The sequence below is a fragment of the Clostridium nigeriense genome (assembly GCF_050585245.1).
In the GTDB taxonomy this organism is placed as follows: Bacteria; Bacillota; Clostridia; order Clostridiales; family Clostridiaceae; genus Clostridium; species Clostridium nigeriense_A.
In genome coordinates, this window is record NZ_JBNOOF010000013.1 from 1 (window position 1) to 57,671 (window position 57,671).

Consider the following 57,671-nt stretch of genomic DNA (forward strand, 5'->3'; position numbering starts at 1 on the left):
GTTTTAGAGGCTTTTTTTATGAAGGGTGGCTTACTTTTTAATGAAATTTATGGTCTACTTATAGTCTCCCCTATACAAATCCTAAAAGACAAATGTTATACTAAAATTAATTAACTTAATTATTAGAATATTTGGAGGAAAACAAGCAATGAAAAAAAATATAAGTAGTATGAATGGAATGAAAATACAAGTTTTACGCAATATAAAGGAAAAAAGACATTTTCATCCTGAGATTGAGATAATATTTGTTGTTTCAGGCATGCTTTGTGTAGATACGAAAGATAGTCACTACGAGCTTTCAAAGAAGGATATTATTTTATTTAATTCTAATAATTATCACAAGGTAGAATACATAGGAGATACAGTTATATGCAGGGTATACATTTCATACAAAATGCTTGCTCAGGTGGTTAACAATGGAAATTACATTTTTTACTGTAATTCTGTGTCTGATAAAGCTAATTCATATATAGAATTGCAGAATATAATGAAAAGAATTGTATTTAGTTATGCTGGACAGGAAAGACAGACAGAATGTCTTAGATATGGTTTAGTATTTGAACTGTTAGATGTATTGATAGAGAATTTTCAGAAGAATGGGGATTGTTTTAAATATAAAAAAGGGAATAAGGAAAATGAACAGATTCAATATATTATAAATTATGTGAATTTGAATTTTCAAAATTCCATTAGTCTTAGTAAATTAGCACAAGAAATGTATACTTCCACATCTACCTTATCTAGATTTTTTAAGAATCAACTTGGAATTTATTTTGGAGATTTTGTAAATCAAGTTAGATTAAATTATGCAGTTAAGGATTTACTAGAAACAGATAAAACAATAACAAAGATTGCGGTAGATTGTGGTTTTTCTAATGCTTCTATTTTTAGTAAAACCTTTCAAAGCACATATGATATGTCACCAACTCTATATCGTAAACAGCAATTAATGAAAAAAGATTCTTTAGAGGAATCACTAGAATTGGACAAAGAAAAATTAAGACAAGAGATTAATTTACTTCAACAAGAAGAGGGAAAAAAAACTTTAAGTGAAGAAATTAATGTACAAGTTTCAGTTAAAGAAGAGAAAAACTATAAAAAATTTTGGAATATTGTACTTAATGCAGGAGCATCACATAATCTCATATTAGCAAATGTTCAGTCACATATTAGTTATCTTGTGGAGCATCTAAATTTTAAGTACGTAAGAATATGGAATATATTTTCTAAAAAATTGATGATACAAAGAAATAATAATGATTTTAACTATAATTTTAATATGGTAGATATTATTTTAGATTTCCTTATTAGTAATGATGTGAAGCCTTTTATAGATTTTGTAAAAAAACCAGATTGTGCCATAAAAGCAGAAGATGAGACTATTTATTATGAAGAAGATTATATTGATTTTGATAATATGAAGCAATGGAATAGAATGTTTGAAAATTTTATATTACATATAATAAAACGTTATGGAAAAGAAGAGGTTGAGGGATGGAAATACGAATTCTCATTAGATGTAAGACCAAATAGATTTTATATAAAAGATGATAATGAAAGTTTTGAAGAATTATTTGAACATAGTTTTAAATTTATAAAAAAGCATATTCCAAGAGCAGAAGTTGGAGGATTTGGTGCTGTTATAGATTTAAATTCTGATAAACTCTTAGATCGGTTGAAATATTGTAAAGAAAAAGAGTGTATTCCAGACTTTGTATCAATAATATGTTTCCCATATATTCAGGTAGAAAAAAGTAATAAAGTCTTTACTAAAAGAATTACAAGTGAATTTGCTGTATCTAATCAAGTGAAAAAAGCTAGAAACAATTTAGATGAATATGGTTTTAAAAAGTGTAAGCTGTATGTTACTGAATGGAACAATTCATTATCTAGTAGAAACTATTTAAATGACAGTTGCTTCCGAGGAGCATACGTAGCTAAAATGATAAATGAGCTTTGGGATATTCCGGATTTAATGGGAATATGGATGGGATCAGATCTTGTTAGTAGTCATTATGACACTTCTCGAATTGCTAATGGTGCAAGTGGAATAATTACTAAAGATAAAATTAGAAAACCAGTTTATTATGCATTATCATTTTTGGATAGAATGGGTTCAAAATTTATTGAAAAAGGTGAAAACTATATAATTACTTCTAATGGGGGAAATAGTTATTATATTCTTTGTTTTAATTATAAAGAATATAATTGTAATTATTACTTACAAGATGAAGATAATTTAGATATAAGCGAATTATCAGAGTTATTTGAAAATAATGATGATTTAAAATTAAATATAGATTTAATTGGAATGCCAGAAAATCAGAAATTTATCATAAAGAAGCACACAGTTAACAAGGAATATGGAAGTATTTTAGGACAGTGGAGTAAGTTTCAATATGAAAAGGATATTGAAGGCAGTGATTTAAAGTATTTAAGTGAAATATGTATTCCTAATATAACTATGGAAAAACAAATAGTTAAAAATGAAGTTTTACAAATATATACTATCTTAAAAAGTCATGAAATTTCACTGATTCACATATATGAGGATAATTAGCTATACTAAAATGCAACAAATATAATATGATTTGTTGCATTTTTTTAATAAGAAAATTAGATTTGCAATAAAAGTCATGTTTATGAAATTAAAGAAAAGCATTACATGACACGAAAAGGTATATTTATATTACATAGTAAATCATTTTTGAATTTACTTGATATAAAAACTACTGCGCAGAGATTAATCAAATAGGAAAGGAATGAAGGAAATAAAGATGGATAATGTAGAATTTGGATCAAAAGAAACTGCTATTCAAGTTGAAAAGAAAACAGATGATTTTTATGGACCTGACTATTTTGATAAAAATGAAAATAAAAATAAAAAATTAGCTTCAAAAGCAGCTGTTATTTGTTATGGCTTTGGAGATTTGGCTTCACAGTTTATTTGGACATTTGTTGGATCATATTTAACCATATTTTACACAGATATTGTAGGTCTTACACCAATTATTGTATCTGCAATTATGCTGGGAGCGCGTATATTTGATGCTGTTATTGATCCTATTATGGGAGCTATAGCTGAACGTACAAGATCGAAATGGGGGAGGTTTCGTCCTTATATTGCATTTGGATGCCCTGGCTTAGCATTATTTGGAGTTTTAACATTTATAAATCCATTTGGTGGATCATCTAAAGCAGGAATTATATGGGCTGTTGTTACCTATACCATAGCTGGAATTTTATACACTGTAGTAAATATTCCATATGCAGCATTATCAGGTGTTATGACAGAAGATGCTGATCAAAGAAATAAAATTAATACATCTAGAAATATTGGTATGAATATTGGAATGATTATAGTAAATTCATGCTCAGCAGGATTAGCATTATTTTTTTCAGGCACAGGATCAGAAGTTGCAACTGGACATGGATATATGATGACAGCTCTTATTTATAGTGTAATTGCGATTCCACTATTCCTAGTTGTATTCTTTACTTCAAAAGAATATGTTGCTCCAGGTCATAATGATTCAAAATTTTCTCTTAAAGCAACAATAAATAATTTGGTATGCAATAAATATCTGATGATTGTTACTGGAATTATGGCATTACAGATGACTGCTTTTATGGGCAGAATAGCTGTTTGTGCTTTCTATGTAATTTATTGTTTGGGTTCATTTACAATGATTGCGCTAATTATGACAATTCCATCTATTGGAGCTGTAATAGGTTCATTGTTTGTCCCATATTTCGCAAAGAAATTGGGTAAAAGAAATGTGTTAATGTATTCAATGCTTATTCAAGCAATTGGACTTTTAATAATTTATTTTTCACCATTTAATAATATGGCAATGGTAATTGCAGGATGTTGCGTATTTGGCGTGTTTAATGTTGGCTTTCCAATGACATTATCAATGGTAGCAGACTCAGTGGATTATATGGAATTAAAAACAGGTATTCGTACAGATGGTACTGCTTATGCAACATATGGACTAGCAACTAAATTAGGAAATGCCCTTGGTGGTTCTATTGGAATACTTTTACTTAGTGCATTTGGATATGTTGCAAATGCACAACAAACACCTGGTGCACTCAGAGGAATAAATATAGTAGTAAATTTAATTCCAGCACTATTATTTATTGGAGCAGCATTATTATGTCTTCTATGGAGAATGACTGATGAACAGGCTGATGATATTCGTATAGCATTAACTAAAAAGAAAGAACAAGTAAACTAATAAAAACTTAATTATAACTGAGCATTAATAATAAATGTGCTCAGTTTATTTTAACGTATAGAATAATAGTTAAACTTTATTTCATATAGAAATAATAATAAAAATATAATTTTTAGATGGATTAGAGAAAGGTATGTTATTAAATAATCAAGCTGCATGTTTAGAGTAAATTTATTCTTTTTTCTAATATGATATGATATAATCAGATTAAACCATATACAAAATCCAATATATGCACTTGCAAGGTTAACATTGCAAGAAGAAGGTGATTTACACAATGTTTAAAGAATCCATAATGAAAATAGGTATATTTAAATCAATAGAGAAGGAAAAGTACATTCATAAAGACTTAGACTTATTATATGTTATAAAAGGAGAAGCATTTTTATGGGGTGAGTCTAATGAATATATTATGAAAAAAGATGATGTATTATTAATACTGTATGCTCAAAAGTTTTTAAACTCAACAAGCCTCTAGCTCTTCATAAAATGAAGGGGATAGTTGCTTGTTTTTTATTATTTTAGTTATGCTTAATGTCGCATTTTTACCCATAATGTGAAAAATGTTTTGTCGTAAGTAGCTTGCTACAGTTGCCTCTGATGCTACCTCAGAAGATATTGTCCTTAAAAATCTAAATTTACATCTTTTTAGGTCGGTTTCTGAAAATTTCAAAGAAAGTATTCTAGCCATGAACCAATTGATTTTTATCATAACTATAAGGAAGATATAAAATTATTATTTCAAAATGGGTTGTATGATTGCCTACATGTGTGGATATCCAAGCACGTGTAATCCAATGGATATATTAAAAGCTCAACAGCATGATCAAATGAAAAATATGTTAAGTGGGGATGTCAAAATTAGAGGATACTATCCAGGTTTTGCGAAACGTTATTTTGAAGAAAACAATATTAATATAGTTATTGAAGAAGATGATGCTGAAATATTAAAAAATGGAGTAGTTGACTTTTATTCATTGAGTTACTATATGACTAATTGTGTTGGTGCTGATAAATCTAAAGATGAAGTTTCTGGAAATTTAATTGTTGGATTAAAAAAAAATATTTAAAAGTAAGCAAATGGGGGCAAATAGATTCTGAAGGTTTTAGATGGGTTTTAAATAATGTTTATGATAGATATCAAATACCAATTATGATTGTAGAAAATGGATTAGGCGCAGATGATATTGTTGATGAAAATGAAAATATAAATGATGATTATAGAATTGAGTATTTAAGAAAACATATTGAACAAATGCAAGAAGCAATTGAGGATGAGGTAAATCTAATTGGATACACACCTTGGATTTGCATGGATTTAATAAGTTTGTCTGGTGGAGAAATGAAAAAGAGATATGGTTTTATTTATGCGGACAAGGATAATGAGGGAAAAGAAACTTTAAAATGTATTAAGAAAAAATCATTATAGACTTAACTTTGCAATAACTTAGTATAGCAAGTTTTATTATTCAAGAAGAGAATATGTGGCTAAAATGATAAATGAGGTTTTACAAATATGTACTACATTAAAAAGTAATGAAATTTCATTGATTCATATGTATTAAGATAATTAATGAAATTAAAATGCAACAAATCTAATATGATTTGTTGCATTTTTTTTAGAAAAAAATCTGATTTGCAATAAAAGTCATGTTTATGAAATTAGAGAAAAGAATTGAATTAGAGGAAAAGGTATATTTATATTACAAAGTAAATCAATTAAATATTTAATTTAAAATATATGACCATAAATATTAACAATCAAAGTAATAATGGAGGTAAGAAAAATGAAAAATAATAAATTACAAGTAGCAGTAGTAGGATGTGGAGGAATAGCAAATCAAAAACATTTTCCAGCATTAACATCACAAAAGGATAAATGTGAAATAGTGGCATTTTGCGATATTATCGAAGAACGTGCAGTGCAGGCAGCAGAAAAATTTGGTGCAGAAGGTGCAAAAGTTTATACAGATTATAATGAATTATTAAAAGATAAAGATATTGATGTTGTACATGTATGTACTCCAAATGTAGCTCACTGCCCAATAACAGTTGCAGCATTTGAAGCGGGGAAACATGTTATGTGTGAAAAGCCAATGGCTGCAACGACAGAAGATGCAGAAAAGATGATGGCTGCATGGAAAAAGTCAGGTAAGAAATTCACAATTGGTTATCAAAATCGTTTTAGAACAGATGCACAAGCCTTAAAACGTGCCTGTGAAGAAGGAAAACTTGGAGATGTTTACTTTGCAAAAGCCCATGCTATTAGAAGAAGAGCAGTTCCAACATGGGGAGTATTCCCAGATAAATCTAAGCAAGGTGGTGGCCCATTAATAGACATTGGAACACATGCTTTAGATATTACATTATGGTGCATGGATAACTATAACCCTGCAAGCATAACTGGTTCTGTATTTGAAAAATTAGGACATCTTCCAGAAGCAACTGAAGGAAATATGTTTGGACCATGGGATCCTAAAACATATGAAGTAGAGGATTCTGCATTTGGATATATTAAGATGGAAAATGGAGCAACTATTTTCTTAGAATCATCATGGGCTCTAAATGTAAAAGACTCTAGGGAAGCTGCGACAACCTTATGTGGAACAAAAGCAGGAGCTGAAATGATAGGAGGAATGAGTCAGCAAGGTTATGACTTAGTATTTAATGAAACTACAGGTGGTGTATTAACAGAAGAACATATTTCTGACACAGGAGCAATTGCATTTTTTGAGGGCTCTACAGGTGGAACTCCAGAAGTAAAAGAATGTAAACAATGGTTAGAAGCAATTATAGAAGATAAAGAGCCATTAGTAAAACCTGAGCAGGCATTTGTAGTAACTCAGATTTTAGACACAATATACAAATCAGCAGAACAAGGTAAAGAAATAAAATTAGGTTAATTAGAATATTGGTTTTATCTTTCCAATAAGTATTATTACAATTTCAAATAAATTAAATTTGTTTAATTAAGATAAGTAGATAAAGTCAATTGAGTATAAAGTAGTAAAAGCAAATTAAAGAAAATATTTTTGAAATCTAGTATATACGTCTCGTATAGAACTATGGAGGCGTATATACAAAATAAAAAGCGAATAGAAAGGGGAAAAGAAAAAATGAAGTTGGGATTTGTATCAGCAATACTTGATCAAGCAGATTATGAAGAAATGATGGACACAGCAGAAAAATTAGGATTTCAGTGTGTTGAGGTAGCTTGCTGGCCACAAGGAAAGGCAGAACGTCGTTATGCTGGAGTAAGTCATATTAATGTAGAAAAAATTTTAGAAGATGATGTATATACCAAACATATTTTAGATTATGCAGAAGAGAAAAAAGTTCAAATCTCATCGCTAGCATATTATCCAAATACTATGGATTCAGATTTGGAAAAAAGAAATACTGCAGTAGAGCATTTAAAAAATGTTATTAGAGCCAGCAATAAACTTGGAATTGGAATGGTAACTACTTTTATTGGACGTGATCAGACTAAAACAGTTGAAGAAAATTTGGAACTTGTAAAAGAGATATGGCCACCTATTATAAAATTGGCTGAAGAATTAAAAGTTAAAGTAGCAATTGAAAACTGTCCTATGTTATTTGGAGTGGATCAATGGCCAGGTGGACAAAATCTTATGACAACACCAAGAATATGGAAACAGGTATTTGAGATTTTGCCAAGTGATTATCTTGGAATAAATTATGATCCATCTCATTTTGTATGGCAGATGATTGATTATATAAAACCTATTTATGAATTTAAAGATAAAATTTTTCATGTACATTATAAAGATATTAAATTATATACAGATAAATTAAATCAAGTTGGAATTATGGCATATCCATTAGAATTTATGTCACCTAAACTACCAGGACTTGGAGATGTAGATTGGGGCAAGTATGTAAGTGCATTAACAGATATAGGTTATGATGGACCAACATGTATTGAAGTTGAAGATAAGGCTTTTGAAGGCAGTCAGGAAAAAGTTATGGACAGCTTGAAATTAAGCAAAAGATATATAGAACAATTTGTAATTTAATAAGGGAGGATAAGAAAATGTCTAGAATAAAAACATGTGTTAGTTTATACAGCTTACAAGATGAGTATTTAAATAAGAGAATGAATTTAGAAGATATTATGTATTTTATGAAAGAAAATCAAGTAGATGGTATTGAAATATTACCAGATCAGATGCTTAAAGGAGCACCAGATTTATCAGAAGAAACTTTAGAAAGATGGAATAAAATAATTAAGGAAACTGGATTAACTCCTGTTATTGCTGATGTATTCTTAAATACAAATCTTTATAAAAATCGTACATTAACTCATAGAGAATGTGTAGAGTTATTAGTTAAGGAGATTAAACAAGCAGACAAACTTGGAATTCGTTTAATACGTTTAGTATCAATGGTGCCTTACTGGGTATTGGAACCATTATTACCTTACTGTGAAGAATATAATGTAACAATTGCATTAGAAGTTCATGCAGGTATGGCTTTTGATATTCCAGAAACTAAGGAATTTATAGAAGAAATGAAGAGGCTAAATTCAAAATATATTGGACTTGTAATTGATACTGGTATTTTCTGCAGAAAATTTCCAAGGGTAGTTAAAAACTATGAATTAAACAATGGTGCAAGTACAGAAATGTTTGAATATATTGATAGATTATTTGAAAAGGGTACAGATCTTCATAAAGTATGTAGAGAAAATGGAGGCAGTTTCCCAGAAGATTTTAAAGCAACTATGAAAACTCAGGAAGATCATATGTTTGCACCATTATGTGATGGTTATGAAAACTATTCTTATGATGTTTTAGATGAATATATGCCATATATTAAGCATTTTCACTTTAAGTTATTTGAAATGACTGAAGAAGGACCAGAATACTCAATGGACTATAAGGGATTATTACAATATCTTCATAATCATAATTATGATGGTTATGTAGCAACAGAATATGAAGGAAATAGATTTACGCTTCCAGGAAAGCAAGTTGTAGAAAAAGAACAAGTAGTGGCTCATCAAAAATATATTCGTGAGTGTTTAAAAGAGATTCAAGGGTAGGAGGAATTAATATGTTTGATAATAATGTTTTTATTGATAATAGTTGTGTGAATGTAGTTGAAAATGGTAAAGTCATAGGATATGAGATGGAAACCAATATTACCTATTATCGTGGAATTCCACTTTCAATGGTTGAAAATATTCGTGTAGAGGTAGATGGAAAAGAAGAACCATCAGAAAGCATAAGAATTTCTACAGATAAAACTGACTGGTTTACATTAAAAGAAGCAGAAACAGTAACTTCTTATAAATGGGAATATGGCGAACCACTTTATATAAGAATATTAAAAGAAAATGGATTAAATAAAGGTAAACATAAAGTTAAATTAACAGTTGCAACAAGAACAGCTTATATTCCAGTACCTTTAGAGGGAAATAAAGAAAGAACAGTAGCAATTGGATAGGAGAAAAATTATGGAGAAGAAAAAAGTACTTGGAATATCATTTGGAAGAAAAATGGGTAATACAGAAGTGATGGTAAAGCATGCACTTTTAGAATGTGAAAAATCAGGATGTGATATTCAATTTATTCGTGCAGATGATTTAAATATTCATATATGTACAGGATGTATTTCTTGTGTTGTTGGTATGACTACTGGCAGGGGAAAAGGAAACTGTGTATTAAAAGATGATTTTCATATAATTGATGAAGCTATTATGGAAAGTGATGCAGTTATTGTTGGATCTCCAGTATATGAAATGACACCTACTGGTAATTTCAAAGTTGTTTGCGATAGAATTGGACCATCTCATGATATTTCATTCCGTAAGACAACTTATGATGCGGGATTAGTAGCTGGAAAAGATAAGAATTTGCTTCCAGATGAACGTAGTTTTAAGAAGAGAGTTGGGGCATTAGTTGCAGTTGGGGGCGCCATGACAGAAAATTGGCTTGCTTTTGCACTTCCTACTATGTTTGCATTTCCAATGTCTTTAGGAATTGATATTATTGATACTTACAAATATTATGGTGCAATGTCATATGAACATGTTTTAGGAAACGATAAAGTTATTAATAGAATGAGCGAAGTAGGTAAGCATATTGTAGAAGCATTAAATACTGAAGATGAAAAGGAACGTACAAAATGGCGTGGAGATAAAATAGGTATTTGTCCAGTATGCCATAACGATATGTTAGAAGTAACTCATAATGGAATGGAAGTAGAATGCCCTGTATGTGGAATTTCTGGACAATTAAAAGTTAAAGATAGTGAAATCTCAGTTGATTTTTCAGATGAACAGATTGCAAGATCTAGAATGTTTTATGCAGGTAAATTAGAACATTCTACAGAAATCAGAACTTGTGCAGTAGGACCTGGGCAAATTCCTGATTTGAAGGAAAGAAAACAAAAATATCTACATGTTGGTGAGTAAGGAGGCAGAATTATGGAAGATATACGAATTGGGATTATTGGACATGGGTTTATGGGGCATGAACATGAAAAAATGCTTACAAATATAAAGGGTATTAAGCTTATAGGATTTTCAGATAGAGATAAAAGTCAATTGGGTGATGTTAAACAAGGACTAAAGCGTTATTCAAGTAATGACGAATTAATTAATGATCCCGAAGTACAAGTTGTATTGATTGCAGCAAATAATAATCAGCATCATGATTTGGTCATTCAAGCGGCAAGAGCTGGAAAAGATATTATTTGTGAAAAGCCAGTAGCTATGACTGTTGCAGAATTAGATGATATGATCAAGGTTGTTAATGAATGTGGAGTAAAGTTTACTGTTCATCATCAAAGACGTTATGATCAAGATTTCCGTATTACAAAGGAAATTTATGATAAGAAATCTTTAGGTGATGTATATATGATAAAAAACAGCCTTTATGGATTTAATGGGAATATGCATGATTGGCATGTTTATAAAAAAGAAGGCGGCGGCATGCTCTATGACTGGGGAGTTCATCTAATCGATCAAGTACTATGGATGATGCCAGATGCAAAGATAAAGAGTGTTTTTGCAGATGTTAGAAATATTATTAATTTTGAGGTAGATGATTATTTTAAGATATTATTAAAATTTGATAATAACATAATGGCCGAAATAGAACTTGGAACATATTTATTAACAGATAAAAGCCAAGATAAATGGTTTGAACGTCATTGGCTAATGAGTGGAAATAAAGGGACATCATATGTAGATGGTTTTGAACCTGTTGGAAAGATTACTAGGACAACACGCCTTTTAACTAATGTTACAGGCACCCGTACTATGACAGCAGCTGGACCTACTAGATCTTTTGGACCACCTTCAGAAGGAACTTTAGAATTTGAAGATGTTCCAAAAGTAAATACTTGCCACGAAGATTATTTCAAAAATTATGTTAAAGCATATCATGGTGAAGAAGAATTTCTTGTTAAGATTTCTGAAACTAGAAGAGTTCTTGCACTTATGGAGGCTGTTAGGAAATCAGCACAGACAGGAAAATCTATAGATTTTGAATAGTAAATATTGAAAAAGATTCTATAGTTTGATAAGCAAGTAGATGGAAAATGCAATTTAAAAACTAAGCTTTAATAGTTGGCATTGTATAAGCACTTTAGAATAATTTTTATTGTTTTAAAGTGCTCTTCTGTTTTTTAAAGATTATTATATGAATAAACAAATATAGTAGTCAACTATAAAAAATTAATAAAAATAGATTAGGAGAATATAAGATGATACGATATGCATTTGGAATAGATATAGGCGGAACAACAGTAAAGATTGGATTATTTAAAAGCAATGGGGAATTAGTTGAAAAATGGGAAATAGATACGAGAAAAGAGGGGAATGGTCAATATATTTTAGGTGATGTTGCACAAGAAATAGAAAATAAGATTAAAGAAAAGGGCATCACAAAGAATATGGTAATAGGTGCTGGTATAGGTATACCTGGTCCTGTTAGTAGTGATGGAACAGTTTTAAAATGCGTTAATTTAGGATGGGGAGTATTTAACGTAGAAGAAAGATTAGGGAAAATGATTAATATTCCAGTAAAGGCAGGAAATGATGCTAATGTAGCAGCACTAGGAGAGATGTGGCAGGGTGGAGGAAATGGACACAAAAATGTAGTTATGGTTACTATAGGAACTGGAATTGGTGGTGGAATTATAATTAATGGAAATATTGTTTCAGGAGCAAATGGTGCAGGAGGAGAAATTGGACATATCAAAGTAGTTAAAGATGAAGTTGAAATTTGTGGATGTGGAAAAACAGGATGTTTAGAACAATATGCATCAGCTACGGGAATAGTTAAAGAATGTAAGAAAGTTATAAATAATTATGAAAGTGATTCTATTTTAAGGAGATATGATGAATTGACAGCAAAAGATATTTTTGATGCAGCTAAAGAAGGCGATAAATTAGCTAATAAATTGGTTGAAGATTTAGGAGAAAAATTGGGACATGTGTTTGCAAATATATCATGTGTATGTGATCCAGAAGTTTTTGTCATAGGAGGAGGAGTATCAAAAGCTGGAAATATACTTGTGAATGTAATTAAAAAGTATTTTATTAAGAATACATTTCATGCATGCGAAAATACAGAATTTAAGCTCGCGAAATTAGGAAATGATGCAGGAATATATGGTGGAGTAAAACTGATTTTAAATGAAAATATTTCAAGGTAATCTAATCTTCTCGGTCTTAATGTAGCAATAGAAGCTTCAAGAGTAGGAGAGTATGGAAGAGGTTTTTCAGTGGTAGCTGGTGAAATGAGGAAATTAGCATCAAACAGTACTGAAACAGCCCTGAAAATTTCAGGTGCTCTTACTGAAATGAATAGTAGTATTGAAGTTATTCTAAAAACTATAAATGAATTAGGACAAATATCAACAAATCAAGCTGCAAGCTTAGAAGAATTATCTGCAACTACAGAAGAAATTTCATCAAACTCGGAGGTTTTAGTTGAACATATAAAATTAAATCAATAATTATTAACTACCAAGATGTAGCAATAAAAATAATAAATTGAGAGAAAAAAGAAAGTGATATTAATTTATAAATAATTATATGAAAAATAAATCACTAGATATAATGAAAGGTACAGGAAACAAAAGGTGAAAGATAAGAATTTATATCTGTTTGATATTGATGGAACATTGCTTTTAGGCGATAAAGTTATTGATGGATGTAAAGAGATAATAGAAGAGATTAACAAACAAGGGAAAAAATATATTTTTGTGACAAATAACTCAACCAAAACAGCACATGAATATGTTAAGAAGTTTAGAAGTGTTGGAATAGAAACTAAAGAAGAAAATTTTATAACTGCACTTACAGCAACTATAAATTATTTAAAGAAGAACTTTAAAGGTAAAAAAGTATTTCTTTTAGGTACAAAATCTTTAAAAGAAGAATTAGAAAGAAATGATATTATTGTAACTGATAAATATGAAGAAGATATATGCTGTGCTTTAGCTTCTTTTGATACTGAGCTTACATATAAAAAGCTTGAAGATATATGTAGAGTCTTAAGAGATGATTCAGTAACATATTTAGCAACAAATCCAGATATGGTATGCCCAGTAGAAAATGGATATATTCCAGATTGTGGTTCAATTTGTAGTATGATAGAAAATGCAGTAAAGAGAAAGCCTATTTTTATTGGAAAGCCTAATACGCTTATGATTGAGATGAGTCTTAAAGAGACTAATACAAATAAAGAAGATGCAATAATAATTGGAGATAGATTAAATACAGATATTTTATGTGGGTTAAAAAGCGGAGTAGACACAGCTGCTGTATTCACTGGAGAAACCAATAAAGAAGAAATTAAAGCTTCAAAATATAAACCTACTTATATATTCAATTCTGTAAAGGATATTTATAAGTTAATAAAGGGAATGTAGATAGATTGTTGAATAACTAATTTTTACAAATAGTTATGGATTAACATCAAAAATATGTTCTTGGCAGCTTAATGCAGCCAAGAACATATTTTGATGTTGAGCTAAATTTATTTTTAATTTATTATTTTTGATACTAAGAACTCTAAAACTTTGTCAAAATAAGTAGAATTAATAGAGATAGCTCGCGAAGCATTTTCACTTCTCACTTATATTGTTGCAGCACTTACTAGATTAATACAGTCCCATATGACGTATAACTTAACACTCTTTCCTCTTGAATTGTTCATCATTGGGGTTGTACAATCTATATGATTCATGTGTATCATTCAAATATTATTATGACCAACTTATTAGCTCTTTTTCAGAACAGCTTGTTCCTTCTCTAACATAACTCAAATTCTCACATTCCGCTAAATTCGTAACAATCATCAGAACTGTCGTTTTATAGCCATTTCCTAATATTTTTTCTTTATTAAATCTTACTAATGGTGTACCTTCTTTAACTACAGCACCTTCTTTTATTAATAATTCAAATCCATCACCATTCATTGCAACTGTATTTATCCCAATGTGTATTAAAATTTCCATATCATTAAAAAGTTGCAATCCTATAGCATGTTTCATCTTTTCAGATGCACTTATAACTTTACAATTTGCTGGTGCCATTATTATTTCTCCTTCTGGCTCAATAGCTACTCCATCACCAAGCGCCTTAGATGAAAACATCTCATCTTCAACTTCTTCTATATTGATTATTTTTCCTTCAACAGGTGCTATAAGATAGCTAGACTCTTCAATTTTCTCTACTGTATTAGATTTCTTAAATAAATTTTTAAACATACATTCCTCCACATTAAAAGTTTTCACCATTAGATTCAATCACTTTTTTATACCAAAAAAAGGATTTTTTCTTGGTTCTTTTCAAAGTACCATTCCCATTATTATCCAAATCCACATGAATAAATCCATATCTTTTTGACATTTCCCCAGAACTTGCACTAGTTAAATCAATAGTTCCCCAACTTAAGTAGCCAATAATATCGACCCCATCAATAATGGCTTCTTTTAATTGTTCAATATGCTTTTTATGATAATCAATTCTATAGTCATCAATAATCTCACCATCACCATTTATTTCGTCTGTTGTTCCTAATCCATTTTCTACAATAAATAATGGTTTATGATATCTATCGTATAATTCATTAAGTGTAATTCTTAACCCAACAGGATCAATTTGCCATCCCCATGATGTTGTTTCTAAATATGGATTGACTAAAGAATTTGTCACATTTCCACTTGTGGTTTTTTCATCTATTAATACATGTTTAACTACTCTTGATGAATAATAGCTTAATGAAAGAAAATCACAAGTATTTTCTTTTAAAAGTATTTTATCCTCTTCTGTAATATTTAATTTAATATTTTTTTCTTCAAATAGGCGTTTACTATAGAATGGATATTCTCCGAAAAACTGTACATCGCAAAATAGATAATCATCTCTATCATGGTTAATTCCTTCTAAAACATCTTCAGGATTACAAGAATATGGATAATACTTTCCTGCACCTAACATGCTTCCTATTTGAAACTTTGGATTGATTGATTTAGCGATTTTCTTTGCAAGTGCATTAGCAACCAATTGATTATGTGCTGCTTGATATATAAGTTGATTTTTATTTTCAACATTATTAACGTTTATGAATCCACCAACTATTGGATGATGTACGACCATATTAATTTCATTAATTGGTATCCAATAAATCACGTCATCTTTAAAATATTCAAAAACTGATTTGCAATAGTTCCCAAAGAATTCAATTAATTTTCTATTTCCCCATCCTCCGTAATTTATATACAAATTGGCTGGAGTATCAAAATGATTTAAAGTAATTACTGGCTCTATATTATATTTTTTACATTCGTTAATTACATTTTTGTAAAACTCTAATCCCTTCATATTTGGAGTACTTTCATCTCCATTTGGATATATTCTTGCCCAATTAATTGAAGTTCTTAAGGCCTTAATTCCAAGTTCAGCCAGTAAAGCTATATCTTCTTTATATCTACTATAAAAATCTATTGCTTGATGACTTGGATAATAATCATAAGTCAGCTTCCCAGATATAACATCATCTATCCTTGCCATCCCCTCCCAACGTCCACGTTTTGCATCTGGCAAATAGTCGCTTAAAGTCATCCCTTTACCATCTGCTTTGTAAGCACCTTCACATTGCCCAGCTGATAATGCTGCTCCCCATAAAAAATTTTCATTAAAACTATTTCTGCTCATATTTGCATCCACCTATTCTTATATTTCTGTCAGTTCATTTTTTTGATTATCACTATATAATACATATCCTAATATTGTTGAAACTACAAAGGTAATTCCCATAACAGCTACGATTACGATTAACTCCACAGGTGCACCTGTATTTCCAGCCTTTATAAAACTAGGAATTGCAAAGATTCCTTGTCCACTAATTTGATATAACCTTACATTATAAAAACCTATAAAACTGCCTCCAATTGCAGATAAAACACATGTAATAACAAGAAATTTTTTAGATTTCAGCAAAATACCATATAATGCAGGTTCTATAACTCCAACAAGAAAAGCTGATATAACGGCAGGAATTCCCACTCCCTTAAGCTTTTCATTCTTGGTTTTTAATACTATACCCAAAACTATACCAGCAACTGCAAATGAATGTCCTGTAATCATTGGTAAAATTACATCAAATCCCATTGAAAAATAATTAGCAAAGGCAATTGGTACAATAGCTCCATGAACACCAAATACTACCATTGGTATCCATAACCCGCCTAGTAATGCACTTACAATTGTAGGACTCACATTGTAAGTTGCTAAGATAATCTTTCCAATAGCTTGACTTAATATAACAGTAACTGGTCCAATAACTAAGAAAGTAAATGGTACAATAATTAATAATGTAATAAATGGAACTCCAAATCCATTAATAATTTGTGGAGTTATTTTTTTAGCAAACTTTTCAATTTTAGAAGCACAGTAACATGCCACAATTATAGGAATAATAGTTGACGAATAGTTCATTAGAAGAACTGGTAATCCAAATAATGTTGTATAAACAGATGATTCAAATATTGTTCCAGTAAATACTGAATATAAAGGTTCACCTGATAAAATTCCACTAATTGTTGGATATACTAATGTTCCTCCAAGTGCCATACCAGCAAAAATATTAAAATTAAATTTCTTTGCAGCCGTATACCCAATCATAATAGGGAAAAAGTACATTACACTATCAGCTAAAGAATACAATAGCTTATATGTTCCACTATCATTGGTAAACCATCCAAGTGATAAGAATAATGCTAACACACCTTTTAAAATACCTGTTGCCGAAATCACTCCAATAAGTGGAACCATAACACTAATGAAAATATCTAAAATTGCTCCAATAAATGATTTTTTCTTTGTATCTGTAGCTTCATTAGCTTCTTCAAGAAGTCCTAAATCATTCATTATTTGATCATAAACATGTTCTACATGATTTCCAATAACTACTTGATATTGACCTCCACTTTGTATGATTTGTAAAACACCTTCTGTCTTCTTTAATTTTTCTGTTTCTGCAATCGACTCATCTTTTAATGTAAATCTAAGACGTGTTGCACAATGAAGTAATTTAATAATATTCTCTTTTCCACCAACCATAGAAATAATCTCTTTTGATAAATTTTCGTACATAATGCCCACCTTACCTTTAAATTAGTAATTAATTGTAAGCGCTTTCAACTATACTAGTATTATAACTTGAGCATGTACATATAAAATATCACTAATTTCACCACTTAACTGGTATGATAATGATTTAATATTGATAACCAAAAGTGGTTGTTTAAAAAAGTATCATATAATTTGATACATATAAATATTATTAAATTTGCTGTATAGTTATATTAACAAATTCATGGGGATTTATCTTAATATCTATAGTGTGATTCTCTTTTTCACTATATAAATATTCAATTCTTCTAATAGGCTTTATACATTTTTTTAAATACTCCACATCATCATGAAACAATTTATCTTCTTTTGTATAACTATTTACTTCCTCCATAAAGCTTCCATTAAGTGGTCCAAGACGTTCTATTAATACTTTATAATTCTTTTCTCTATTAGTAATAATATTACTTAAGTCAATATTGTAAATATTCTCCTTGCTTTTTTCGAAAGCATTATAAATATTATATTTATGAAAGGTAATTGAATCATAATAATAACGAATTCCTAAATGTGCATAATTGTATACTAATATAGTAATAATGCTGCTATCTTCATTTTTACTAATAAAAATATTTTTATCTTCATTAATCCTGTGTAGAAAATTCTTTGTCATAAACATAAACGCAAAATAGCCTGCCTTTGGTAATCCGTTCATTGAAAGTAATCCTTTGCCCCCAAATATTTCTCTTTCGAAATTCATTTCATTTCTTAATAAATAATCGAAAAAATTTCCATAGCCGACGATGCTGCAATTATCCATGATCTCTAAAATATTTTTTATTATAAAGGTTCCTTTAAATGAGGTATCGTTAATAATATCATAATTTGAAAATGTTATATTAAAATCTACAATAACAATTTTTACATCAAAACCAATTAAATTTAAGTCATTTTTTAAATCTGTTGTTTTTCTTCTCATAAAACTAGGATCAGGTGATATCTTATCTTCAAATTCATTTTCCTTTCTCACATTATTTTTCTTATCAAACTGATATAAGGAAACACTTAAAAAATCAGGGAATACACCACATGCTTTACTATGAATATAAAAATCATTTATAAAAGTCTTATATAAGTCATCTATTCTTATTCCACCTGCTCCAATTTTTATATCTGAAATTATTTCTTTTATTGAAAATTTAAGGTTTTCAAATATTTTAAAAAATTCTAGCTGCTCATTCTTAGCTAGTTGGTTAACATATTTTTTACTATCGCCCTCACCCTTGATAGACACTATATCTACAATCCACCTTTTTACTTCATCACTTCCATATGTATCTACAAAGTGCTTAAATAAACATTTAACCCTATTTAATAATATTTGCTCTTTTACCAAGACTTCATGAACATTTATTTCAAAATATATCTTAATATTCATTTTTAATAATTTTTTTATTATTAAATCAATCTTGAAAAAGTCATATGTACCATCAGCAAATATGATATTGTTATCAAACCAACCATTAATTCTTGCATAAGAAAAACCTAATGATTTTAATTCATCCATTTGAGAATATAATGGTTCTTGATATAACTCTCCTAACTTTCCTAAACCAATAAGAAATTGATTATAATGTGAGTTTTCAAAATTCATTTCTTCTATGTTAATTTTTAAATGTTTACCTATAACCTCTGCTTCTTTAAAAAATGCTTTTATTGTATCAAAATTTATATTATCTTCTTGAGGATTAAAGCTATCTATATCACATGATTTAAAAGCTCGAAATTCTTTTGGGGTCATATTATATTTATTCTTAAAAAGTCTGTTAAAAGAATTAATATTAGTAAATCCAGATGAAAAAGCTATATCAGTTATTGTTTTATTCGTATTAATTAATTCATGAGTAACTTTTTCCATCCTACAATTAACAACAAATTCATTTAAGTTTACACCATTAATTTTTCTAAACATACGCGATAAGTATTGTTCAGATACATATAGCTGTTTAGCAAGTTTACTTAATTTGATTTCATTTTCGCAATTAGTTTTAATATATGCACTTAATGCTTCAATTTTATTGTATATAGTATCTGAAGATATTGATTTTTCTTTATGACAAAAGTTTTCCTCCAATAAAGCCAAAATTTCGAAGTAATATTGAAAAACTCTAAAACGTGGTCTTTCATCCTTAAAAACATAATTTTGAATAATTTTTTGTAAAGTACTAATTATTGCTGCTGATTTAGATGATCCATTCTCTACTGAATCACCTTCAAATACATAGTGATATTTATTAAGTTTATCCAATGAAATAGTATAATTAAACTTACATAAAAAAACTTTATCATCATTAATAACCAGGTGTGATTGTTTTGCTTTAGGAATAATAACAAAATCATCTTGTCTAAGTAATATAGTTTTATCCTCATAGGAAAAAGTGGCCTCACCATTAAATACATATAATATATTTATTGATGTGTCAAAAAATTGGAAGACTTGGTTCTTTTTAATTAACTTAATACTAATGTTTTCCCATGGTTTATCGAAATTCATATTGTTTCTCCCCTCTTACATTGGTATTTTCTTAATAAATATTCTTTTATTTATTTTCTTCTAAATTTATTATTTTATATAGGTTGTTGAATAAACAAAATTTGTAAACATTAAATAAGTCATTCCTTTGTGATATAATAATTTCGCAAAAAACCTAAATATATCACATAAGGAATGACCCATATATGATTATACCATTAAATATTAAAAGAGAAAATGACCATTATAAAATTTTTCAAGCTGTTAAAATTGCATTTGCTAAATTAAATTCAAATATTCAAAATACTAAAGGCCGACAACGTAAGTATTCAGATGAACAAATAGTTTCATGTGTATTATATGGTGTTAAAAATAGTATTTTTAGTTTGAGGGAACTTAAATACCGTATAAAGCAAGACCATGTGTTTCAATCTATAATTCAACTTAATCAAGTACCAGATTATTCTACATTCTCATTAAGAGCTAAAATATTAGAGAAACATATATATTATGGTATTTATGATATGTTTGTTGAACTTATAAATCCTGAAGCTAGATTATGTGCTATAGATGGAACTGCTTTAAGAAGTTCAAAATACGATAGCGAAGCTAAATCCGGTAAGGGTACTAGTCTTGGATACTATAAAAGTTACAAATTACACTGTATTACAACAGTTACTGATATTATAATTCCTTTAGCCTTTGATTTAACAACGGCTAATGTTTATGACAATCAAGTTTCAGATTTATTATATGAAGCTAAAATTTATAATCCATTTTTAATACTTGCAAATGCAGCATATGATTCAGCTGAATGGTTTGAAATTGCTTCTAACCTAGAACTTAATTTGTTAACTGATATAAATATGCGTAAAGCTAAAAGCATTCAGTCATTTACTGATAAACGATATGAAAATGCTTTATTTCTTCAATCTCCTATTGGATTAAAACTATATAAAAACAGATTGAAAATAGAGCAATTATTTTCTGTATTAAAAGGGTTATATAATTTAGAAAACCCAAGACTCTATGGGCAAGCCCGATACGAACGTCATATAAAATGGGTTTTACTAGCATACTTAGTAGATGAATTTAATAAAAAACAGCAAGGAATAAAAACTAGAAAATATCCTTGGAATCTATTATTCCTAAGAATATTTTCTTAGATGACTATTTGTAAAAATTAGTTATTCAACAACCTATAAATTTATATAAATGTATCATAAACCTCAAAATGCAGTAAACATGCACTTTAATGAAGCTTAGTGAATGTATTAAAATGTAAATTATAGGAGCAAAACCCTCACGGTAGGAGTACCATATAAATACAATTAGAACAATAAGGGTTAATTAAAGGGTGGCAGATTTTTATTTGCCACCCTTTTGCCACCCATGTATAAGTTTTATAAAATTATATATAAATATATGTAATTTTATAATAATAATAAATTTCTCTTAACCATTGTATTTTTAAGGGTTAAGGTGACCTGAATTGATTTACTGTAATATACTTGGAGATATTTTTTCTACAAACAAAGCACGTGGAGACAGTAGTTAAGATATCACAAAAAAATAAATAGAAGTGCGTTAAGCACTGATAAATAAAGGGTTTCAGAATTGAAAAGCAACGATGCCTATTTAATGGCAAATGCTTTTGAGTTCAGAAAACCTTATTTTTTTAGTGGAGCTTTTAATTGGTAATACGAATATTTGTGAGGTTGAATAGAGTAGTAGAATCCTACTATATAATTAGTTATAAATTTATTGTTCACAGTAATTGTCAATTTGATTAAGGTTATTGAGAGAAATATAAAATTATGCTATTATGGTAATAATTTAAATAAATGTTTGTTAATGAGAATGAGAGCTGTGAAATGTATTGAATTTACATATAAATCATAAGTAATTATTCATAATTAAATAAAAAAATGTATTGGGAGATGGTCATATGAACAAAAACAAATTAGTTGTTATAGGAGTAGGACATGTTGGATCTTATGTTTTAGCAGATGCAATGAAAATGGGTTTATTTGCTGAAATAGGAGTTATTGATATTTTAGAAAATGTAGCTTATGGAGAGGCTCTTGATCAAGCTCAAGCAACAGCTCTAACTTATATGAATAATGTAGATGTTAAAAGTGGAGGATATGAGCAATGTGCTGATGCTGATGTTATTATTGTTGCTGCAGGTCCTAGTATTATACCGGATCCTAATGATCCAGAGGGGGAACCTGATCGTACTTTGTTAACAAAAACAAATTGTGAAGTTATCCGTGAAGTTATGACAGGTATTACAAAATATACAAAAGAAGCAATTATAATTTTAATAACAAATCCATTGGATACTATGGTTTATATTGCTGAAAATGAATTTGATTATCCTGTTGGACGTGTCTTTGGTACTGGAACAATGCTTGATTCTGCACGTCTACGCAAATTAGTAGCAGATACATATAGAATTGATCCTAAGTCAGTTACTGGCTATATGATGGGGGAACACGGTAGTACTGCTTTCCCTGTTTTAAGTCATGTTAATATTTCTGGTATTCCATTTACAGAATTAGATAAATATTTTGAAGGAGCAGCCGATATACAAGATCCAGAAGTAGTAAAATCATCAATTATCAGTGCAGCTTATAATGTATTTAATGGTAAAGGATGGACTAATGCTGGTGTTGCTCAAGCAGCAGTCACTATGGCAAAAGCAGTTTTATTAGATGAAAGAAGTGTTTATCCTGCATCTACTACTTTACGTGGTCAATATGGGCATGATGGTGATGTAGCATTAAGTATGCCATGTATTATAGGTCGTGAAGGTATTTTAAAACAAATCCCTATAAATTTAAATGATTGGGAAATACAACAGTTAGAAAAATCAATTGAATTTATTCAGGCAACTATGCGTGATGCTAAAACAGGTCCAGAGTTTATAAAATAAAATCTTATAATATGAATAATAAAATTTTATAAAAAGCTATATTGCAAATAACTTTTTATAAATAAGCCAATAAAACTAACTAAACCCACCATGGAAAATTATTATTATATAATATAAATTATATAAAATTTATATTTTTAGGTATATAATAACATAATAGTAATAATTTTTGAGGAGGGAATTGAATGGTTTTATTTGAAGTAAATTATTTCTCAAATTCATTGGGGATTAATACTAATTTAAATGTTATTATTCCGCAAAGAAAAACAAATCAAATAGATGATAAGGATTATGATAATTATAATAAAGATGGATACCCAGTAATATATTTATTACATGGGTTAGGAAATGATGAAAGCATTTGGATGCGCAGAACTTCTATAGAAAGATATGCATCTAAATATGGTTTTGCAGTAGTTATGCCAACAACCCAATTAGGTGGTTATATAGATAATGCTTATGGAGCTAAATATTGGACATTTATTTCAGAAGAACTTCCTAGCTTTTGCAAGGAATATTTTTCCAACTTATCAGTTAAAAAGGAAGATACATTTGTAGCAGGAGCATCTATGGGAGGATATGGATCTTTTAAGTTAGCCTTATCTAGACCAGAAAGATTTAAGGCAGCTGCAGCATTATCGGGACCATTAGATATTATAAATGAATCAAACCTTGAAAGGTTTAAAAGTAAAAGACCTTTTTGGGAAGGAATATTTGGAAAAATTGAAGATATAGGTGAATCTAAAAATGATTTGGTTTATCTTGTAGATTTGATATTGCAAAATAATGATATTAAGATAGAAGAAATACCCAAACTTTATTCATGGTGTGGAACAGAAGATTTTTTATATAATTGTAATTTAGAATTTGAAGAAAAAATTAAGAACTTAGGAATGAAGTTAGAGGCTAATTATTCAAAAGGTGATCATAATTGGAGTAGCTGGGACAGAGAAATAAAAAATGTATTAAAATGGTTTAGTCAATTAAGAAATAAATAAAAAATCTGTACTGGAAAATCAATAAACTTTCCAGTACAGATTTTTTATAGTTTTTGCACGTTTACGGCCATTAAGCCCTTTTCATTTTCTTTAATATCAAAGGTTGTATTTTCTCCTTCATGAAGATCTTTATTAGGACCTTTTTCTTTTATTTGAGAGTGATGAACAAAAACATCATTACCTTCATTACAAGAAATAAAACCATAACCTTTCTCTGTATTGTACCACTTTACTATTCCAGTATAATTTGCCATTGCAAAACCTCCACTAATAAATTATCACTATATAGTATTTATAAAAAAATCTATTTTAAACTTAAAATTAGATATTTCTTAAATAAAAATATAAAAACTTATATGAATAATCCTAAATTTTAACTTTATTATAGGGAATTTTTAATATATTAGTAAGAAAACTTAAATATTCTATGAAAAAATTTGAATATATTATTGACATATGAGATAAATAGATGTAAACTTTACTTAAAATTTAATAAATGCCTCACTTGATTGTGAGGTAGAGGCGCAAAATTTAACAGTCCTTAGGGGAGCTTGAGAGTGCTATGAAACTAAGGAGAAGGAAATTTTGCCGAAGCTTGTAATACTTCTCGATATTACTTGCTGGGTCTGTAGTTAAGAGCTGCAGGACTGTCTTAATAAGCTTCCCGGTTTATTAAGTTGTGCTATCTCAAATGGGAAAGATGAGGGTTTAACTAAGTAAGAATTCAAGCTGAGCCCAATTGCTCAGTTATTTTTTATGGAATCTTATCGCGAGTATTTAAGATAGCACCAGCCCCAATGGGTTGGTATTTTTTATTTAAAAAAAAGGAGAGATAACTATGAAAAAGAAAATAGCACTATTATTTTTAGCTGTATTAACAGCAGCACTAGCACTAGTAGGATGTGGCTCAAAGAGCTCAGCAGATGACAATGTATTTAGAGTAGGAATGGAAGCAGGATATCCACCTTTTAACTGGACACAAAGTGATGATTCAAATGGAGCAGTTAAAATTGAAGGAAGCTCAGAGTATGCAGGCGGATATGATGTGGAAATTGCTAAGAAAATAGCAGAAGGTTTAGGAAAAGAATTAGTTATTGTTAAGACAGAATGGGATGGATTAGTACCTGCATTAACTTCAGGAAAGATAGATGCAATTATAGCTGGTATGTCTCCAACAGAAGAGCGTAAACAAACAATAGATTTTTCAGATAATTATTATCAATCACAATTAGTTTTAGTTGTAAAAAATGGAGGAGCTTATTCAGATGCTAAAACTTTAGCAGATTTTAATGGAGCAAAAGTAACAGGACAGTTAAATACATTCCATTATTCAGTAATAGATCAAATTCCAGGAGTAAATAAACTAGAGGCTATGGATAGCTTCCCTGCAATGAGAGTAGCACTTGAATCAGGAGTAATTGATGCGTATGTATCTGAAAAGCCTGAGGCTGTAAGTGCACAAGCTGCTAATTCTAATTTTAAAATGATTGAACTTGAGGATGGATTTGAGACAAGTCCTGAAGATACACAAACAGCAGTAGGTATTAAGAAAAATAGTGATTTAACAGAAAAAATTAATGGAATTTTAGCAGGAATATCAGAAGATGAGCAAACAAATATAATGAGTGAAGCTGTTAAAAATCAACCAGCAGCTCAATAAGCATTAAATTAATTAATTCGCTTTAAGTTTTAGGAGGATTAAGATGAGTATTGAATGGATAGTAAAAATACTTCAAGATAACTTACCTATGTTCTTACGTGGAGCAGGTATGACACTTTTTATTTCTATAATAGGAACTATAATAGGAACTTTAATTGGTTTATTAGTAGGTGTTATAAGAACTATACCTGTTCCAGAAAGAGGGGCTAAAAAGGTATTTCTTAAGATTATTAATGTAATTCTTTCAGTATATATAGAGTTCTTTAGAGGAACGCCTATGATAGTACAAGCCATGGTTATTTTCTATGGATCAGCACAGTTTTTAGGCTTAGATATAAACAAAATAGTTGCAGCTTTGTTTATAGTTTCAATTAATACAGGAGCCTATATGTCAGAAATAGTAAGAGGTGGTATTGTTTCAATAGATAAGGGACAATTTGAAGCAGCTCAAGCAATTGGAATGACACATTCTCAAACTATGATTAATGTTGTATTACCACAAGTTATTAGAAATATATTACCTGCGACAGGAAATGAATTTGTAATTAATATAAAAGATACATCAGTGCTTAATGTAATTTCAGTTTCTGAATTATACTTTACAACTAAGTCAATAGCAGGAAATAACTTTAGATATTTTGAATCTTTCTTTGTAGCTTGTATTCTTTATTTCATAATGACATTTACAGTAACTAGAATATTAAGAGCTCTAGAAAGAAAATTAGATGGACCTGACAATTATATTATGGCAGGAAATCAGATGCAGGTATAAAGACCTGAAGATGCTATTATCTAAAATCAACAAATAGCATAAAACTTAGGAGGATAAATTATGGAAAAAGTAATTGATATAAAACATCTAAATAAGTCCTTTGGGAGCCATGAAGTACTAAAAGACATTGATTTCTCAGTAAATAAGGGGGAAGTTGTTTGTATAATAGGTTCCTCAGGATCAGGAAAATCCACATTACTTCGTTGCGTTAATCTTTTAGAAACTCCAAGTGGTGGTGAAATAATATATAATGGGGAAAACATTTTAGATGATAACCATAATATATATGAATACAGAACAAAATTAGGAATGGTATTTCAACAATTTAACTTATTTAATAACCATAATGTATTAAGTAATTGTGTTGTTGGACAAATGAAGGTTTTAAAAAGATCTAGAGAAGAAGCTGAAAAAGTAGCTATGAAATATTTGAAGGTTGTTGGTATGGACCAATATATAAATGCTAAGCCTAAACAACTATCAGGTGGTCAAAAACAAAGAGTAGCTATTGCAAGAGCATTATCTATGGAACCAGATGTTATTTTATTTGATGAACCAACTTCAGCTCTTGATCCAGAAATGGTAGGGGAAGTTTTAAAGGTAATGAAGGAGCTAGCAGAAAGTGGTCTTACTATGCTAGTTGTAACTCATGAAATGGAATTTGCTAGGGAAGTATCAGATAGAGTTGTATTTATGAATAATGGAGTTATTGAAGAAGAAGGAACTCCAGAGGAGATATTCAATAATCCTAAAAAAGATCGTACTCGTGAATTCCTAAAGCGTACTTTAAAATAATAATATAAAAGAATATAAAATTAATAAATTTTGAATGAGTTGTCTTTGTGGCGGCTCATTCTTTATTTTTTAGGAGTTTATAAAAAAAATGATTTTAATGAAAATAATATATTATATTTTCATATAATATTAATTGTTAATTTCTATTTATTCTGATAATTAATTAATATACATATTTAAATGAATATATTAGAATATAATAAGTTTTATGCAAGAAAAATGTATTTTTTAAAAAATATTTAATTTACAAAAATGATAAAAAATATTATAATAATAGCATAGTTGTAAAAATAGGTGGTTAATATGTCTTACAAAGAAAAATTAGAAGAATTAATTAAAGAAAAAAATGGTATTGTTTTAACAAAGGATGTTACTATGAAAGGAATCCCAAGGGAATATATTAGACAACTTGTGGATAAAGGAATTTTAAAAAGGATAGATAGAGGAGTATATATTTTAAAGGATTGTATAGATGATAAATTATATAGATTACAATCAAAATACCCATCTATTATTTTTTCACATTTCACATCTATAGGGATACATAATTCAAAATCTAATAAGATAATAAATTATGAAGCAACGGTCCCATCTGGCTATAACTCTCAAAATATTGAGGAATATGGTGTTAAAGTACATCATGTAAAAAAAGAATTGTATGAAATTGGAATATGTATAGCTAAAACTGAATTTGGCAGGGATATAAAAATATATGATATTGAGAGAACTATTTGTGATATTTTAAGAAATAGAAATAAAATAGATATTACTGAAATAAATAATATTTTGAAGTACTATGCTAAAAGAAATGATAAAGATATAGACAAGCTTAAAATATATGCAAAAAAGTTTAGAATATCAAAGGTATTAGAATTATATATTCCATTTTTAATTTAATTATTTTTTACTGGTAGTATTTTTATAATATAAATAATTTAATGACAGGAGGTAGAGAATGCACAGAAGTTTAGTAGAAAAATTTAAAGAGGCATTTACTTCGGTTTTGCCAATCACAATTATTGTTATGTTACTTCATTTCACAATTTCACCAATGCCACTTGGTACAGTTGTTCTATTTATAACTGGAACAATTTTATTAGTTATTGGAATGGGCATATTTACTTTAGGAGCTGATATGGCTATAATGCCAATAGGAGAATTTATAGGAGCAAGTTTAGTAAAATCTCGAAAGTTACTTATTTTTGTTATAGGTAGTTTCATACTTGGAGTAGCTGTTACTGTTGCAGAACCGGATTTACAAGTATTAGCTAAGCAGGTTCCTTCAGTACCTGATGTAGTCCTATTAGGATCAGTTGCTATTGGAGTAGGTATCTTTTTAGTAATTGCACTTCTTAGAATACTATTCAAAATGAGACTATCGTATATATTATTAATAATGTATAGTATTGTTTTTTTAGTAGCAGCTTTTACATCACCAGATTATTTAGCAGTAGCTTTTGACTCTGGAGGAGTTACTACTGGCCCTATTACAGTACCATTCATATTAGCCTTAGGAATGGGTGTTTCAACAGTTCGTAGTGGCAAAAGTGCAGAAGAAGATAGCTTTGGGTTATGTGGAATAAGTTCTATAGGACCGATTATTGCTGTTTTGATAATGGGAATATTTTTTGATTCATCAGGCGGTGGATATGGATTTGAAACTGCTAGTACTATAAATAATTTATCAGAACTTTTATCATTGTATAAAAATGGAATATTTGTATTTTTTAAAGAAGTTACAATAGCTTTTTCTCCAATAATATTAATATTCGCAGCATATAATATATTTTATTTAAAGTTACCTAAAAGACAAATTGCTAAAATAGCAGTTGGTATAGTCTATACAATATTGGGGTTAACAATATTTTTGACAGGTGTAAATATTGGATTTATGCCAGCAGGTAATTATTTAGGAAACTCACTTGCATCATTGTCATATAATTGGATTTTAATTCCTCTTAGTGTGCTAATTGGATTTTTTGTTGTGACAGCTGAACCTGCAGTTCATGTATTAAATAAGCAGGTAGAAGATATTACAAGTGGAGCTATTTCTAAAAAAATGATGATGGCTGGATTATCATTAGGAGTTGGTATTGCATTAGCTCTTGCTATGATAAGAATGATGTTTGGAATAAGTATTTGGTTCTTTCTTTTACCAGGATATATAATTGCTTTAACGCTGACATTTTTTGTACCACAAATATTTACTGCAATTGCCTTTGATTCTGGAGGTGTAGCATCTGGAACTATGGCAGCAACCTTTTTACTACCATTTGCAATAGGAGTTGCTTCTGCGTTAGGAGGTAATCCTATGACTGATGCTTTTGGTATTATCGCTATGGTAGCTATGATGCCATTAATTACTGTTCAAATTATGGGTGTAATTTATATGGTGAAAATGAAGAGAAATAAGGATATAATTGATTATAAGGAAGATGATACAGAATTAAATGACGAAGATGATTTCGACATTATAGAGTATTAGGAGGAAAACTATAATGATTAATAAAATATCTGAAAATGCTCCATTAGTATTAATGGTTACTATAGTAAATAGGGATAAGCTAGAAAAGCTTGAAAGCTTTTTTACTAATGAAGGAATAACATTTAATCTTTCCTCATTAGGAATGGGAACTACAAATCCAACCATATTAGATTATTTTGGATTAGGAGAAGTAAGAAAGGTAATAGTATTAAGTACAATGCCATTAGGAGTATCTAAATCCATACTTAAGAAGTTAGAAAGTGAATTAAAACTTGATAAAAATGGAAATGGAATTGCGTTTACTATTACAATTACCAGCATATGTGGAAGCAGAACTTGTAGAGTCTTAACTGGAGCTTCACATATAGAAGGAGGAGATAATATGGAAGAAGTAAATAAGCATGATTTGATTATAGCAGTAACTAATCGTGGATATTCAGATGATGTAATGGAAGCAGCAAAGCTAGGAAATGCTTCTGGTGGAACTGTAATTCATGCAAGAGGAATGGGACTTAAAGAAGCAGAAAAGTTTTTTGGTGTAGCAATACATCCAGAAAAAGAGGTTATTTTGATATTAACGTTAAGTAAGTTTAGAGCCGATATAATGAAATCAATTTGTAGTAAAACAGGTTTCCAAACAGAAGCTAAGACAATAGCATTTTCTCTTCCTGTAAATGAAGTTGCAGGATTACCAACATTCTTTCAAGAAAATAATATTTAATTAATATTAATTAAATTAACCACTATTTAGTTTTATAATATTAAAAAGCTTTGGAGGGATGTATATTTAATGTCGAGATCTATTGCAACTAAAAAAATGTTAGCAGAATCATTAAAAAAAATAATGAAGACAAAACCCTTAAATAAAGTGTCAGTAAAAGATATAGTTAATGATTGCAATTTGAATAGGCACACTTTTTATTATCACTTTAAAGATATTTATGATCTTATTGAATGGATATATAAAACAGAGGCTATTGAAGGAATAGCAGGACATAAAAATTATGAAAATTGGACTGACGTTTTTTATAGTATATTTTTATATATAGAAAATAATAAAGAGTTTTGCTATAATACATTAAATTCTTTAAGTAGAAATAATTTAGAGATGTATTTATTTTCTGTTATAAATAATTTTATTATGGGAGTAATAGAAGAAGTAGCTATTAATATAAATGTGAAAGAAAATGACAAAAAATTTATAGCGGATTTTTATACACATGCTTTTTCAGGAATTGTTATGCAATGGATGAGAAATGGAATGAAGGAAGATCCAAAGGTATTAATAGAAAAGTTAAAGTATTTAATAGAAGGTAGCTTTATAAGAGCATTAAATAAATATGAAACAATGGCTTAATCTAATAGATTAAGCCTTTTTTTTATGAATTTAATAATTATTATTAAATATAAATATATAAAGTTAATAATTTATATATGGAGGATAAGGTATGCCTAAAGGATTTTACACATTTAATAATTATTTAAAGGGAAATACAGGGCTGATTACGGCTTCTATGGAAGACTATATTGAAATGATTTATAGATTATCTAATGAAACAGGTTTTACTAGAGTTGGGGATTTATCTAAAGCTTTAAATGTTAAGCCAGCTTCAATTACAAAGATGATTAAAAAGTTAGATGAACTTAATTTGGTTAATTATGAGAAGTATGGATATATTAAATTAACTGAAAATGGAAGTAGTTATGGTGAATATTTATTATATAGGCATAATACTATAGAAAAGTTTTTAAAAACTATAGGAGTTAATGAAAATATATTAGAAGAAACCGAAAAAATAGAGCATGTACTAAGCAAGGAGACTTTTAAAAGAATTGAATATTTTATAGAAATTATTGAATATCATCCAATAATTAAAGAAAAATTAGGGAATAATATATAATATAATATTTTACTTAATTTTAAATAGGAGTGATTAGATGAATTCAATTTGGAGTGAAAGCTATAATATAGAAAGTAGAATGGAGTTGCATGATAAGAAGGAAGCAGAAGTTGTAATTATAGGGGGAGGAATAGCAGGTTTACTTACTGCTTATATGCTTAAAGATAAGGGGATAGACGTTGTAGTGATAGATAGAGGTAGGGTTTTAAAAGGAAATACTTTGAATACTACAGCAAAGATAACAATACAACATAATATTATATATGATAAATTGATTAATGAGTTTGGAGAGAATAATGCGAAAAGATATGCTATGGCAAATATGCTTGCATTAGAAAATTATGAGGAAATAATAAGTAGGAATAATATTGATTGTGAATTTGAAATTGAAGATGCGTATGTATATTCTTTAGATAATCCTGAGAAGATTGAAAAAGAATACAAGGCGGCAATAAAACTTGGGATTGATGCTGAATTAGTAAATGAAATAGAACTTCCATTCAAAATTGCAAAGGCAGTTAAGTTTAAAAAACAAGCGAATTTTAATCCTATTAAATTTTTAAATTTTATAGCTAAGGATTTAACAATATATGAGAATACAAGGGCAATAGATATAAAAAATAATGTAGTAATTACAGATAAGGGAAGAATAAAAGCAAAAAATATAGTAGTAGCGACTCACTTCCCAATTATAAATACGCCTGGATATTATTTTTTAAGAATGCATCAGGAAAGAGAATATGTAATTGCTTTTAAGAATGCTCAAGTTCTAAATGGAATGTATATAGATGAAAAGGATGGGGGGTATTCATTTAGAAGATATAAAGATTATTTAATTTTGGGAGGGGCAGCAGGGAGAACTGGTAGTAATGAAGAAGGAGGTTCTTATAATAAGTTAAGGGGATTAGCTAAAAAACTTTATCCAGATGCTGTTGAAAAGTATCATTGGTCAGCTCAAGATTGCATAACTTCAGATGGTATTCCATTTATAGGAGTTTACTCTAAAGAAATGCCTAATGTATATGTTGCCACTGGATTTAATAAGTGGGGTATGACATCTTCAATGGTATCAGCCATAATAATAAGTGGTATGATTACTGGAAAAGAGTATACATTTAATGAAATATTCTCACCAAGTAGATTTGATATGACTGCATCTATAAAGAATTTGGCTAAGGATGGATTTGAAACTACGTATAATTTTATAGCTCAAAAAATAAGAATTCCAATGGAGACTATAGATAATATAAAAAATGGAGAAGCTGGAATAGTTACATATGAAGGTAGTAAGGTTGGTGTTTATAAGACAAAAGAAGGAAAAGCATATACTGTATCTACTAAATGCCCTCACTTAGGTTGTGAACTAAAATGGAACGCTGATGATTTATCATGGGATTGTCCATGTCATGGATCAAGGTTTGATTATAAGGGAAACCTTTTAGACTCACCTTCTATTAAAGAATTGAAATATGAAAAATAATAATTTCTATAAGAATAAAAAAACTTTTTTTGAGGGATGGTATTTTAAACATCAATCTAAAGATTTTAGCATTGCTTTTATTCCAGGTATCAATATAAGTAAAGATGGGAGGAAATATTCTTTTATTCAAGTTATTACAAAAAATAGTTCTTATAATATCAATTATGATTTTAAAGATTTTTCTATTAGTGAAGATAGGCTGACTATAAAAATAAAAGATAATATATTTTCTACTAAAGGATTAATATTAAATATAAAAAATAAAGATATTACTGCAAAAGGAAGACTTGTTTATAGTAATGTTACTCCAATTAAGAGGGATATAATGGGGCCATTTAAATACTTTCCATTTATGGAATGCTTCCATGGTGTTTTAAGCTTAAATCATAAAGTAAATGGAACTTTAACATTAAATAATAAAGAAATAATCTTTAATAATGATTTGGGGTATATAGAAAAAGATTGGGGAAAGTCCTTTCCTAATAGGTATTTATGGGTGCAATGTAATGATTTTTCAGTAGAAGATACTAGTATAATGGTATCTATTGCTGATATACCTTTCTTAGGTTTTGAATTTAAAGGATGTATAGCAATAGTTTATTATAAAGGAAAAGAATATAGATTAGCTACATATAATGGAGTGAAGTTAATTTTATATGACGAAAAGGGGTTAATAATAAAAAGAGGTGCCTATAAGTTAGAGATAGAAATAAAAAAATTATCTCCACAAAGTCTTTTAGCGCCTAACGGAGGAGCCATGATAAGAACTATATATGAAAATATATCATGTAGTGCTAGATTTAAATTTTATAAAAATAAAGATTTGCTATTTGATTTAGAAAGTCGTAATACAAGTTTCGAATATGTGGGGGAATAAAAAGTTTACATATATAAATTTTTTATAATTGTCTGAATAATAAAAAGGTGCATACAGTTGTATGCACCTAAATTAATTACATTGATTTGTGGAATGTTCTGTTTATAACATCTAATTGTTGTTCTCTAGTTAACTTAATGAAGTTTACAGCATAACCTGAAACTCTTATAGTTAATTGAGGATATAATTCTGGGTGTTCCATAGCATCTAATAGAGTTTCTCTATCAAATACATTTACGTTTAAGTGATGAGCATCTTGACCAAAATATCCATCCATTAATGAGCTTAAGTTCTTAATTCTATCTTCAGGAGTTTTTCCTAAAGCATCTGGAATTATTGAGAAGGTATTTGATATACCATCTTGTGAATGCTCATATGGTAATTTAGCAACTGAGTTTAATGATGCTAATGAACCACTATTATCTCTTCCATGCATTGGGTTAGCACCTGGAGCAAATGGTTCTCCTGCTTTTCTTCCATCAGGAGTAGTACCAGTTTTCTTACCATAAACAACGTTTGAAGTTATAGTTAAAACTGATTGAGTGTGATATGCGTTTCTGTATGTCTTGTTTTTTCTAATCTTGTTCATCATGTTTTCAACTAGATATACAGCTATATCATCAACTCTGTCGTCATCATTTCCGTATTTAGGGAAATCACCTTCGATTTCAAAGTCTATAGCAATTCCTTCTTCGTTTCTTATTGGCTTAACTTTAGCATATTTAATAGCTGAAAGTGAGTCAGCACAAACTGATAATCCTGCTATACCACAAGCCATTGTTCTAAATACATCTCTATCATGTAAAGCCATTTGTAATTTTTCATAAGAATATTTATCGTGCATGTAGTGGATAACATTTAAAGTATTAACATAAAGATTAGCTAACCAATCAGTCATTATTTCAAATTTATCCATTACTTCATCGTAATTTAAATATTCACTAGTAATTGGAGCTAGTTTTGGACCAACTTGCATTCCATACTTTTCATCTCTTCCGCCGTTTATAGCGTAAAGTAAAGTTTTAGCTAAGTTAACTCTAGCACCAAAGAATTGCATTTGCTTACCAACTCTCATAGCAGATACACAACAAGCAATTGCATAATCATCTCCCCAATATGGAGCCATTAAATCATCATTTTCGTATTGAACTGAGCTTGTATCAATAGAAACCTTTGAGCAGAAATCTTTAAAGCCTTGAGGTAATCTAGTTGACCAAAGAACAGTTAGGTTTGGTTCTGGTGATGGTCCTAAAGTATATAAAGTGTTAAGAATTCTGAATGAGTTCTTAGTAACTAAAGTTCTTCCATCTAATCCCATACCACCAATTGATTCAGTAACCCAAGTTGGATCTCCTGAGAATAAATCATTATATTCTGGAGTTCTTAAGAATTTAACAAGTCTTAACTTCATAACGAAGTGGTCAACTAATTCTTGAGCTTCTTCTTCTGTAATTATTCCAGCTTTTAAGTCTCTTTCAATATATATATCTATAAAAGTAGAAGTTCTACCTAGAGACATAGCAGCACCATTTTGGTCTTTTATAGCTCCTAAGAATCCAAAGTATAACCATTGAATAGCTTCTTTTGCATTATTAGCAGGCTTTGATATATCGAAACCGTAAGTTTCAGCTAATCCTTTTAATTCTTTTAATGCAACGATTTGATCAGAAATTTCTTCTCTTAATCTAATTACATCTTCATCTATACATCTAACTTCTAAGCTCTTCTTTTGAGCAATTTTATCTTCTATTAATCTATCTACCCCGTATAGAGCAACTCTTCTATAGTCACCTATTATTCTTCCTCTACCGTAAGCATCTGGAAGACCAGTTATTACACCTGATTTTCTTGCAAGTCTCATTTCATCAGTATAAGCATCGAAAACACCTTGGTTATGTGTCTTTCTATACTTAGTAAATATTTCTGAAATTTTTGCGCTTACTTCATATCCGTATGATTTTGCAGCGTTTTCAGCCATTCTAATTCCACCAAAAGGCATAACAGCTCTTTTTAATGGAGCATCAGTTTGAACGCCGACTATTTTTTCGAAAGCTTCATCAATGTAGCCAGCTTTATATTCATTGATTCCTGAAATAGTTTCAGTATCAACATCTAAAACCCCGCCATTTTCTCTTTCTTTTTTGAATAATTCACTTACTTCTTCCCATAACTTTTTAGTTGCATCTGTTGCTCCAACTAAAAAACTGTCATCGCCAGTGTATGGAGTATAGTTTAATTGAATAAAGTTTCTAACATCAACTGATTTAGTCCATTGACCTTCTTTAAAGTTGATCCATTCTTGCTTCATACATTGCACCCCTTTTTTATAATTTACGAATATTTTTGCAGATGGAAATTATTCTCAATGAATAATTTTTATCAATTAAATAATACCATTAAATAATAAAAAGTGCAAGTAGAATGTTTAATAATTAACAAAGTATTCCATTTTAAAATTTTGATATATTGATATATTGATTATATAAACTTGCACACATATAATTATAAAGTATAATTATAAAAATTTGGAGGTTTTTTTTATGTGTGCAGGTAGAAAAATTTGTAGATGTAGAAATGTTAGTTATTTAGATATAAGACATGCAATGAAAGCAGGAGCTAGAGATATAGAAGATATCATGGAAAATACAGGGGCAGCTACTTGCTGTGGAGGTTGCACAAGTGAAGTATTATCAATATTAGAATCTGTATGCAGGTGTAATTCTGTTTCTATGGAAGAAGTTGTGGAGGCTGTTAAAAATGGATCAGATACAGTTGAGAAGGTAGGAGATATCACTAATGCTGGAACTACTTGTGGAAGATGTAGTTCTTTAATTCAAAGTATTATTGATTTAAAAAGATAAAACATTAAATATTATTTCTAAAAAATAGATCTTTTAATATTTCATTGAAGATCTATTTTTTATCTTTTTGGGAAATTATAAGGATGTTACCCTGTGAATAACTTTTTATAATTTCCTTCCTTTAGTTCTTTTTTATACAATTTGTAAATCTTCTGGTATTAATTTTGATTTTTTTTTAATTAAATTAAGTATATTTGATTGAAAATTAGATAATTATAAAGAAAATATGATTATTTTTGAGTGAAAATGACTGAAAATGGTTGAAAGCGATTTAAAAATATTATATTATTTGGTTAGGGAGTGATTTTTATGTTGACGGAAGAAAGACATAAATTGATTTTGGATGAGCTTAGAAGAAACTCAGTAGTATATGTAAGTGAGCTTGTAAAGATGCTAGATACTTCAGAATCAACTATTAGAAGAGATTTAACTTTTTTAAATTCTGAAGGAAAGCTTAAAAAAGTTCATGGTGGAGCTACTTTACTTGAAAGGGAGTTCAATACTAAAGATGACTATGTAGCTATTAGGGAAAATCTAAATATGGAAGATAAGAAAATCATTGCAAAATATGCAGCTGCTTTAGTTAAAAAAGATGACTTTGTATATATAGATTCAGGAACTACGACAAATTTAATGATAGATTACTTGAAAGAAAAGAATGCAGTATATGTAACTAATGGTATAAATCAAGCAAAAAAATTAATTAGTAAGGGATTTAGAACTTATATTATTGGAGGGGAGCTAAAAAGCTCTACTGAAGCAATAGTAGGAGTAGAAGCTATAAATAGCTTAAAAAAATATAATTTTACTAAAGGTTTCTTTGGAACTAATGGTATCTATGAGTATAGGGGTTATACAACTCCAGATATGAGAGAAGCATTGGTAAAAGAAGAAGCAATTAAAAGAACTAGGAATCCGTTTATATTAGCAGATAAAACAAAGTTTAATGAAATAAGTTGCATTACATTTGCCGAGTTAGATGAGGCTGTAATAATTACTACTAAATTAGAAGATACTAGATATTATGATGAAACTAAAGTTGTGGAGGTACTAAAATTATGATTTATACTATAACATTTAACCCAGCTCTTGATTATATAGTTAGAGTTGACGAATTTAAATTAGGTCAAGTTAACAGAACATCTTATGAAGAGATTTATGCTGGAGGAAAAGGAATAAATGTTTCTATAGTCCTAAATAATTTAGATGTAGAAAATATAGCATTAGGATATATTGCTGGATTTACAGGAGAAGAAATTGAAAGCAAAGTAAAGAATATGGGATGCAAGACAGACTTTATAAAGCTTGATAATGGTATGTCTAGAATAAATGTTAAGTTAAAATCTAATGAAGAATCAGAGATAAATGGTCAAGGGCCAGATATTAATGAAAGTGATTTAAATAAATTATATGGAAAATTAGATTTATTGAAAGAGGGTGATATTCTAGTTTTAGCAGGAAGTATTCCTAAAACTCTTCCAGAAAATATATATGAAATAATAATGGAGAGATTAAAAGATAAAGAAGTTAAGATAATAGTAGATGCAACAGGAGATTTATTACTAAATGTATTAAAATATAAGCCATTTTTAATTAAGCCAAATCACCATGAATTAGGAGAGTTGTTTAATATTGAAATTAAAAATGAAGAAGAAATAATTAAGTACGCAAAAGAACTTAAGAAAATGGGAGCAATGAATGTATTAATTTCTAGAGCTGGTGATGGAGCTATATTTATAACAGAAGATAATAAAGTTATTAAATCAGAAGTTCCAAAAGGTAAATTGGTTAATTCTGTTGGAGCAGGGGATTCTATGGTTGGAGGATTTATAGCTGGTTATTTAAAAAATAATAACTTAGAGGAAGCCTTTAAAATGGGGGTAGCTACAGGAAGTGCAAGTGCCTTTTCAGAAGGGTTAGCAACAAAAGATAAAGTTTATGAATTATTAAAGGAAATACAATAATTTGGAGGTTTAATTATGAAAATTACAGATTTATTAAGTAAAAAATCTATTGCGATAAATCCTAAAGTTTCATCAAAAGAAGATGCTATAAATAAATTAGTTGACTTAATGTATTCATCAGGAAAGTTAAATGATAAGGAAGAATATAAGAAGGCTGTTTTAGCGAGAGAGGAACTTAGTACTACAGGAATAGGAGATGGAGTAGCTATTCCACATGCAAAGACTAAGGCTGTAAATGATGCTGGATTAGCAGCAATGATAGTTAATGATGGAGTAGATTATGATTCATTAGATGGAAATCCTGCGAAAATATTTTTTATGATTGCAGCTCCGGATGGAGAAAATAATCTTCATTTAGAAGTATTAGCAAGACTCTCTACAATGTTAATGGATGAAAAGTTTAGAAGTGCATTAGAAAACTCAAAGTCTTCAGATGAGTTTTTAAAATTAATAGATGAGTTTGAAAATGCGAAAGTTAATAAAGTTAAGGAAGAAAGTAAAGATGGATATAAAGTTTTAGCGGTAACAGCATGTCCTACGGGAATTGCACATACTTACATGGCTGCTGAAAGTTTAGAAGAAAAAGGTAAAGAGATGGGAATCTCTATAAAGGTAGAAACTGACGGATCAGGTGGTGCTAAAAATATATTAACTTCTAAAGAAATTGAAGAAGCTGAATGTATAATTGTAGCAGCTGATAAAAAAGTAGATATGGCAAGATTTGATGGCAAGAAGGTAATTCAAACTAAAGTTTCTAATGGAATACATAAGGCGGAAGAATTAATAAATAGAGCTGTTTCAGGAGATGCTCCTATTTATCATCATAATGGATCAAAAACTTCAGAAGAGGATAATTCAGAAGAAAACGAAGGTATAGGACGTCAAATTTATAAACACCTTATGAATGGAGTATCTCATATGCTACCATTTGTAATAGGTGGAGGTATATTAATTGCTTTAGCATTCTTATTTGATGATTATAGTATAGACCCTAGTAATTTTGGAATGAACACTCCATTTGCAGCATTTTTAAAGACTGTTGGAGATACTTCATTTAATTTTATGTTACCAATACTAGCTGGATATATTGCCATGAGTATAGCTGATAGACCAGCTCTTGCTGTAGGTTTTGTAGGTGGTATGCTTGCAAATAAAGGTGGTTCAGGATTTATTGGAGCATTGCTTGCAGGTTTTATTGCTGGATATTTAATGTTATTTTTAAAGAAAGTACTTTCTAAACTTCCTAATGGTTTAGAAGGATTAAAACCAGTATTACTATATCCTTTCCTTGGGATACTATTAATAGGAGCAGTTATAATTTTTGCAATTAATCCACCTGTAGCAGCGTTAAATAATGGGATTACGAATACTCTAAATAATATGGGAGAAAGTAGTAAGGTATTACTTGGTGCAGTTTTAGGTGGAATGATGGCTTTCGATATGGGTGGTCCTTTAAATAAGGCAGCTTATGTATTTGGAACGGCGTCATTAGCTAATGGACAATTTGAATTTATGGCAGCAGTTATGATTGGTGGTATGGTTCCACCATTAGCAATAGCTTTATGTAGTACATTCTTTAAAAAGAAATTTACTCAAAAAGAAAGACAATCAGCATTAACTAACTATATTATGGGACTATCTTTTATAACTGAAGGAGCAATTCCATTTGCAGCATCAGATCCACTTAGGGTAATACCTTCATGTGTAATAGGATCAGCAACAGCAGGTGCTTTATCAATGTTCTTTAGATGTTCATTAAGAGCTCCTCATGGAGGAATTTTTGTCTTACCAGTTATAAGTAATCCACTTGGATATTTTATAGCTTTAGTTGTTGGATCTGTAGTTGGAATGATAGTTCTAGCACTATTGAAGAAAAATAAATATTAATTTAATTATAAAAAGCCATGAGATTTTCTTATGGCTTTTTTATTTTTTGAATAGTTATAAAGATGGGTGTATAAAGTAAGTATTCTGGAGAAAATCGAAGAGAAATTAAAGAATATTCATAGGGAAAAGGAAATAAAAGAAAATGTAACGGATAATTGTTATTATTTACAAAATAAATATTTGAATAATAAATTTATATGTAATATAATATAATTATAGGAAATTAAATGAAAAAAAGCTATATATAGGAGTGTGGTAAAAAAATGAAGAGTTTAAAAGGAACAAAAACAGCTGAAAATTTAATGAAGTCTTTCGCAGGTGAATGTCAAGCTAGAACAAGATACACATATTATGCAAGCGTAGCTAAGAAAGAGGGATATGTCCAAATTTCAAACATATTTATGGAAACTGCTGAACAAGAAAGAGAACATGCAAAGAGATTTTATAGTTTCTTAAAGGACGAATTAGCAGGTGAAGCTATAGAAATTAACGCTGGATATCCAGTAGCATTATATAATGAAACAGCTAAGAATTTAAAAGCTGCTGCAGCAGGAGAAAATGAAGAATGGACTCAACTTTATCCAGAATTTGCAAGAGTAGCTAGAGAAGAAGGATTCCCAGGAATAGCTATAGCTTATGAAAGAATTATTGAAGTAGAAAATATGCATGAAAAGAGATATAATAAATTACTTAAGAATGTAGAAGAAGGAAAAGTATTCAAAAAAGATGAAGTAGTTCTATGGAAGTGCGGTAACTGTGGATATATTTTTGAAGGAGAAGAAGCTCCAGAAGTTTGTCCAGCATGTTTACATCCAAAAGCATATTTCGAAGTATTCTCAGAAAATTATTAATAGACAAGCAAGGCTTAAGAGTATATCTCTTAAGCTTTTTAATTTATAAAACCTTATCTATGAATTATAAGACTACATATTATTTAATGTATTATATAAATAATATGTAGTCTTATTTTTCTTTAGGAAATTACACAGATGTACTTTTTATTTGAAATAATATTATATAGTGTACTTTAATGTATAATAATTATATAAATAAAACCGAAAGGGGAATAGTATGTTTAATTCCTTAAAGAGAAAGTTTAAAAAATTATATATTTTTTTAGTATTGATTATAGTTTTTGTAGGTGTGGTATCTACTTTGAATGCAGAAAGATTAAGAATTTCTATAGATGGTATGATTAGTAATAGTTATAAAAGTATTAATTCAACAAATGGAATGATTAATGCTATTAATAATCAAAATAGAGCAATACTAATTTATCTTCAAGATAACAAAGAAGAAGCATTAGATATATTTCATAGTAATGATGATGAATTTTATAAATGGCTTTATATTGAAAAAAGTAATATAACAGAGGATGGGGAAGAAGAGCTAGTAGATAAGGTAAATATTGAGTATATTCAATTTAGTAAATTATTTTCATCTTTGCAGGATTATAGTAATGGTCAAAATCATGATGAACTAGTTAACTTTTATCAAGAAAAAATATCTCCACAAGTATTAGTGGTAATTGAAAATTTAAAAACTTTATCAAAATTAAATGAAAATAGTATGTACAGTAATAAAGATCTAATTAAGGCTAGAATAGAAGAATCTATATATTTTATATTTTCTATATCTTTAATAGGAGCTATAGTTGGTGCAGCTATATCAATAGTATTAACAAATAGATTTTTTAAACCTATTAATTTATTAGTTGATTCCATAAAAGATCCAGTTTTATTTTTAGATAAAGATAATAAAATAAAATTTATTAATGATGATGGCAAGAAATTATTAGGAATAGAAAATATTAATTATGAAAATAAAAATTTCTTAGATGTTTTAAATTTACCAGAAGTATATAATTTCATAAAGGATCCAATAAAAAATGAAGGGGTAAATAAGATTATAGAATTGAGTTTTAATAATAAGAGATATTATTTTAATTTAACTATATCGGTTTTTAAAGGAAAAGATAATGAAGTAGAAGGAGTAGTATTAATATTAAAAGATATAACTAATTTGAAAGAATTAGAGGTAGTTAAGAAAAATTTTGTTGGAACAATATCTCATGAATTAAAAACCCCTTTAACTTCAATTATGATGGGAATTGGGCTTATTAATAATAAAAGTATTGGTAAGCTGAATGATAAGCAGCAAAATATAGTTGATACAATAGAAGAGGATGTACAAAATTTAAATGATTTAGTATCAAATTTATTAAAAATATCAGAGATACAAGCAAATAAGGATAATTTTAATATTAAAAGTAATGATATAAATAAAATAATGGAAGAGGTTTTGCTGAATTTTGAACACCAAGCAAAGGAAAAGCATATTTCTTTAGAATTAAATTTAAATGAAAAGCTTCCATTTATAATGATAGATAAAGAAAAGATAAAATGGGTATTAAATAATTTGATTTCTAATGCTATTAGATATACTGATTCAGGAATGGTTAAATTAGATGGAAATTTTGATGAAGAAAAAATATATATATCTGTAACAGATACGGGTAGAGGTATACCAAAAGAATATTTAAAGAAAGTATTTGAAAGATTTGTTAGAGTTGAAGGATTTGAAATTCCAGAAGAGAGTACAGGGCTAGGACTTGCTATAGCAAAAGAAATAGTTGAGATCCATGGAGGGAAGATTTGGTGTGAAAGTAAAGTAGGTGTAGGAAGTAAATTTATTTTTACAATTCCATTATATTTGAATAAACTTTAGGGAGTTGATTTTGATGAAGAAAGTTTTAGTAATAGATGATACAAAAAACATAAGAATGTTATTAAGCACTTGTTTAGAACTTAGAGGATATAGTGTAATAACAGCTGATAATGGTATAGAAGCATTAAAAATTATAAAAAATACAGAAGAAGTTGTAGATTTAATTTTTTTAGATGTTAGAATGCCAGAAATTAGTGGAACAGAAGTTTTAAAAGTGATTAAGGAAGAGAGAGAAGATTGTTCAGTAGTAATTATGACGGCTTTTGCTACAGTAAAAAATGCAATAGAATGTACGAAATTAGGGGCATTAGTTTATCTGCAGAAACCTTTCTCGCCAGATAGAATTAATCTTGTTTTAGATGAAATTGAAAGAAAAGAGAAGAGTAAAGAATTACATAAACCTTCTATGGATATAGTAGAGAAGGCAAGAGGATTGTTAAAAGATAGTAACAATGCTTTAGAAGCCCATGAATTATTAAAAAAGGCTATTGGTAGAGATCCATATAATAAAGACATATATTTATTAATAAGTAAGGTCAATAAGATATTAGGTAATATTGAGGAAGCAATAAGATTTGAAAAGATATATGAAATGTTTTAAATATATATTAATTTAATATTTAATATGTTTTATATTTAGTATAACTAAGATATAATTTATATATTAAGAAATTTATATAATTGGGAGAGAAGAATTATGTTTTTAAAAGAGTTAAATAAAGATGAATCAATGTGTTTTTTAAACTTAGTATCAATTTTTGCTAAAGTTGATAACAAGTTTGCAAAGGAAGAAAAAGTATTAGTAGATGAATATAGAGAAGAGCTAGGAATACATACTGAAGAAATAAAAACTATAGAATATGATGAAATAATAAATATACTTAAGGAATCATCTGATAGATCAAAGAAAATTATTTACTTTGAACTAGTTGGGTTAGCGCTAGTAGATGGAGAATATGAAGATGAAGAAATTGATTTTCTAGAAAAAATTGCAACTGAATTTAATATAACTAGAGCAAAGAAATTTGCGATAGCTAATTATTTTTATAATTTCAAAGACGTGTATGATTTTACAACAGTAGATGCTGATAATAATATTGAATTATTAAAGGATCAAGCAGAAGCAATCATAAATTAAATTTATTGAATTAAAGAAATTTTCATGGGCAAAATAACACTACAATAGGAGGTGTTATTATGAATGAAAAAAATGATAATATGCTTGGAGGTTTACCTGTAGATATAAATAGAGAGGTTCCAACTCCTAATATTAATGCACAATCAATAATTGCTTTAATTAAAAAATCTGGAGAAGTAGTTGGATATGAACTCTCTAATGGTGAAAAGATATCCAAAGAGCAGGGAGTACAAATGGCGAAAGAAGGACAAATTAAAGGAGTAGCAGTTGCAGTGTCTAAAAAAGGGGAAGAATATTTAAGAGCTTTACCAGATCAGAATGAAAATAACAACTTAAGTTCACTGCCGACAGTTGAATAATAAACAAAAAATATAGTGGGATATGCGATTAAGCATATCCCCATTTTGCTTTTTAGGAAATTATATTTGCTAATAAGTTATTGATAACTTTAATATGTGGATAAGTAAAGATTTATATGTTGAAATTGTGGAAAGTTATCCACAAAATGTGGACAACTTCAAAAAACTGTTGAAAACTTTCAAAAACATATTGACACAATATATATGTGTTGAATATACGTTTGTAACAATATGATGATTTTTGATGAAGGATAGTGATATCTGTTATATGGATTAAAATAATAAAAATTCTATTTTTATACAAATAGATAAAGTTATTCACAGTTTGGACAGAATGTGGATAAAAACTGTGGATAATGTTACAATTATAATAGAAATATAGTAAAAATAGCATGTTTTAAAAAACAGCCTGTGGAAAACTTTTTTATTATTAGTGGATAATTAGAAAATATTTAGAGAAAAATGTAGAAAAAACTATGAATTTTAAAAAGGAGAAATAAAATGAAATTTGATAAAAATATTTTTGAAGCGATATTTATAAGTAGGCCTAATAGATTTAATGCAAAAGTATCACTTAATGGTGAAGAAATAGTTGTTCATGTACCTAATACAGGTAGATGTAGAGAAATATTAAAGGAAGGAACAAAGATTTTCTTAAGAGAGGAATTAAATCCAAGTAGAAAGACTAAGTATGATTTAATTGCAGCAATGAAAGGTGATATACTAATAAATATTGATTCACAAATTCCAAATAAGGTAGTTAATGAAGCTTTAGAAAATAAAAAAATTGAAACTTTACATAAATATAGTAAAATAAACAGAGAAAAGACTTTTGGAAAAAGTAGATTTGACTTTAGATTATCTACAGAGGATGAAGAGGAAGTTTATTATTTAGAAGTTAAGGGAGTAACTTTAGAAGATCAAGGACATTGTAAGTTCCCAGATGCACCGACAGAAAGGGGAGCAAGACATATTCTAGAACTAATCGAAGCAAAGAAGCAAGGATATGGGGCTGGAATTTTGTTTTTAATTCAATTAGATAATGTTAATAGCTTTTCTCCTAATGATATAACTGATCCTGAATTTAGTAATGCTCTAAGGTTGGCTAAAGATAATGGCGTTGATATAATGGCATATAATTGTACCGTTGAGGAAAATTCAATTGAATTGAATAAAGTGGTTGATATAATATTGTAGTTAATATAGTTTGTACTAATTAAGAGGTGTAATATGAAGTATAATTTTTGTCCTATATGTGGAAAGGATTTAGAGGAAAGATTTAGCTGGGATGAAGGTGGAGTACCTTATTGCTCTAATGATAATATTATGTTCTTTGATACTCCTAAGCCATGTATTATGGTGGCAATATTGAAAGAAGATGATATATTATTATTAAAGCAAAGTTATATATATGAAAATTCTAAGGTTTTATTATCGGGTTATGTTGGACATAATGAAACAGCTGAGGAGGCAGTGTATAGGGAAGTTAAAGAAGAAGCTGGAATAGAAATTAAAAATATTAAATATTTAGGTTCGGATTTTGTAATAGATAAAGAAATACTAATGATAACATTTATGGCTGATTTTGTTTCAGGAGAAGTTAATAAATCAGCGGAAGTGGAAGGTATTGGATGGACAAAGCTTTCTAATGCGTTAGAAGAAATGAAGGAAGATATTATTGGAACAAAAGTTGTTAAAAAAGTTTTAGAATTAAAAGGATTGGCAATTGTAAATAAAAAATAAATACAAAATTATATACGGCGGGTATAATTTGCTTTTTCTTATATAAATCACCTCTTAAAATTTTTAATAATATTTATTATAATAAAATTAAATATTGATTATGTAGTTATAATTTTATAAAATAATTTAGCTATATATATATTAATATAGGATGAAGGTAGTATAATATAATTATATATAAATGGTAATAAACACCCTTTTACTTAAATGAGTCCATTAAATTTTAATCTTACATTAACGTAGGGTGTAGAGTATTAATTGAAACATATATAGTTAAAAAGTAATAGAGAAAAACATAAAATAGGAGGAGTTTTTATATGGATGGGAAAAAAGTAAAGCATGTACCAGAGATAAAAGGGGCATTAAGAAGCCATGTAATTGAGGTCCCTTCTTGTATTAGAGACTGTAGTGGAATAAAAATATTCGGTAAGAGAATTAAGTCTTTATTATTTACAACAGATGTTGCTATTATAAAGAATACCAATGCTGATGCTATAATAGCTGTTTATCCTTTTACTCCTCAACCTATTATAACTCAAGCTTTAGTAATGGCGGCTGATGTACCAGTTTTTTGTGGTGTAGGTGGAGGAATAACTCAAGGTAAGAGAGTAGTTAATTTAGCATTAGATGCAGAATTTAAAGGGGCTATGGGTGTAGTTGTAAATGCACCGACTGCTAATGAAATAATAAGAAATGTAAGGGATTCTATTGATATACCAGTGATAGTTACTATAGTATCTGAATGTGAAAGTGCGGCAGAAAGAATAGAAGCTGGTGCTACTATAATAAATGTATCTGGTGGAAAGAATACTCCAAAAATTGTTAAAAAAATAAGAGAAGAGTTTCCGAATTTCCCTATAATAGCAACTGGGGGTCCAAGTGAAGAAACAATAATGAGGACTATTGAGGCAGGAGCAAATGCAATAACATATACACCACCACCATCAGGTGATGTAATGGGAAGTTTAATGGATAAGTACAGAGGAGAAAACTAAAAAAACACTTAATTAATATTTGTATAAATATAGAATAATTGTGAAGAAAGTGTATAATAATATATATGATAATATAGCCACTATGTTTACCATAGTGGTTTTATTATAAGTAAAAAAATATTGTTGGAGGAAATATATGAAGTTATTTGGGGCAAGTAAAATAGAAGAAAATGATTTATTCATAGGAGGAATAAAGGCAAGTGAATTAGCCAATAAATATGGTACACCACTTTATGTAATGGATGAGCAACTTTTAATCGATAAATGTAGGGGCTATATAAAAGCATTTAAAGTAAAAGAAGATAATAATAGAGTTGCTTTTGCAGGAAAAGCATTTTTAAATATAGAAATGTGCAAGATAATTAATAAAGAAGGTTTATACTTAGATGTAGTATCTGGTGGGGAGTTATATACTGCTTATAAAGCAGGATTTCCTATGGATAAAATATATTTTCATGGAAACAACAAAACTTTAGATGAAATAGATTTAGGAATTAAATTAGGTATAGGAAGATTTATAGTAGATAATCTTTGGGAAATGGCAAAGATTAATGAAATAGCAGAAAGATATAATAAAAAGCAAGATATATATTTAAGATTAACACCAGGAATAGAAGCACATACTCATGATTATATAAAAACAGGGCAAATAGATTCAAAATTTGGTTTTGCACCTGTTGAAAATATTATTATGGACGCTGTTAAAAAGGCTTTATCTTTAGATAATGTAAATCTAATAGGGATTCATTGTCATATAGGATCACAAATATTTGAAACTGATCCTTTTAAGGATGCAGCAGAAGTTATGCTAAACTTTATAAATGACATAAAGCAGGAAACAGGTCATGTTATTGAAGAATTAGATTTAGGTGGAGGTTTTGGAATTTACTATTCTGAAGGAGATAAGCCTAAGGAAATAAATGATTATTGTGAAGTAATACTAGATAGCGTTAATAGAGTTTGTAACCAATTAGGACTTAAAAAACCTATATTAACTATAGAGCCTGGTAGGTCAATTGTTGCAAATGCAGGAACAACATTATATACGATAGGTTCAATTAAGGAGATTCCCGGAATTAGAAAGTACGTATCAGTAGATGGTGGAATGACAGATAATATTAGGCCTGCCTTATATGGAGCAAAATATGAAGCATTAGTAGCTAATAAAGCTAATGAAGAAATGAATGATAAAGTAACTATTGCTGGAAAGTGCTGTGAATCAGGAGATATATTAATTCAAGATATAAATATACAAAAGGCAGAAAGTGGAGATGCTTTAGCTATATTATCTACTGGAGCTTATGGATTTTCAATGTCAAGTGGGTACAATAGAATACTTAGACCGGCAGTTATTTTTGTTAGAAATGGTGAATCAAGGATAGCAGTAAAGAGGCAAAGTTATGAAGATTTAATAAAAGAAGAATTATTATCTTAAGTTTGTAGAAGTAAATATGTTGTATTAGGCGACTTGAAGCTTTTGATGGAGCGACTAATATACCATATTTGCTTCTTTTTTTATATGACTCCTATTTTGATAGCTTGGATGCTATTTAAAATTATTATAATATGATATACTAAAATATAAGATGAAGAAGAGGAGGGAGTTATAAACAAATAATTATGGAGGAAAAAGAATATATAGTTGATAGAATAGAAGGAAACTATGTAATTTTAGAAGGCAAAGAGGGTAATTTATTTAATGTTGAAAAAAGTGATATAATTGGTAATGCAAAAGAAGGAGATTTACTTTATAAAAAAGATAAAATATATTTTATAGATGTTGAAGCAACAAAACGAAGGAAGGAAGAAATAGATAATTTAATGAAAGGATTATGGGAAGAATAATGGAAAATCATTTTGAAAGTGACGGAAAAGGAAAAAATTCTATAAAAAATTTTATATATGAATGGGGAATTCCTATCGTTTCTGCAATCATTATAGCACTTCTTATAAATAAGTACTTACTATTTAAAGTTTTGATTCCATCAGAATCTATGGTGCCTACTTTAAATGTTGGGGATAGGCTATTTGTAACAAGGGTATACAATTTAGATAAATTAAAAAGAGGCGATATAGTAGTATTTTACTCAGAAGAGCTTCAGGCGGATTTAATTAAAAGATTAATTGGATTACCAGGAGATAAGATTAAGATAGAAAATGGTGTGGTATCTGTAAATGGAGAAGTGTTACAAGAAGACTACATTGGAGCAGAAGATAATTTTAATGGTGAATATGAAGTTCCAGAAGGAAAATACTTCTTTTTAGGAGATAATAGACTTTATTCAAAGGATTCAAGATACTGGATTAATCCTTATATAGACGGTAAAGATATAACTGGAAAAGCACAAATTAAGGTATATCCTTTTGATGAGATTGGAAAAGTAAAATAGAATTTTAGAAAGGAAATATTATGAATAATAAGAATACTGAAGACAATAATAACAAAAATAAGATACAGCATACAATATTGTATGCAGTTTTAGCATTTCTATTTTTATATGTATTTACATCCACTAAGAATTTTATGACTACAGATGAAATAAGTTATAATAAGTTCTTAAGTATGATAGAGAATAATCAAGTAGAAAGTGTTATTCTTTCATCAAGTGAAATAAAAATTATACCTAAGGAAAGCGAAGATAACACTTCAAAAAGGAAAATATTATATACGGGAAATGTAAATGATCCAAATTTAGTTAATATTCTAAATGAATCAGGTATAGAGTATAAAGCTGAATCTATGCAAGAAAATTATTTTGCTGATTTTATATTTAGCTGGATTATACTTCCGGTGTTATTATTTATGTTTTTAAGGTTTATGGCAGGTAGAGTAGGTAAGAAAATGGGCGCTGCTCCTATGATGGGATTAGGAAAGAGCAATGCTAAGGTATATAAAGAAAATGATATAAAGATTACTTTTGATGATGTAGCAGGCCAAGATGAGGCGAAGGAATCTTTAAAAGAAATAATAGATTACTTAAATAATGCTTCAAAATACACAGAAATAGGAGCTAAGCTTCCTAAAGGAGCTCTTTTAGTTGGGCCTCCAGGAACAGGAAAGACATTACTTGCAAAAGCAGTAGCAGGTGAAGCAAATGTTCCATTTTTATCAATTTCAGGTTCAAACTTTGTTGAAATGTTTGCTGGAATGGGAGCTGCAAAAGTGAGAGATTTATTCCAAGAAGCTGAAAAAAATGCTCCATGTATAATATTTATAGATGAAGTAGACTCAATAGGTAAGAGTAGAGATTCTCAACTACAAACTAATGATGAGAGAGAGCAAACTTTAAATCAATTATTAACTCAAATGGATGGATTTGATTCTACAAAGGCTATAGTAGTTTTAGCTGCAACAAATAGGCCTGAAATATTAGATAAAGCTTTATTAAGACCTGGTAGATTTGATAGAAGAGTTATTGTGGATAGACCTGATTTTAAAGGTAGAGTAGACATATTAAAGGTTCACTCTAAAGGGGTTAAGCTTGGTGATGATGTTGATTTAGATGAAATTGCAAAAAGTACTCCGGGAGCTGTAGGAGCAGATTTAGCTAATATAGTAAATGAGGCGGCATTAGGAGCTGTTAAACATGGTAGAGAATATGTTATGCAAGAAGATCTAAGAGAAGCTGTTGAAGTTATAATTGCTGGTAAAGAAAAGAAAGATAGAATTTTATCTCCAACGGAAAAGAGAGTAGTAGCTTTTCACGAAGTAGGTCATGCTTTAGTGGCGGCGCTTTTAGAAAATACAGACCCAGTACATAAGATTACTATAGTTCCAAGAACTATGGGAGCTCTAGGTTATACTATGCAGCTACCAGAAGAGGAAAAATACTTGGTTTCAAAAGACGAACTAACTAACCAAATAATGGTTATGCTAGGGGGGAGATCTGCGGAAGAAGAAGTATTTAATTTAGTTTCAACTGGAGCATCAAATGATATTGAAAGAGCTACTCAAACTGCAAGAAGTATGGTAACTATTTATGGTATGACAGATAGGTTTGATATGATGGCTCTAGAGTCAGTTCAAAATAGATATTTAGATGGAAGAGCTGTTAGAGAATGTAGTGATGAAACTTCAACTTTAATAGATGAAGAAGTATTAAACATAATAAGAACTTGCCACCAAAACACTAGAAAGCTTTTAAGAGATAATAGAGACTTATTAGATAAGATTTCAGAATATTTATTAGAAAAGGAAACTATCTTTGGAGATGAGTTTATGGAATTTGTATATGAAAAATATCCAGAGCTTAAAGAAAAGAAAGTTAAAAAGGCAGTGTTAAATAGTTCTGATGATGAAGTCTTAGCAACTATTGATGATAGTAGTGAATTAGTGAGTGATGAAAATAATATTAATAATGATATTGATTTAGATAAAACAGAAGTTTAAAATAATAAAAGTTGTTTAATTTAATGAGAGAGTGTACAAAATTTTTGGTACACTCTTTCTTAGTAAAAAAATTAAAGGAGGAAAAGCTTTTGGATAAAATTGAATTATTTAAGGAAGAAGAAAATTTAGAGAAAACATTAGGTATTCTTAATGAAGAAACTCTAAATTATATAGAAAAGAGAAAAGCTATTTCAGATTATATACTTGATTATAGAAAAAAATATATTGAAGAATATAGAGATGATGAAGATAAATTAGTTGAATATTTTGATCATGAGAGATATATAAAAGAAGAAAGCTATAAGGCAATAGATAGAAAACTTTCAGAATTTGTAAAATTAAAGGAGTCTCCTTATTTTGGAAAAATAAATTTTATAGATGATGGATATAGCGAAGAATTATATGTTGGAAGGTATGGATTAACACCTGAAGGAAGCTATGATCCAGTTATAGTTGATTGGAGAGCGCCAGTTGCATCCTTATTTTATAAAGGAATGCTAGGAAAAACTAATTATTCTAGTCCACAGGGAGAAGTACCGGTGGATATATTAGGTAGAAGACAATTAATAGTTAAAAAGGCTAAATTAGAAGGGTATTTTGATTCTGATATTAATATACAAGATGAAATTTTACAAATGGTTTTATCATCTAACTCAGGAGAAAAGCTTAAGGATATAGTAAATACTATACAAAAGGAACAAGATGAAATAATAAGAGCAGATAGAAGTAAAGTGGTTGTAGTTAATGGAGTAGCTGGTTCTGGTAAGACTACTATTGCTCTGCATAGAGTTGCGTATTTACTTTATAACTATAGACAGCAGTTAACTGATAAGGTATTAATTCTTGGACCTAATGATATATTCATGGATTATATATCAGAAGTATTACCTAATTTGGGGGAAACCGCGGTTAAGAATGAAACTTTCTTATCTTTTGCATATAAGGAAATAGGTCTTAATGAAGAGGTTTTAGATATAACTTCTTATTTAGAACAAGTTCTAAGAGGAAATGAAGATGTGATAAATGAAATAAAATATAAATCTTCTAAGAAATATATTGATTTACTAAATGAGAAAATAAATGAAATAGAGGAAGAATATTTTAAAATTAAATCGGTTAGCTTTTTAAATGAGGAAATAGTTTCTATAGATGAGATAAGCGAATTATTTGAAAAGCATTATAAATATATGCCTATTTTTAGAAGAAGTCAGAAGATAAAAAGAATATTATTTTCTAAGGTAAAAGATAAAAGAGATGAAAAAGTTAGAGAAATTAATCAAAAGGCAAAAGAAGATATAGCTAAATTATCACCAGATGAATTAGTAGTTGAAGAAAATAATATTGAATTTAGAAGAAGAATAGCTATAAGAGATGTAGTTAGAGAAGTTATGAAATCTAAGGATGATATAGAAAGCTGGATTGAAAATAAAGGAATAGTAGATATTTATAAGGAATTTATGAATGTTGAAAAGCTATCTTATTTAGATTTAGCAGGGATTCTATATCTAATGATAAAATTAGATGGAAAGAAAGCTAATTATGAAATTAAGCATATAGTTATAGATGAAGCTCAAGATTATAATATGCTTCAATTTATAGTTCTTAATGAGTTAACAGGTTGTAAAAGCTATACCATAGTAGGAGATTCAAATCAAAGATTAATTAAAGCAGAAGAAATTCCTGCAATGTTAAGGTTAAAAGATATTTTTGGAGGATTCTTTAACTTATTTGAATTAAAGAAAAGTTATAGATCCACTTATCAGATTATGGAATATGCGAATAAATTCTTAGATGAAAATTCAGTAGTTCCATTTGTTAGAAAAGGTGAGTTTGATGTCCTAGAAACAACAGTTCCAAAGAATGATATGGAAGATTTAATAGATGTTATATTAAATTTATTAGAAGATTATCAAGAAGAGAAGTATGAAAATATAGCTATTATTACTAAAGATAAGGAGGAATTAAATATTATTGCTCCTGAACTTAAGAAATATACGAATATATTAGCATTTAATAAATCAGATATAATTTATAGAGGTGGGAAGGTACTAGTACCATCATACTATGCGAAAGGATTAGAATTTGATGCAGTAATAATAGTTGATTTTGATGAGAATACAGATAATTTAATTAAATATATTATGTGTACAAGAGCTTTACACAGATTATCAGTAGTTAAAGTTAGATAGAAGAGTCTGCCGTAAAAATAATCAAATAAAAATAAATAATTGGAGATGTAATTTGAAGTGCTTCTATTAATTTTGTGATGACTTGGAATCCAGAAACAGAACAAAAATTCATAATTCTTAGGAAGGAAGAATTATTACCTTCAGTGTATAAAGAGATAAATATTGTATGACGGCAACTTGGAGTTTACGATGGAGCAAGGAATATAATATTTATCTCTTTTTTTGTAATATATCACAATATATTTTTAAATTTATTAGTCATAATTTAGGAAAACAAGCTAAGAGGTTCAATAAAATTGAAATAAATAAAAAAGATAATATAATTAAAGCATAAGGTTTTTGTAAACGATATTAAGGGGGTGGATAGAATGGATTGCTTTTATGAGCAGTTTCAAACAAAAGACTATAAGGAAATTGAAAAAATAATTAATATTATATCAAAAGTAACCCTAGTACTAGCAATATTGTTTGCAGCAATGCTAAATATAGTAGGTGCAATAACTTTATCATTATTATATTTTATAACCTTTATAGTTGGTAGGAAGCTGATAGTAGAATATGAATATGAGCTTACTGGAGATGAATTTTCAATATATAAGATTATGAATAAGAGCAAAAGAAAAGAAATAGGGAGTTTCAGTATAAGAGACATATCTGGTGTTAAAACATTAGATAGGATTAGTAGCAATACCAAAGTTGTAAAAGCATATTTAGAAGAATCGGGAATTAAGGCTATGGTATATATAGCTAAAACTTCAGATGGAGTTTTAGGATTTCAACTGGCAATGGATGAAAATTTATTAAATTTAATTAAAAGAGTTAACCCATTAGCATTTTATTAATATATTTGGAGGAGAGAAATATGGCAGGTTTAAAATTAAAAAATATTCAAAAGGTATATGAAAATGGTTTCCAAGCAGTTAAGGACTTTAACTTAGACATAGAAGATAGAGAGTTTATAGTATTTGTTGGACCATCAGGATGTGGTAAGTCAACAACTCTTAGAATGATTGCAGGATTAGAAGAAATATCAAATGGGGAATTATATATTGATGATAAGTTAGTTAATGACGTAGCACCTAAAGATAGAGATATAGCAATGGTTTTCCAAAACTATGCATTATATCCTCATATGACTGTATTTGAAAATATGGCATTTGGTTTAAAACTTAGAAAGTTACCGAAGGACGAAATAGATAAAAAGGTAAGAGAAGCTGCTAAGATACTAGATATCGAGCATTTATTAGATAGAAAGCCAAAGGCTTTATCAGGTGGACAAAGACAAAGAGTTGCAATGGGAAGAGCGATAGTTAGAAGTCCTAAAGTATTCTTAATGGACGAACCTTTATCAAACCTTGATGCTAAATTGAGAGTTCAAATGAGAATAGAGATATCTAAGTTATATAATGAGTTAAATACTACATTTATATATGTAACACATGACCAAACAGAAGCTATGACTTTAGGAACTAGAATAGTGGTTATGCAAGATGGAGTTATTCAACAAGTTGCATCACCTACAGAAATTTATAATCATCCAGCAAATCTTTTTGTTGCAGGATTTATAGGAAGTCCTCAAATGAATATGACTTATGGAAGAACTTTAGTTGAAAATGGAAAGCAATATGTTAAAGTATTTGATAAACTTATTGAAATTCCAAAAGATAAGCTTTCAGTTGTTAAAGAAAAGAAAGCTGAAAATATAGAAGTTATAGTTGGAGTAAGACCAGAAAATATCCATTATACTTCAGAAGAACTGGAAAAGCCTGGAGTTGCAATATTTAAGGGCGAAGTTGACTTAATGGAAAACTTAGGAGCTGAAACAAATATTCACGTTAAGAAAGATGGAGCAAACTTCATTATTAAATCAAGATCAGCAATAAATTATAAAATTGGTGATCCAATAGAATTCGGATTTGATGCTAATAAGATCCATATATTTGATAAAGAAGAACAAAATACAATATTCTAATAAAAAAAGAGATACACTTTAGTGTATCTCTTTTTTTATTAGAATAAAGTTGTTATTTAGCGAAGTTTTCTTCAGCTTGTTTCCAGTTAACAACAGACCACCAATTTTGTACATATGCTGGACGTTTGTTTTGGTAATTTAGGTAGTAAGCATGTTCCCATACATCTAATCCTAATATTACTTTATATCCTTCTGAAATTGGATTATCTTGGTTAGCTGTGCTCATAACTTTTAATTCTCCATTAGAATCTTTAACTAACCATGCCCAACCTGAACCAAATCTTGTTGCAGCAGCTGCAGCAAATTGTTCTTTGAAAGCATTAACTGAACCGAAAGTTTTTTCGATAGCAGCTAATAAAGCTCCTGAAGGATGTTGGTTATGTTTTTCTGACATGATATTCCAGAAGAAATCATGATTGTAGGCTCCACCAGCATTGTTTATAACTGCTTGTTTTATATCAGCAGGTACTGAATCTAAGTTTGTTAGAATTTCTTCTAATGATTTTTCATAGAATTCAGGATATTTTGCTAATGTATTATTTAAATTATCTATATAAGTTTGATGGTGTCTATCGTGATGTATTTCCATTGTAAGTGCGTCTATATACGGAGCTAAAGCATCAAATGCATATGGTAATGGTTTTAAAGTAAATTTATTCATATCTAATCACCTCATAATAGGATACCCTATATTTTTTATTAATAAATAATTATACCTCTTATTAATAATAATTATTAATTAATATATTTTATTATATTATAAGCTTCTTAAACGAATATGTCTATACCTAAATTTAATAAAAATGAAAAATATTAACTTATAAAATTAAAAAAATAAAAGTAGGATAAATTCCTACTTTGTATTTAGCTATTAAAATAATTTTCAACTTGTTTCCAATTTACTACATGCCACCAATTATCTATATAGTCTCCGCGTCTATTTTGATATTTTAAATAGTAAGCATGTTCCCATACATCTAATCCTAAGATAGGAGTTAAACCTTGAGAAATTGGAGAATCTTGATTAGGAGTAGATATTATAGATAGATTCCCATTATTATCAACAACCAGCCAAGCCCATCCTGAACCAAATCTTCCTAAAGCAGCTTCTTTAAATTTAGTTTTAAAATTATCAAGGGAATCAAAAT

51 protein-coding genes, 2 pseudogenes and 1 riboswitch (1 of these 54 running past the window's edge) are annotated in these 57,671 nt (G+C 28.8%); of the genes and pseudogenes, 45 read left to right on the top strand and 8 right to left on the bottom strand.

What is annotated here, in order from left to right:
- Window positions 1-148 precede the first annotated feature (148 nt).
- The 13 genes and pseudogenes from ACQPUY_RS15860 to ACQPUY_RS15920 all read left to right on the top strand — a co-directional run bounded on the left by ACQPUY_RS15860 (window position 149) and on the right by ACQPUY_RS15920 (window position 14,150).
- Window positions 149-2,560, top strand: coding sequence for a GH39 family glycosyl hydrolase (locus ACQPUY_RS15860; protein WP_430842717.1), 2,412 nt, complete (start codon window positions 149-151; stop codon window positions 2,558-2,560).
- A 217-nt stretch (window positions 2,561-2,777) separates the two neighbouring features.
- On the top strand, window positions 2,778-4,241 hold the full coding sequence (locus ACQPUY_RS15865; protein ID WP_430842719.1) for an MFS transporter: 1,464 nt from the start codon (window positions 2,778-2,780) through the stop codon (window positions 4,239-4,241).
- A gap of 295 nt (window positions 4,242-4,536) precedes the next feature.
- Window positions 4,537-4,719, top strand: coding sequence for a hypothetical protein (locus ACQPUY_RS15870; RefSeq protein ID WP_430842721.1), 183 nt, complete (start codon window positions 4,537-4,539; stop codon window positions 4,717-4,719).
- Window positions 4,720-4,972: 253 nt separating this feature from the next.
- Window positions 4,973-5,670: pseudogene (locus tag ACQPUY_RS15875) on the top strand (glycoside hydrolase family 1 protein); the annotation flags it as partial.
- A 358-nt stretch (window positions 5,671-6,028) separates the two neighbouring features.
- Window positions 6,029-7,144 (top strand): Gfo/Idh/MocA family protein, encoded by a 1,116-nt coding sequence (locus tag ACQPUY_RS15880; protein ID WP_430842723.1) that lies wholly within the window; start codon window positions 6,029-6,031, stop codon window positions 7,142-7,144.
- Between the two features lie 213 nt (window positions 7,145-7,357).
- Window positions 7,358-8,278, top strand: coding sequence for a sugar phosphate isomerase/epimerase family protein (locus ACQPUY_RS15885; protein ID WP_430842725.1), 921 nt, complete (start codon window positions 7,358-7,360; stop codon window positions 8,276-8,278).
- A gap of 17 nt (window positions 8,279-8,295) precedes the next feature.
- The gene (locus ACQPUY_RS15890; RefSeq protein ID WP_430842727.1) at window positions 8,296-9,306 is read left to right on the top strand and encodes a sugar phosphate isomerase/epimerase family protein; all 1,011 of its coding nucleotides are present in this window, start codon (window positions 8,296-8,298) and stop codon (window positions 9,304-9,306) included.
- Between the two features lie 11 nt (window positions 9,307-9,317).
- Window positions 9,318-9,710 carry a C-glycoside deglycosidase beta subunit domain-containing protein gene (locus tag ACQPUY_RS15895; RefSeq protein ID WP_430842729.1) on the top strand — a complete coding sequence of 131 codons (393 nt, stop codon included), beginning with the start codon at window positions 9,318-9,320 and terminating at the stop codon, window positions 9,708-9,710.
- Window positions 9,711-9,720: 10 nt separating this feature from the next.
- Complete coding sequence (locus tag ACQPUY_RS15900) at window positions 9,721-10,680, top strand: NAD(P)H-dependent oxidoreductase (RefSeq protein WP_430842731.1); 960 nt, start codon at window positions 9,721-9,723, stop codon at window positions 10,678-10,680.
- Window positions 10,681-10,692: 12 nt separating this feature from the next.
- Window positions 10,693-11,763 carry a Gfo/Idh/MocA family protein gene (locus tag ACQPUY_RS15905; RefSeq protein WP_430842733.1) on the top strand — a complete coding sequence of 357 codons (1,071 nt, stop codon included), beginning with the start codon at window positions 10,693-10,695 and terminating at the stop codon, window positions 11,761-11,763.
- 212 nt (window positions 11,764-11,975) lie between these two features.
- Window positions 11,976-12,929, top strand: coding sequence for an ROK family glucokinase (locus ACQPUY_RS15910; RefSeq protein WP_430842735.1), 954 nt, complete (start codon window positions 11,976-11,978; stop codon window positions 12,927-12,929).
- A gap of 15 nt (window positions 12,930-12,944) precedes the next feature.
- A pseudogene (locus ACQPUY_RS15915) lies at window positions 12,945-13,232 on the top strand (methyl-accepting chemotaxis protein); the annotation flags it as partial.
- Between the two features lie 126 nt (window positions 13,233-13,358).
- Window positions 13,359-14,150 (top strand): HAD-IIA family hydrolase, encoded by a 792-nt coding sequence (locus ACQPUY_RS15920; protein WP_430842737.1) that lies wholly within the window; start codon window positions 13,359-13,361, stop codon window positions 14,148-14,150.
- A gap of 336 nt (window positions 14,151-14,486) precedes the next feature.
- On the opposite strand, the gene ACQPUY_RS15925 is transcribed toward ACQPUY_RS15920, so the two are convergent.
- From ACQPUY_RS15925 to ACQPUY_RS15940, 4 genes are all read right to left on the bottom strand, one after another.
- A complete protein-coding gene (locus ACQPUY_RS15925; protein WP_430842739.1) occupies window positions 14,487-14,990 on the bottom strand; it encodes a PTS sugar transporter subunit IIA in 504 nt (167 codons plus the stop codon).
- A 13-nt stretch (window positions 14,991-15,003) separates the two neighbouring features.
- Window positions 15,004-16,440, bottom strand: a complete 1,437-nt coding sequence (ascB, locus tag ACQPUY_RS15930) for a 6-phospho-beta-glucosidase (RefSeq protein ID WP_430842741.1) — start codon at window positions 16,438-16,440, stop codon at window positions 15,004-15,006.
- Window positions 16,441-16,458: 18 nt separating this feature from the next.
- Window positions 16,459-17,880 carry a PTS transporter subunit EIIC gene (locus ACQPUY_RS15935; RefSeq protein WP_430842743.1) on the bottom strand — a complete coding sequence of 474 codons (1,422 nt, stop codon included), beginning with the start codon at window positions 17,878-17,880 and terminating at the stop codon, window positions 16,459-16,461.
- Between the two features lie 190 nt (window positions 17,881-18,070).
- Entirely contained in the window at window positions 18,071-20,413 is a 2,343-nt protein-coding gene (locus ACQPUY_RS15940) for a helix-turn-helix domain-containing protein (protein ID WP_430842745.1), read from the bottom strand.
- Between the two features lie 185 nt (window positions 20,414-20,598).
- Here ACQPUY_RS15940 and ACQPUY_RS15945 point away from each other — a divergent pair, with 185 nt between their 5' ends.
- From ACQPUY_RS15945 to ACQPUY_RS15955, 3 genes are all read left to right on the top strand, one after another.
- Window positions 20,599-21,558, top strand: a complete 960-nt coding sequence (locus ACQPUY_RS15945; RefSeq protein WP_430842746.1) for a transposase — start codon at window positions 20,599-20,601, stop codon at window positions 21,556-21,558.
- 782 nt (window positions 21,559-22,340) lie between these two features.
- The gene (locus ACQPUY_RS15950; protein WP_430842748.1) at window positions 22,341-23,330 is read left to right on the top strand and encodes a lactate/malate family dehydrogenase; all 990 of its coding nucleotides are present in this window, start codon (window positions 22,341-22,343) and stop codon (window positions 23,328-23,330) included.
- 185 nt (window positions 23,331-23,515) lie between these two features.
- Window positions 23,516-24,328 (top strand): alpha/beta hydrolase, encoded by an 813-nt coding sequence (locus ACQPUY_RS15955; protein WP_430842750.1) that lies wholly within the window; start codon window positions 23,516-23,518, stop codon window positions 24,326-24,328.
- 44 nt (window positions 24,329-24,372) lie between these two features.
- Here the strand turns inward: ACQPUY_RS15955 and ACQPUY_RS15960 are convergent, their stop codons facing one another.
- Entirely contained in the window at window positions 24,373-24,582 is a 210-nt protein-coding gene (locus ACQPUY_RS15960) for a cold-shock protein (protein WP_430842752.1), read from the bottom strand.
- Window positions 24,583-24,837: 255 nt separating this feature from the next.
- Window positions 24,838-25,021: riboswitch (Lysine riboswitch) on the top strand.
- Between the two features lie 145 nt (window positions 25,022-25,166).
- Here ACQPUY_RS15960 and ACQPUY_RS15965 point away from each other — a divergent pair.
- From ACQPUY_RS15965 to ACQPUY_RS16010, 10 genes are all read left to right on the top strand, one after another.
- A complete protein-coding gene (locus tag ACQPUY_RS15965; protein ID WP_430842754.1) occupies window positions 25,167-25,988 on the top strand; it encodes a transporter substrate-binding domain-containing protein in 822 nt (273 codons plus the stop codon).
- A 43-nt stretch (window positions 25,989-26,031) separates the two neighbouring features.
- On the top strand, window positions 26,032-26,760 hold the full coding sequence (locus ACQPUY_RS15970; protein WP_430842756.1) for an amino acid ABC transporter permease: 729 nt from the start codon (window positions 26,032-26,034) through the stop codon (window positions 26,758-26,760).
- A 60-nt stretch (window positions 26,761-26,820) separates the two neighbouring features.
- Window positions 26,821-27,555, top strand: a complete 735-nt coding sequence (locus ACQPUY_RS15975; RefSeq protein WP_430842758.1) for an amino acid ABC transporter ATP-binding protein — start codon at window positions 26,821-26,823, stop codon at window positions 27,553-27,555.
- 303 nt (window positions 27,556-27,858) lie between these two features.
- Entirely contained in the window at window positions 27,859-28,452 is a 594-nt protein-coding gene (locus ACQPUY_RS15980) for a type IV toxin-antitoxin system AbiEi family antitoxin domain-containing protein (RefSeq protein ID WP_430842760.1), read from the top strand.
- A gap of 58 nt (window positions 28,453-28,510) precedes the next feature.
- Window positions 28,511-30,040: a DUF1538 domain-containing protein gene (locus tag ACQPUY_RS15985; RefSeq protein ID WP_430842762.1), complete on the top strand. Its 1,530-nt coding sequence runs from the start codon at window positions 28,511-28,513 to the stop codon at window positions 30,038-30,040.
- A gap of 13 nt (window positions 30,041-30,053) precedes the next feature.
- A complete protein-coding gene (locus ACQPUY_RS15990) occupies window positions 30,054-30,761 on the top strand; it encodes a hypothetical protein (RefSeq protein ID WP_430842764.1) in 708 nt (235 codons plus the stop codon).
- Window positions 30,762-30,830: 69 nt separating this feature from the next.
- Window positions 30,831-31,397 carry a dihydroxyacetone kinase transcriptional activator DhaS gene (gene dhaS / locus ACQPUY_RS15995; protein WP_430842766.1) on the top strand — a complete coding sequence of 189 codons (567 nt, stop codon included), beginning with the start codon at window positions 30,831-30,833 and terminating at the stop codon, window positions 31,395-31,397.
- A gap of 91 nt (window positions 31,398-31,488) precedes the next feature.
- Window positions 31,489-31,941 carry a metal-dependent transcriptional regulator gene (locus tag ACQPUY_RS16000; protein ID WP_430842768.1) on the top strand — a complete coding sequence of 151 codons (453 nt, stop codon included), beginning with the start codon at window positions 31,489-31,491 and terminating at the stop codon, window positions 31,939-31,941.
- A gap of 37 nt (window positions 31,942-31,978) precedes the next feature.
- Window positions 31,979-33,421 carry an FAD-dependent oxidoreductase gene (locus ACQPUY_RS16005; RefSeq protein ID WP_430842770.1) on the top strand — a complete coding sequence of 481 codons (1,443 nt, stop codon included), beginning with the start codon at window positions 31,979-31,981 and terminating at the stop codon, window positions 33,419-33,421.
- On the top strand, window positions 33,411-34,298 hold the full coding sequence (locus ACQPUY_RS16010) for a tocopherol cyclase family protein (protein ID WP_430842772.1): 888 nt from the start codon (window positions 33,411-33,413) through the stop codon (window positions 34,296-34,298). Before ACQPUY_RS16005 ends, ACQPUY_RS16010 begins: the two co-directional genes overlap by 11 nt.
- Before the next feature lie 76 nt (window positions 34,299-34,374).
- Here ACQPUY_RS16010 and pflB read toward each other — a convergent pair whose 3' ends face one another.
- A complete protein-coding gene (gene pflB, locus ACQPUY_RS16015; RefSeq protein ID WP_430842773.1) occupies window positions 34,375-36,606 on the bottom strand; it encodes a formate C-acetyltransferase in 2,232 nt (743 codons plus the stop codon).
- A gap of 232 nt (window positions 36,607-36,838) precedes the next feature.
- Here pflB and ACQPUY_RS16020 point away from each other — a divergent pair, with 232 nt between their 5' ends.
- The 19 genes from ACQPUY_RS16020 (at window position 36,839) to ACQPUY_RS16110 (ending at window position 56,523) form a co-directional block, all read left to right on the top strand.
- A complete protein-coding gene (locus ACQPUY_RS16020) occupies window positions 36,839-37,159 on the top strand; it encodes a (2Fe-2S)-binding protein (protein ID WP_430842775.1) in 321 nt (106 codons plus the stop codon).
- Between the two features lie 309 nt (window positions 37,160-37,468).
- The gene (locus tag ACQPUY_RS16025; protein WP_430842777.1) at window positions 37,469-38,221 is read left to right on the top strand and encodes a DeoR/GlpR family DNA-binding transcription regulator; all 753 of its coding nucleotides are present in this window, start codon (window positions 37,469-37,471) and stop codon (window positions 38,219-38,221) included.
- Window positions 38,218-39,123, top strand: coding sequence for a 1-phosphofructokinase (gene pfkB, locus ACQPUY_RS16030; protein WP_430842779.1), 906 nt, complete (start codon window positions 38,218-38,220; stop codon window positions 39,121-39,123). The genes ACQPUY_RS16025 and pfkB overlap by 4 nt, the downstream gene beginning before the upstream one ends.
- Window positions 39,124-39,138: 15 nt before the next feature.
- Window positions 39,139-41,010 carry a PTS fructose transporter subunit IIABC gene (locus tag ACQPUY_RS16035; protein ID WP_430842781.1) on the top strand — a complete coding sequence of 624 codons (1,872 nt, stop codon included), beginning with the start codon at window positions 39,139-39,141 and terminating at the stop codon, window positions 41,008-41,010.
- Between the two features lie 263 nt (window positions 41,011-41,273).
- On the top strand, window positions 41,274-41,861 hold the full coding sequence (gene rbr, locus ACQPUY_RS16040) for a rubrerythrin (protein WP_430842783.1): 588 nt from the start codon (window positions 41,274-41,276) through the stop codon (window positions 41,859-41,861).
- A 220-nt stretch (window positions 41,862-42,081) separates the two neighbouring features.
- Window positions 42,082-43,737 (top strand): ATP-binding protein, encoded by a 1,656-nt coding sequence (locus ACQPUY_RS16045; RefSeq protein ID WP_430842785.1) that lies wholly within the window; start codon window positions 42,082-42,084, stop codon window positions 43,735-43,737.
- A gap of 13 nt (window positions 43,738-43,750) precedes the next feature.
- Complete coding sequence (locus ACQPUY_RS16050; protein ID WP_430842787.1) at window positions 43,751-44,338, top strand: response regulator; 588 nt, start codon at window positions 43,751-43,753, stop codon at window positions 44,336-44,338.
- 96 nt (window positions 44,339-44,434) lie between these two features.
- Window positions 44,435-44,875 (top strand): hypothetical protein, encoded by a 441-nt coding sequence (locus ACQPUY_RS16055; RefSeq protein WP_430842789.1) that lies wholly within the window; start codon window positions 44,435-44,437, stop codon window positions 44,873-44,875.
- A 59-nt stretch (window positions 44,876-44,934) separates the two neighbouring features.
- Window positions 44,935-45,234 (top strand): DUF3892 domain-containing protein, encoded by a 300-nt coding sequence (locus tag ACQPUY_RS16060; RefSeq protein WP_430842791.1) that lies wholly within the window; start codon window positions 44,935-44,937, stop codon window positions 45,232-45,234.
- 501 nt (window positions 45,235-45,735) lie between these two features.
- The gene (gene sfsA, locus ACQPUY_RS16065) at window positions 45,736-46,431 is read left to right on the top strand and encodes a DNA/RNA nuclease SfsA (protein WP_430842793.1); all 696 of its coding nucleotides are present in this window, start codon (window positions 45,736-45,738) and stop codon (window positions 46,429-46,431) included.
- 33 nt (window positions 46,432-46,464) lie between these two features.
- Window positions 46,465-46,977 (top strand): NAD(+) diphosphatase, encoded by a 513-nt coding sequence (locus ACQPUY_RS16070; RefSeq protein ID WP_430842795.1) that lies wholly within the window; start codon window positions 46,465-46,467, stop codon window positions 46,975-46,977.
- A gap of 317 nt (window positions 46,978-47,294) precedes the next feature.
- On the top strand, window positions 47,295-47,972 hold the full coding sequence (locus ACQPUY_RS16075) for a hydrolase (protein WP_430842797.1): 678 nt from the start codon (window positions 47,295-47,297) through the stop codon (window positions 47,970-47,972).
- Between the two features lie 136 nt (window positions 47,973-48,108).
- The gene (gene lysA, locus ACQPUY_RS16080) at window positions 48,109-49,407 is read left to right on the top strand and encodes a diaminopimelate decarboxylase (RefSeq protein WP_430842799.1); all 1,299 of its coding nucleotides are present in this window, start codon (window positions 48,109-48,111) and stop codon (window positions 49,405-49,407) included.
- Window positions 49,408-49,592: 185 nt separating this feature from the next.
- Window positions 49,593-49,817 (top strand): DUF3006 domain-containing protein, encoded by a 225-nt coding sequence (locus tag ACQPUY_RS16085; RefSeq protein WP_430842801.1) that lies wholly within the window; start codon window positions 49,593-49,595, stop codon window positions 49,815-49,817.
- A complete protein-coding gene (gene lepB, locus ACQPUY_RS16090; RefSeq protein ID WP_430842831.1) occupies window positions 49,817-50,362 on the top strand; it encodes a signal peptidase I in 546 nt (181 codons plus the stop codon). The genes ACQPUY_RS16085 and lepB overlap by 1 nt, the downstream gene beginning before the upstream one ends.
- Before the next feature lie 20 nt (window positions 50,363-50,382).
- On the top strand, window positions 50,383-52,362 hold the full coding sequence (gene ftsH / locus ACQPUY_RS16095) for an ATP-dependent zinc metalloprotease FtsH (RefSeq protein WP_430842803.1): 1,980 nt from the start codon (window positions 50,383-50,385) through the stop codon (window positions 52,360-52,362).
- An 89-nt stretch (window positions 52,363-52,451) separates the two neighbouring features.
- Window positions 52,452-54,551: a HelD family protein gene (locus tag ACQPUY_RS16100; RefSeq protein ID WP_430842805.1), complete on the top strand. Its 2,100-nt coding sequence runs from the start codon at window positions 52,452-52,454 to the stop codon at window positions 54,549-54,551.
- A 368-nt stretch (window positions 54,552-54,919) separates the two neighbouring features.
- Entirely contained in the window at window positions 54,920-55,393 is a 474-nt protein-coding gene (locus tag ACQPUY_RS16105) for a hypothetical protein (RefSeq protein ID WP_430842807.1), read from the top strand.
- Window positions 55,394-55,413: 20 nt separating this feature from the next.
- Window positions 55,414-56,523, top strand: coding sequence for an ABC transporter ATP-binding protein (locus ACQPUY_RS16110; RefSeq protein WP_430842809.1), 1,110 nt, complete (start codon window positions 55,414-55,416; stop codon window positions 56,521-56,523).
- A gap of 52 nt (window positions 56,524-56,575) precedes the next feature.
- Here ACQPUY_RS16110 and ACQPUY_RS16115 read toward each other — a convergent pair whose 3' ends face one another.
- Window positions 56,576-57,184, bottom strand: a complete 609-nt coding sequence (locus ACQPUY_RS16115) for a superoxide dismutase (RefSeq protein WP_430842811.1) — start codon at window positions 57,182-57,184, stop codon at window positions 56,576-56,578.
- A 203-nt stretch (window positions 57,185-57,387) separates the two neighbouring features.
- A protein-coding gene (locus tag ACQPUY_RS16120) for a superoxide dismutase (RefSeq protein WP_430842813.1) crosses the window boundary here: on the bottom strand, window positions 57,388-57,671 show its 3' portion. The gene runs 424 nt beyond the window's last position; only the last 284 of its 708 coding nucleotides appear in the window; its start codon lies beyond the right edge, outside the window; it ends in the stop codon at window positions 57,388-57,390.

Coding starts and splice junctions, on each gene's coding strand:
- ACQPUY_RS15860 (WP_430842717.1), top strand. CDS start 149: ATGAAAAAAAATATAAGTAGTATGAATGGAATGAAAATACAAGTTTTA.
- ACQPUY_RS15865 (WP_430842719.1), top strand. CDS start 2,778: ATGGATAATGTAGAATTTGGATCAAAAGAAACTGCTATTCAAGTTGAA.
- ACQPUY_RS15870 (WP_430842721.1), top strand. CDS start 4,537: ATGAAAATAGGTATATTTAAATCAATAGAGAAGGAAAAGTACATTCAT.
- ACQPUY_RS15880 (WP_430842723.1), top strand. CDS start 6,029: ATGAAAAATAATAAATTACAAGTAGCAGTAGTAGGATGTGGAGGAATA.
- ACQPUY_RS15885 (WP_430842725.1), top strand. CDS start 7,358: ATGAAGTTGGGATTTGTATCAGCAATACTTGATCAAGCAGATTATGAA.
- ACQPUY_RS15890 (WP_430842727.1), top strand. CDS start 8,296: ATGTCTAGAATAAAAACATGTGTTAGTTTATACAGCTTACAAGATGAG.
- ACQPUY_RS15895 (WP_430842729.1), top strand. CDS start 9,318: ATGTTTGATAATAATGTTTTTATTGATAATAGTTGTGTGAATGTAGTT.
- ACQPUY_RS15900 (WP_430842731.1), top strand. CDS start 9,721: ATGGAGAAGAAAAAAGTACTTGGAATATCATTTGGAAGAAAAATGGGT.
- ACQPUY_RS15905 (WP_430842733.1), top strand. CDS start 10,693: ATGGAAGATATACGAATTGGGATTATTGGACATGGGTTTATGGGGCAT.
- ACQPUY_RS15910 (WP_430842735.1), top strand. CDS start 11,976: ATGATACGATATGCATTTGGAATAGATATAGGCGGAACAACAGTAAAG.
- ACQPUY_RS15925 (WP_430842739.1), bottom strand. CDS start 14,990: ATGTTTAAAAATTTATTTAAGAAATCTAATACAGTAGAGAAAATTGAA.
- ascB (WP_430842741.1), bottom strand. CDS start 16,440: ATGAGCAGAAATAGTTTTAATGAAAATTTTTTATGGGGAGCAGCATTA.
- ACQPUY_RS15935 (WP_430842743.1), bottom strand. CDS start 17,880: ATGTACGAAAATTTATCAAAAGAGATTATTTCTATGGTTGGTGGAAAA.
- ACQPUY_RS15940 (WP_430842745.1), bottom strand. CDS start 20,413: ATGAATTTCGATAAACCATGGGAAAACATTAGTATTAAGTTAATTAAA.
- ACQPUY_RS15945 (WP_430842746.1), top strand. CDS start 20,599: ATGATTATACCATTAAATATTAAAAGAGAAAATGACCATTATAAAATT.
- ACQPUY_RS15950 (WP_430842748.1), top strand. CDS start 22,341: ATGAACAAAAACAAATTAGTTGTTATAGGAGTAGGACATGTTGGATCT.
- ACQPUY_RS15955 (WP_430842750.1), top strand. CDS start 23,516: ATGGTTTTATTTGAAGTAAATTATTTCTCAAATTCATTGGGGATTAAT.
- ACQPUY_RS15960 (WP_430842752.1), bottom strand. CDS start 24,582: ATGGCAAATTATACTGGAATAGTAAAGTGGTACAATACAGAGAAAGGT.
- ACQPUY_RS15965 (WP_430842754.1), top strand. CDS start 25,167: ATGAAAAAGAAAATAGCACTATTATTTTTAGCTGTATTAACAGCAGCA.
- ACQPUY_RS15970 (WP_430842756.1), top strand. CDS start 26,032: ATGAGTATTGAATGGATAGTAAAAATACTTCAAGATAACTTACCTATG.
- ACQPUY_RS15975 (WP_430842758.1), top strand. CDS start 26,821: ATGGAAAAAGTAATTGATATAAAACATCTAAATAAGTCCTTTGGGAGC.
- ACQPUY_RS15980 (WP_430842760.1), top strand. CDS start 27,859: ATGTCTTACAAAGAAAAATTAGAAGAATTAATTAAAGAAAAAAATGGT.
- ACQPUY_RS15985 (WP_430842762.1), top strand. CDS start 28,511: ATGCACAGAAGTTTAGTAGAAAAATTTAAAGAGGCATTTACTTCGGTT.
- ACQPUY_RS15990 (WP_430842764.1), top strand. CDS start 30,054: ATGATTAATAAAATATCTGAAAATGCTCCATTAGTATTAATGGTTACT.
- dhaS (WP_430842766.1), top strand. CDS start 30,831: ATGTCGAGATCTATTGCAACTAAAAAAATGTTAGCAGAATCATTAAAA.
- ACQPUY_RS16000 (WP_430842768.1), top strand. CDS start 31,489: ATGCCTAAAGGATTTTACACATTTAATAATTATTTAAAGGGAAATACA.
- ACQPUY_RS16005 (WP_430842770.1), top strand. CDS start 31,979: ATGAATTCAATTTGGAGTGAAAGCTATAATATAGAAAGTAGAATGGAG.
- ACQPUY_RS16010 (WP_430842772.1), top strand. CDS start 33,411: ATGAAAAATAATAATTTCTATAAGAATAAAAAAACTTTTTTTGAGGGA.
- pflB (WP_430842773.1), bottom strand. CDS start 36,606: ATGAAGCAAGAATGGATCAACTTTAAAGAAGGTCAATGGACTAAATCA.
- ACQPUY_RS16020 (WP_430842775.1), top strand. CDS start 36,839: ATGTGTGCAGGTAGAAAAATTTGTAGATGTAGAAATGTTAGTTATTTA.
- ACQPUY_RS16025 (WP_430842777.1), top strand. CDS start 37,469: ATGTTGACGGAAGAAAGACATAAATTGATTTTGGATGAGCTTAGAAGA.
- pfkB (WP_430842779.1), top strand. CDS start 38,218: ATGATTTATACTATAACATTTAACCCAGCTCTTGATTATATAGTTAGA.
- ACQPUY_RS16035 (WP_430842781.1), top strand. CDS start 39,139: ATGAAAATTACAGATTTATTAAGTAAAAAATCTATTGCGATAAATCCT.
- rbr (WP_430842783.1), top strand. CDS start 41,274: ATGAAGAGTTTAAAAGGAACAAAAACAGCTGAAAATTTAATGAAGTCT.
- ACQPUY_RS16045 (WP_430842785.1), top strand. CDS start 42,082: ATGTTTAATTCCTTAAAGAGAAAGTTTAAAAAATTATATATTTTTTTA.
- ACQPUY_RS16050 (WP_430842787.1), top strand. CDS start 43,751: ATGAAGAAAGTTTTAGTAATAGATGATACAAAAAACATAAGAATGTTA.
- ACQPUY_RS16055 (WP_430842789.1), top strand. CDS start 44,435: ATGTTTTTAAAAGAGTTAAATAAAGATGAATCAATGTGTTTTTTAAAC.
- ACQPUY_RS16060 (WP_430842791.1), top strand. CDS start 44,935: ATGAATGAAAAAAATGATAATATGCTTGGAGGTTTACCTGTAGATATA.
- sfsA (WP_430842793.1), top strand. CDS start 45,736: ATGAAATTTGATAAAAATATTTTTGAAGCGATATTTATAAGTAGGCCT.
- ACQPUY_RS16070 (WP_430842795.1), top strand. CDS start 46,465: ATGAAGTATAATTTTTGTCCTATATGTGGAAAGGATTTAGAGGAAAGA.
- ACQPUY_RS16075 (WP_430842797.1), top strand. CDS start 47,295: ATGGATGGGAAAAAAGTAAAGCATGTACCAGAGATAAAAGGGGCATTA.
- lysA (WP_430842799.1), top strand. CDS start 48,109: ATGAAGTTATTTGGGGCAAGTAAAATAGAAGAAAATGATTTATTCATA.
- ACQPUY_RS16085 (WP_430842801.1), top strand. CDS start 49,593: ATGGAGGAAAAAGAATATATAGTTGATAGAATAGAAGGAAACTATGTA.
- lepB (WP_430842831.1), top strand. CDS start 49,817: ATGGAAAATCATTTTGAAAGTGACGGAAAAGGAAAAAATTCTATAAAA.
- ftsH (WP_430842803.1), top strand. CDS start 50,383: ATGAATAATAAGAATACTGAAGACAATAATAACAAAAATAAGATACAG.
- ACQPUY_RS16105 (WP_430842807.1), top strand. CDS start 54,920: ATGGATTGCTTTTATGAGCAGTTTCAAACAAAAGACTATAAGGAAATT.
- ACQPUY_RS16110 (WP_430842809.1), top strand. CDS start 55,414: ATGGCAGGTTTAAAATTAAAAAATATTCAAAAGGTATATGAAAATGGT.
- ACQPUY_RS16115 (WP_430842811.1), bottom strand. CDS start 57,184: ATGAATAAATTTACTTTAAAACCATTACCATATGCATTTGATGCTTTA.